Source organism: Caulobacter sp. LARHSG274 (assembly GCF_052871235.1).
Window position 1 is genome coordinate 57,672 of sequence record NZ_JBIXJO010000003.1, and the last position, 55,118, is coordinate 112,789.

General features: G+C 68.5%; 57 protein-coding genes and 1 tRNA gene (2 of these 58 cut by a window edge). 28 read left to right on the top strand and 30 right to left on the bottom strand.

All coding sequences use genetic code 11. The annotated features are described in order from the left end of the window. Nucleotides 1-401, top strand: partial view of a hypothetical protein gene (locus ACIPQB_RS08515; protein WP_446484787.1) — the 3' portion only. The gene continues 43 nt to the left of window position 1, outside the view; 401 of the gene's 444 nt are visible here — the last part of the coding sequence; its start codon lies off the left edge, out of view; its stop codon occupies nt 399-401. Between the two features lie 82 nt (nt 402-483). Further along, on the top strand, nt 484-711 hold the full coding sequence (locus ACIPQB_RS08520) for a DUF378 domain-containing protein (protein ID WP_446484788.1): 228 nt from the start codon (nt 484-486) through the stop codon (nt 709-711). A 15-nt stretch (nt 712-726) separates the two neighbouring features. Here the strand turns inward: ACIPQB_RS08520 and ACIPQB_RS08525 are convergent, their stop codons facing one another. After that, entirely contained in the window at nt 727-2,229 is a 1,503-nt protein-coding gene (locus tag ACIPQB_RS08525; RefSeq protein WP_446484789.1) for a glycosyltransferase, read from the bottom strand. A 167-nt stretch (nt 2,230-2,396) separates the two neighbouring features. Here ACIPQB_RS08525 and ACIPQB_RS08530 point away from each other — a divergent pair, with 167 nt between their 5' ends. From ACIPQB_RS08530 to ACIPQB_RS08545, 4 genes are all read left to right on the top strand, one after another. Then, nucleotides 2,397-2,771 carry an STAS/SEC14 domain-containing protein gene (locus ACIPQB_RS08530; RefSeq protein ID WP_446484790.1) on the top strand — a complete coding sequence of 125 codons (375 nt, stop codon included), beginning with the start codon at nt 2,397-2,399 and terminating at the stop codon, nt 2,769-2,771. Between the two features lie 54 nt (nt 2,772-2,825). Beyond that, nucleotides 2,826-4,532, top strand: coding sequence for an HAD-IIB family hydrolase (locus ACIPQB_RS08535; protein ID WP_446484791.1), 1,707 nt, complete (start codon nt 2,826-2,828; stop codon nt 4,530-4,532). Nucleotides 4,533-4,779: 247 nt separating this feature from the next. Next, nucleotides 4,780-6,372: a flavin monoamine oxidase family protein gene (locus ACIPQB_RS08540; RefSeq protein ID WP_446484792.1), complete on the top strand. Its 1,593-nt coding sequence runs from the start codon at nt 4,780-4,782 to the stop codon at nt 6,370-6,372. Between the two features lie 2 nt (nt 6,373-6,374). Next, entirely contained in the window at nt 6,375-6,821 is a 447-nt protein-coding gene (locus tag ACIPQB_RS08545) for a c-type cytochrome (RefSeq protein ID WP_446484793.1), read from the top strand. A 7-nt stretch (nt 6,822-6,828) separates the two neighbouring features. Here the strand turns inward: ACIPQB_RS08545 and ACIPQB_RS08550 are convergent, their stop codons facing one another. Then, nucleotides 6,829-7,410 (bottom strand): helix-turn-helix transcriptional regulator, encoded by a 582-nt coding sequence (locus ACIPQB_RS08550; RefSeq protein WP_446484794.1) that lies wholly within the window; start codon nt 7,408-7,410, stop codon nt 6,829-6,831. A 382-nt stretch (nt 7,411-7,792) separates the two neighbouring features. Here ACIPQB_RS08550 and ACIPQB_RS08555 point away from each other — a divergent pair, with 382 nt between their 5' ends. The 10 genes from ACIPQB_RS08555 to ACIPQB_RS08600 all read left to right on the top strand — a co-directional run bounded on the left by ACIPQB_RS08555 (nt 7,793) and on the right by ACIPQB_RS08600 (nt 16,382). After that, a complete protein-coding gene (locus ACIPQB_RS08555; protein ID WP_446484795.1) occupies nt 7,793-8,464 on the top strand; it encodes a hypothetical protein in 672 nt (223 codons plus the stop codon). A gap of 114 nt (nt 8,465-8,578) precedes the next feature. Continuing rightward, complete coding sequence (locus ACIPQB_RS08560; RefSeq protein ID WP_446484796.1) at nt 8,579-9,163, top strand: hypothetical protein; 585 nt, start codon at nt 8,579-8,581, stop codon at nt 9,161-9,163. Between the two features lie 23 nt (nt 9,164-9,186). Beyond that, on the top strand, nt 9,187-9,750 hold the full coding sequence (locus tag ACIPQB_RS08565; protein ID WP_446484797.1) for a hypothetical protein: 564 nt from the start codon (nt 9,187-9,189) through the stop codon (nt 9,748-9,750). 15 nt (nt 9,751-9,765) lie between these two features. Beyond that, the gene (locus ACIPQB_RS08570; RefSeq protein WP_446484798.1) at nt 9,766-10,356 is read left to right on the top strand and encodes a hypothetical protein; all 591 of its coding nucleotides are present in this window, start codon (nt 9,766-9,768) and stop codon (nt 10,354-10,356) included. A gap of 3 nt (nt 10,357-10,359) precedes the next feature. Next, nucleotides 10,360-10,929, top strand: a complete 570-nt coding sequence (locus tag ACIPQB_RS08575) for a hypothetical protein (protein WP_446484799.1) — start codon at nt 10,360-10,362, stop codon at nt 10,927-10,929. A gap of 13 nt (nt 10,930-10,942) precedes the next feature. After that, a complete protein-coding gene (locus ACIPQB_RS08580) occupies nt 10,943-11,527 on the top strand; it encodes a hypothetical protein (RefSeq protein WP_446484800.1) in 585 nt (194 codons plus the stop codon). Continuing rightward, nucleotides 11,524-12,093, top strand: coding sequence for a hypothetical protein (locus ACIPQB_RS08585; RefSeq protein WP_446484801.1), 570 nt, complete (start codon nt 11,524-11,526; stop codon nt 12,091-12,093). Before ACIPQB_RS08580 ends, ACIPQB_RS08585 begins: the two co-directional genes overlap by 4 nt. A 21-nt stretch (nt 12,094-12,114) precedes the next feature. Continuing rightward, nucleotides 12,115-12,909: a fimbrial biogenesis chaperone gene (locus tag ACIPQB_RS08590; protein ID WP_446484802.1), complete on the top strand. Its 795-nt coding sequence runs from the start codon at nt 12,115-12,117 to the stop codon at nt 12,907-12,909. Continuing rightward, a complete protein-coding gene (locus ACIPQB_RS08595) occupies nt 12,875-15,391 on the top strand; it encodes a fimbrial biogenesis outer membrane usher protein (protein WP_446484803.1) in 2,517 nt (838 codons plus the stop codon). The genes ACIPQB_RS08590 and ACIPQB_RS08595 overlap by 35 nt, the downstream gene beginning before the upstream one ends. A gap of 1 nt (nt 15,392) precedes the next feature. Then, nucleotides 15,393-16,382 (top strand): hypothetical protein, encoded by a 990-nt coding sequence (locus ACIPQB_RS08600; protein ID WP_446484804.1) that lies wholly within the window; start codon nt 15,393-15,395, stop codon nt 16,380-16,382. 18 nt (nt 16,383-16,400) lie between these two features. Here ACIPQB_RS08600 and ACIPQB_RS08605 read toward each other — a convergent pair whose 3' ends face one another. From ACIPQB_RS08605 to ACIPQB_RS08680, 16 genes are all read right to left on the bottom strand, one after another. Further along, entirely contained in the window at nt 16,401-16,787 is a 387-nt protein-coding gene (locus tag ACIPQB_RS08605) for a hypothetical protein (RefSeq protein WP_446484805.1), read from the bottom strand. 484 nt (nt 16,788-17,271) lie between these two features. Beyond that, nucleotides 17,272-17,886: a helix-turn-helix transcriptional regulator gene (locus ACIPQB_RS08610; protein ID WP_446484806.1), complete on the bottom strand. Its 615-nt coding sequence runs from the start codon at nt 17,884-17,886 to the stop codon at nt 17,272-17,274. A 298-nt stretch (nt 17,887-18,184) separates the two neighbouring features. Beyond that, on the bottom strand, nt 18,185-18,697 hold the full coding sequence (locus ACIPQB_RS08615; RefSeq protein ID WP_446484807.1) for an A24 family peptidase: 513 nt from the start codon (nt 18,695-18,697) through the stop codon (nt 18,185-18,187). Further along, a complete protein-coding gene (locus tag ACIPQB_RS08620) occupies nt 18,687-19,604 on the bottom strand; it encodes a tetratricopeptide repeat protein (protein WP_446484808.1) in 918 nt (305 codons plus the stop codon). Before ACIPQB_RS08620 ends, ACIPQB_RS08615 begins: the two co-directional genes overlap by 11 nt. After that, nucleotides 19,601-20,425 (bottom strand): LytR C-terminal domain-containing protein, encoded by an 825-nt coding sequence (locus ACIPQB_RS08625; RefSeq protein WP_446484809.1) that lies wholly within the window; start codon nt 20,423-20,425, stop codon nt 19,601-19,603. The genes ACIPQB_RS08620 and ACIPQB_RS08625 overlap by 4 nt, the downstream gene beginning before the upstream one ends. Before the next feature lies 1 nt (nt 20,426). Continuing rightward, a complete protein-coding gene (locus tag ACIPQB_RS08630; RefSeq protein WP_446484810.1) occupies nt 20,427-21,371 on the bottom strand; it encodes a type II secretion system F family protein in 945 nt (314 codons plus the stop codon). Between the two features lie 8 nt (nt 21,372-21,379). Further along, a complete protein-coding gene (locus ACIPQB_RS08635; protein ID WP_446484811.1) occupies nt 21,380-22,375 on the bottom strand; it encodes a type II secretion system F family protein in 996 nt (331 codons plus the stop codon). Between the two features lie 4 nt (nt 22,376-22,379). After that, a complete protein-coding gene (locus tag ACIPQB_RS08640; RefSeq protein ID WP_446484812.1) occupies nt 22,380-23,726 on the bottom strand; it encodes a CpaF family protein in 1,347 nt (448 codons plus the stop codon). A 6-nt stretch (nt 23,727-23,732) separates the two neighbouring features. Continuing rightward, the gene (locus tag ACIPQB_RS08645; protein WP_446484813.1) at nt 23,733-24,953 is read right to left on the bottom strand and encodes an AAA family ATPase; all 1,221 of its coding nucleotides are present in this window, start codon (nt 24,951-24,953) and stop codon (nt 23,733-23,735) included. Continuing rightward, on the bottom strand, nt 24,950-25,546 hold the full coding sequence (locus ACIPQB_RS08650; protein WP_446484814.1) for a TadE/TadG family type IV pilus assembly protein: 597 nt from the start codon (nt 25,544-25,546) through the stop codon (nt 24,950-24,952). Before ACIPQB_RS08650 ends, ACIPQB_RS08645 begins: the two co-directional genes overlap by 4 nt. Next, nucleotides 25,546-26,046 (bottom strand): TadE/TadG family type IV pilus assembly protein, encoded by a 501-nt coding sequence (locus ACIPQB_RS08655; RefSeq protein WP_446484815.1) that lies wholly within the window; start codon nt 26,044-26,046, stop codon nt 25,546-25,548. The genes ACIPQB_RS08650 and ACIPQB_RS08655 overlap by 1 nt, the downstream gene beginning before the upstream one ends. Beyond that, on the bottom strand, nt 26,039-27,508 hold the full coding sequence (locus ACIPQB_RS08660; protein ID WP_446484816.1) for a TadE/TadG family type IV pilus assembly protein: 1,470 nt from the start codon (nt 27,506-27,508) through the stop codon (nt 26,039-26,041). Before ACIPQB_RS08660 ends, ACIPQB_RS08655 begins: the two co-directional genes overlap by 8 nt. Nucleotides 27,509-27,511: 3 nt before the next feature. Beyond that, entirely contained in the window at nt 27,512-27,829 is a 318-nt protein-coding gene (locus ACIPQB_RS08665; protein ID WP_446484817.1) for a hypothetical protein, read from the bottom strand. Beyond that, nucleotides 27,801-29,261: a type II and III secretion system protein family protein gene (locus ACIPQB_RS08670; protein ID WP_446484818.1), complete on the bottom strand. Its 1,461-nt coding sequence runs from the start codon at nt 29,259-29,261 to the stop codon at nt 27,801-27,803. Before ACIPQB_RS08670 ends, ACIPQB_RS08665 begins: the two co-directional genes overlap by 29 nt. 71 nt (nt 29,262-29,332) lie before the next feature. Next, complete coding sequence (cpaB, locus tag ACIPQB_RS08675) at nt 29,333-30,220, bottom strand: Flp pilus assembly protein CpaB (protein ID WP_446484819.1); 888 nt, start codon at nt 30,218-30,220, stop codon at nt 29,333-29,335. A 96-nt stretch (nt 30,221-30,316) separates the two neighbouring features. After that, nucleotides 30,317-30,499 carry a Flp family type IVb pilin gene (locus ACIPQB_RS08680; RefSeq protein WP_446484820.1) on the bottom strand — a complete coding sequence of 61 codons (183 nt, stop codon included), beginning with the start codon at nt 30,497-30,499 and terminating at the stop codon, nt 30,317-30,319. Nucleotides 30,500-31,126: 627 nt separating this feature from the next. On the opposite strand from ACIPQB_RS08680, the gene ACIPQB_RS08685 reads away from it, so the two are divergent. From ACIPQB_RS08685 to ACIPQB_RS08720, 8 genes are all read left to right on the top strand, one after another. Beyond that, nucleotides 31,127-33,388, top strand: a complete 2,262-nt coding sequence (locus ACIPQB_RS08685; RefSeq protein ID WP_446484821.1) for a TonB-dependent receptor — start codon at nt 31,127-31,129, stop codon at nt 33,386-33,388. Then, nucleotides 33,385-34,581: an MFS transporter gene (locus ACIPQB_RS08690; RefSeq protein ID WP_446484822.1), complete on the top strand. Its 1,197-nt coding sequence runs from the start codon at nt 33,385-33,387 to the stop codon at nt 34,579-34,581. The genes ACIPQB_RS08685 and ACIPQB_RS08690 overlap by 4 nt, the downstream gene beginning before the upstream one ends. Nucleotides 34,582-34,649: 68 nt before the next feature. Then, the gene (locus ACIPQB_RS08695; RefSeq protein WP_446484823.1) at nt 34,650-35,327 is read left to right on the top strand and encodes a TetR/AcrR family transcriptional regulator; all 678 of its coding nucleotides are present in this window, start codon (nt 34,650-34,652) and stop codon (nt 35,325-35,327) included. 64 nt (nt 35,328-35,391) lie between these two features. Continuing rightward, nucleotides 35,392-36,666 (top strand): D-arabinono-1,4-lactone oxidase, encoded by a 1,275-nt coding sequence (locus ACIPQB_RS08700; RefSeq protein ID WP_446484824.1) that lies wholly within the window; start codon nt 35,392-35,394, stop codon nt 36,664-36,666. Between the two features lie 13 nt (nt 36,667-36,679). Further along, complete coding sequence (locus ACIPQB_RS08705; protein ID WP_446484825.1) at nt 36,680-37,831, top strand: DSD1 family PLP-dependent enzyme; 1,152 nt, start codon at nt 36,680-36,682, stop codon at nt 37,829-37,831. A 150-nt stretch (nt 37,832-37,981) separates the two neighbouring features. Further along, on the top strand, nt 37,982-38,206 hold the full coding sequence (locus ACIPQB_RS08710) for a hypothetical protein (RefSeq protein WP_446484826.1): 225 nt from the start codon (nt 37,982-37,984) through the stop codon (nt 38,204-38,206). Then, a complete protein-coding gene (locus tag ACIPQB_RS08715; protein WP_446484827.1) occupies nt 38,203-38,385 on the top strand; it encodes a hypothetical protein in 183 nt (60 codons plus the stop codon). The genes ACIPQB_RS08710 and ACIPQB_RS08715 overlap by 4 nt, the downstream gene beginning before the upstream one ends. 1 nt (nt 38,386) lies before the next feature. Continuing rightward, nucleotides 38,387-38,587 (top strand): hypothetical protein, encoded by a 201-nt coding sequence (locus ACIPQB_RS08720; protein WP_446484828.1) that lies wholly within the window; start codon nt 38,387-38,389, stop codon nt 38,585-38,587. Between the two features lie 71 nt (nt 38,588-38,658). On the opposite strand, the gene ACIPQB_RS08725 is transcribed toward ACIPQB_RS08720, so the two are convergent. The 11 genes from ACIPQB_RS08725 to ACIPQB_RS08775 all read right to left on the bottom strand — a co-directional run bounded on the left by ACIPQB_RS08725 (nt 38,659) and on the right by ACIPQB_RS08775 (nt 50,989). Next, on the bottom strand, nt 38,659-39,366 hold the full coding sequence (locus ACIPQB_RS08725; RefSeq protein ID WP_446484829.1) for a winged helix-turn-helix domain-containing protein: 708 nt from the start codon (nt 39,364-39,366) through the stop codon (nt 38,659-38,661). Between the two features lie 7 nt (nt 39,367-39,373). Next, nucleotides 39,374-42,064 (bottom strand): DUF4118 domain-containing protein, encoded by a 2,691-nt coding sequence (locus tag ACIPQB_RS08730; protein ID WP_446484830.1) that lies wholly within the window; start codon nt 42,062-42,064, stop codon nt 39,374-39,376. Nucleotides 42,065-42,069: 5 nt separating this feature from the next. Then, a complete protein-coding gene (kdpC, locus tag ACIPQB_RS08735; protein ID WP_446484831.1) occupies nt 42,070-42,648 on the bottom strand; it encodes a potassium-transporting ATPase subunit KdpC in 579 nt (192 codons plus the stop codon). Nucleotides 42,649-42,676: 28 nt separating this feature from the next. Beyond that, nucleotides 42,677-44,746: a potassium-transporting ATPase subunit KdpB gene (kdpB, locus tag ACIPQB_RS08740; protein ID WP_446484832.1), complete on the bottom strand. Its 2,070-nt coding sequence runs from the start codon at nt 44,744-44,746 to the stop codon at nt 42,677-42,679. A 31-nt stretch (nt 44,747-44,777) separates the two neighbouring features. After that, nucleotides 44,778-46,490, bottom strand: a complete 1,713-nt coding sequence (gene kdpA / locus ACIPQB_RS08745; RefSeq protein ID WP_446484833.1) for a potassium-transporting ATPase subunit KdpA — start codon at nt 46,488-46,490, stop codon at nt 44,778-44,780. Nucleotides 46,491-46,503: 13 nt separating this feature from the next. Beyond that, complete coding sequence (locus ACIPQB_RS08750) at nt 46,504-46,596, bottom strand: potassium-transporting ATPase subunit F (RefSeq protein ID WP_446484834.1); 93 nt, start codon at nt 46,594-46,596, stop codon at nt 46,504-46,506. Between the two features lie 200 nt (nt 46,597-46,796). After that, entirely contained in the window at nt 46,797-47,603 is an 807-nt protein-coding gene (locus tag ACIPQB_RS08755) for an MBL fold metallo-hydrolase (protein ID WP_446484835.1), read from the bottom strand. After that, a complete protein-coding gene (locus ACIPQB_RS08760; RefSeq protein ID WP_446484836.1) occupies nt 47,600-48,379 on the bottom strand; it encodes a TatD family hydrolase in 780 nt (259 codons plus the stop codon). Before ACIPQB_RS08760 ends, ACIPQB_RS08755 begins: the two co-directional genes overlap by 4 nt. Nucleotides 48,380-48,383: 4 nt before the next feature. Further along, the gene (locus ACIPQB_RS08765; protein ID WP_446484837.1) at nt 48,384-49,388 is read right to left on the bottom strand and encodes a DNA polymerase III subunit delta'; all 1,005 of its coding nucleotides are present in this window, start codon (nt 49,386-49,388) and stop codon (nt 48,384-48,386) included. A 2-nt stretch (nt 49,389-49,390) separates the two neighbouring features. Continuing rightward, nucleotides 49,391-50,017, bottom strand: coding sequence for a dTMP kinase (gene tmk, locus ACIPQB_RS08770; protein ID WP_446484838.1), 627 nt, complete (start codon nt 50,015-50,017; stop codon nt 49,391-49,393). Nucleotides 50,018-50,059: 42 nt separating this feature from the next. Next, a complete protein-coding gene (locus tag ACIPQB_RS08775; protein ID WP_446484839.1) occupies nt 50,060-50,989 on the bottom strand; it encodes a septal ring lytic transglycosylase RlpA family protein in 930 nt (309 codons plus the stop codon). 129 nt (nt 50,990-51,118) lie between these two features. Between ACIPQB_RS08775 and ACIPQB_RS08780 the strand changes: the two genes are divergently transcribed. Beyond that, nucleotides 51,119-51,208 (top strand) — tRNA-Ser (locus tag ACIPQB_RS08780). A gap of 72 nt (nt 51,209-51,280) precedes the next feature. Beyond that, a complete protein-coding gene (locus tag ACIPQB_RS08785) occupies nt 51,281-52,906 on the top strand; it encodes an SWIM zinc finger family protein (protein ID WP_446484840.1) in 1,626 nt (541 codons plus the stop codon). On the opposite strand, the gene ACIPQB_RS08790 is transcribed toward ACIPQB_RS08785, so the two are convergent. Next, on the bottom strand, nt 52,878-53,327 hold the full coding sequence (locus ACIPQB_RS08790) for a hypothetical protein (protein WP_446484841.1): 450 nt from the start codon (nt 53,325-53,327) through the stop codon (nt 52,878-52,880). The genes ACIPQB_RS08785 and ACIPQB_RS08790 overlap by 29 nt on opposite strands. A 238-nt stretch (nt 53,328-53,565) precedes the next feature. Between ACIPQB_RS08790 and ACIPQB_RS08795 the strand changes: the two genes are divergently transcribed. Then, nucleotides 53,566-54,483: a class I SAM-dependent methyltransferase gene (locus ACIPQB_RS08795; protein ID WP_446484842.1), complete on the top strand. Its 918-nt coding sequence runs from the start codon at nt 53,566-53,568 to the stop codon at nt 54,481-54,483. Further along, a protein-coding gene (locus ACIPQB_RS08800) for a pseudouridine synthase (protein WP_446484843.1) crosses the window boundary here: on the top strand, nt 54,480-55,118 show its 5' portion. 99 nt of this gene lie beyond the right edge of the window; only the first 639 of its 738 coding nucleotides appear in the window; its start codon is at nt 54,480-54,482; its stop codon lies off the right edge, out of view. Before ACIPQB_RS08795 ends, ACIPQB_RS08800 begins: the two co-directional genes overlap by 4 nt.

Below are 55,118 nucleotides of genomic sequence, written 5' to 3' on the forward strand. Positions count from 1 at the left end.
CCCTGGCGCTCGTCCCCAGCGGCGCCCACGCCCTGGCGTTGCGGAACAAGATCAAGATGCCGCAGGAGCGCTATTTCGCCGCGCAGCAGATCTACCGGGGCTGGGCCTTGACCGGTATCGCGCCGGCCGCCGCCGTGGTGGTCGACCTCTGCCTGGCCTATCTCGTGCGGGACCGGCCGGTCGCAGCCTGGTTCAGCCTGACCGGCGGCCTCTGCCTGGCCGCCACCCTGTTGATCTTCTTCGTCCGGATCTGGCCGGCCAACCAGGCCACCGACGACTGGGTCAGTACGCCGCCGGAGTGGCCGGACCTGCGCAGGCGCTGGGAATACGGCCACGCCGTCAGCGCCGGCCTGATCCTGGTCGGACTTTGCCTGGTCACCGCCGGCGCCCTCGTCGACTGAAACGATCGCAGCCCGGAACAACGACCAAATCAGGAACGGACGCGGGGACCCACGGGTTTATGGGAGCGGAAGGAGATGCATCATGAAGGCTCTCAATCTCATCACCCTGATCTTGACTATTGTCGCGGGCCTTGATGTCGGCCTGGTCGGTCTGACCAACAACGATTTCATCGCCTACCTGTTCGGCGAAGGTTCCGCGGTGGCGCGCGGCATCTATGTGATCCTGGGACTGTCGGCGCTTTACCAGATCTATCCGCTGGTGAAAGCCTGGTCGGTCGGCGAGATCCATGCCGAGGCCGCGCACGGCTGACGGCGACCATCGCGGTCATGCTGAATGGGCTCGCGGCGCGCCGTCCTGGCGCATCTTCACCGTGTCGCTGATCAGTTCGAGCCAGTGACGGATCTGGGTGAAGATCAGGAATTCGTCGTAAACCCGCTGCTGGGCGCTCCGCGCCAGCGCCTCCCGTTTGGGTTGGTCCCGCAGAAGCTCGCCCAGCATGTGCGCGATCTCGGCGGGATCCTCCGGATTCTCGACCAGACAGCCGTCGAGACCGGGGCGGATCTGCTGGCGCAGGCCGACGGCGCGCGAGCCCATCACGGCCGTCTGCTTCCACATCGCCTCGGTCGCGGTCAGCCCGAAGCCTTCGCTCAATGAATTTTGCACCACCACGTCCGAGCAACGCTGCAGGGCGTTGACCATCAGGGCGTTGTACTTCTGCGATCCCATCGGCAGGGACAGGATGACGACGGCCTCCTGCAGATCCGGTTCCAGGCGGACGTAGGCGTCGCCGATCTCCGCCAGCACTTCTTGCGCCTCCGGATCATCGGCGATGGAACCTGGGTCCGGGCCGGCCAGCACCAGCCGCGCCAGATGCAACGCGCGCCGGGGCCAGTCCTGCGGCTCCGGCTCGCCGTCCACCCCCTGCTTAAGGGCGATGAATCCCCTCATCAGCGGCAGAAAACCCTTCAGTCGGTCCCAGCGGGAAACCTGGGTGACGATCGGTCGGAACAGAAGCCCGATGTCCTCGCGGGCCGTGGCCGGCGCCCAGCTCCCATCGGGCTCAAGCCGCCGCGCCGGCTCGGGAAAGGCCGGCGTCAGCACCGGACCATACGGCCGAACCAGGTTGGCGTTGGTCAGGATGCCGACCAGCTTATGGACCGGCAGGTCGCGGTTCTTGTGGCTGAGCGGATCGATGGCCGGGTGGATGATCATGGCCCGCCCCGCCACGCAGCCGGGGATATATTGCGGCGCCGAGAACACCGCACGGTCGTAGGCCTGGGCATAGCCGCCCAGAAAGGCCCAGGCGGCGCGGGTCTGCGGCGTCTCTTGATCAAGCCCGATATGGCACTGCCAGATCGCCGTGATGTCCATGGACTCGCGCAGCATGGCGCCCGCCCCCAGCGGCTGCGGGTCATGGATGACGACGACGTCGCCGGGCGCGATGTCGGCCCGCAGCGCGTCGGCGGTGTCGCGGCTCACGCGCTCATAGAGCTGGCGCTCGTCCGGGCTGAGATCCGGGTCTCCCTGCCCGTGGATCAGATTGTGCAGGCGCTTGGTCAGGCGAAAGAAGTCCGGCTCGTCCGGTTCCATCACCAACCAACGGGTGTCGACGCCGAACTCGCACATCAGCGACACCAGCGGCAGTAGTTGTTCGGCCACGCCGCCGCCGCGCGGCGTGCTGCTCACCATCCAGACGCGACGATTCTGGAAATATCTGACCAGCCGGCCGGCCTCTGTGCGCAAGTCCCGTACCGCCGCGCTCAGCTGCGCGACACCCTCGTAATCGCCCAGCGAGAGCTGGCGCTGCGTCTCGACCTGATACGTCATGTCCGCGTCCAACTGCGCCCCACGGCATGAAGCCGCAGCGGTCGACTTGGTTCAATCGCAGGGCAAATCGGCGGCGCTGGCGCGTTCCGAGGAACTCCGCCGACGACCGGGGGATTAACTTAGATTCCTCGACGCCCTCCCCGGGGAGCAGCCAATGGGAGCAGCCCATGATGGAGGTCCTTGCCTCGCCCGACCACGTGGTGGCCATGAAGCTGTCGGGAACCATCAACGGCGAGGACTATGACCGCGTGGTTGCTGAGGTCGACAGCAAGCTCGACGCCCATGACAAGATCGGCGTTCTGGTCGATCTGACGGCGTTCAAGGACCTGACCGTGGAGGCTGGCGCCAAGGACGTTCGCTACAGCTTGAGGCATCTGTGGCAGCTGAAGCGTTTTCCGCGCGACGCGCTGATCACCGACAAGGAATGGGTGCGCGTCCTGGCCCGCATCGCCAGCCCCATCGTGCCGCATGTCGAAATCCGCACATTCTGTCCAGGCGAACAGGCCCTGGCCCTGTCCTGGGTCTCGGATATTCACCATTAGGCCTTTGTGATCGGCCCGAGGGGAACCGCGACCCGATCGGTCCGCTTGCTGTGGATGTATCTGATCGCCTTGGCCACCGACTATGACGGCACACTGGCGCATCACGGAAAAGTGGATGCGCCGACCCTCGCCGCGCTTGAGCGCCTGAAGGCGAGCGGTCGAAAGCTGCTGATGATCACCGGCCGCGACCTGCCCGATCTGAAGCGCGTCTTCGATCGCTTCGACCTGTTCGACGTCGTCGTCGCCGAGAACGGCGCCCTGCTCTACTTCCCTCAGACGCAGGAGGAGCGTTGTCTGGCCGATGGGCCGCCGCCGGAACTGATCGCGGCGTTGCGGGCCAAGGGCGTTCAGCCGCTGACGGTCGGGCGCGGCATTATCGCGACCTGGGAACCGAACGAGACGGCGGTGCTCGAATGCATTCGACATCTGGGATTGGAATGGCAGATCATCTTCAACAAGGGCGCGGTGATGGTGCTACCGCCCGGGGTCAACAAGGCCACGGGTCTGGCTGCGGCGCTCCTGACCCTCGAGCTGTCGCCGCTGAACGTGGTTGCGGTCGGCGACGCTGAGAACGACCACGCCTTCCTGACCGCCAGCGGTTGCGCGGTCGCGGTCGCCAATGCGCTCGATGCGGTGAAGACAAACGCCGATCGGGTCACGTCGGCGGATCATGGGGCCGGCGTGATCGAGTTGATCGACGATCTTCTGGCCGATGAAACCACGCTGGCGGCCGCCGCGACCACGCGGCGCAGGATATGGCTCGGCGACGATCCCACCGCGACCGTACGCGCCAATGACGGCGCAGTGCTGATCGCTGGCCCCTCGGGCGTCGGCAAATCCACCCTGGCGACGGCGATCATCGAAAAGCTGGCAGGTCAGGGTTTCCAGATCTGCGTGCTCGACCCCGAAGGCGACTACGATGACCTGCAGGATGCCGTCGTCCTTGGCGACGCAACCCACGCGCCGGTCGCCGCCGAGGCGCTCGATGTCCTGCGCAAGCCCGACAACCGGCCCCTGGCGATCAACATGCTAGGGCTTCGGGTGCGGGATCGGCCCGGATTCTTCACCGGCCTGATGTCGCGCATCAATCTGCTGCACGGCCAGACCGCGCGACCGCACTGGCTGGTGATCGACGAGGCGCATCATATGCTGCCGGCAGACCCGGAGCCTGAGCTGGACAAGGCCGGCCTGCCGGATCCCCTGCCGGCGGCGATCTATGTGACGGTGCACCCTCAGGCGATGCGACGCGACGCGCTGGCCAAGGCGCGGACGCTGATCGCCGTCGGCCCGCAGGCTGGCGAGGTCATCGAGAATTTCTGCCGCGCGATCGGCGCGACCGCGCCCCCGCACGCGCCGGCCGGCCGAGCGGATGAAGTGCTATTCTGGGATCGGGCCGCCAGCGCCGCGCCGCGTTGGATCAAGGTCGATCGTCCCAAGCGCGAGCACCAGCGGCACACCCGCAAATACGCGCACGGCGAACTGGGCGAAGACAAGAGCTTCTATTTCCGCGGACCCGACGGCGCGCTGAACCTCAGGGCCCACAACCTGACGATCTTTCTGCAGATGGCCGATGGCGTCGACGAAGCCACCTGGCTGTATCACCTGCACCGAGGCGACTACGGCAGATGGTTTCGTGAGGTGATCAAGGACGAGGACCTCGCCGGCCACGCCGACAGGATCCAGGACGATCGCGACCCTGCAGCGACGCGCCGGCAGATGCGGCAAATCATCGAGCGACGCTATACCGCTCCGACGTCATGACGGCGCTAGGCGCTGCTGCGTCAGAAAACTCTGTCCGCCATGGACATCTGGACAGCTGAGAGTGAAGCGCCGTTCGATGCCTGCGCGTGCACGGTTCCTGCGCACTCGCCGTCTTCGGGCGCCGTAAAAATCGAAGGCGGAAGGCCAATGTCCGCTGCCCCCGCCGTCGGACGCGCGACATCGCACGGCGTCTTGCTAGGCCGGATTCGACAGTCGCCGGTCGGGCGGCGTCAGGGGACCTTGTCGAATGGAATTGGGCGCTCGCATACCGACCCGGCGGCAGCTTCTGTCCGCGATCGCCAAGGCGGGCGGCACGGCGGCGCTCTACCAGGCCATGACCACGTTGGGACACGCGGCCGAAACCCAGTTCGCCGGTCCGCCGAACCTTTCGGGCGCCCGCAAGGGCGCTTCTGTGATCGTGCTGGGCGCGGGGCTGGCGGGAATGCTGGCGGCCCACGAGCTGACCAAGGCCGGCTATCAGGTCCGGATTCTCGAGTACCAGGGCCGGGCCGGCGGCCGGAACTGGTCGCTCCGGGGCGGAGACAGCTATACCGAACTGGGCGGCGCCACCCAGAAGGTGGGCTTCCAGCCCGGCAACTACCTGAACCCCGGCCCCTGGCGCATTCCGCACCATCACCGCACGCTGCTGCACTACTGCAAGCAGTTCGGCGTGGCCCTGGAGCCGTTCATCCAGTTCAACCACAACACCTATGTCCACTCGTCGACCGCGTTCGGCGGCAAGCCGGTGCGCTTCAACGCCGCCGCGGCGGACTTCGAAGGCAATATCGCCGAACTGCTGGCCAAGTCGGTCAACCAGAAAGCTCTGGATGAGTCCGTGACCCTGGAGGATCGCGAACGCCTGCTCGAAGCGCTGCGCGGTTGGGGCATGCTCGACAAGGACTACAAATACGTCTCCAGCCTGCGGACCTCAGGCCATCGCGGTTTCGAACGCCCGCCGGGCGGCGGCGTCAACGGCGCGCCGATCGCCTCGCCGCTCTACGACTTCCATGACGTGCTGGATCCCCAGGTCTGGACCTCGATGGCCTTCTTCATGGGCCACGAGATGCAGACCACCATGTTCCAGCCGGTGGGCGGCATGGACATGATCGGCAAGGCCTTCGCCCGGCAGGTCCAGCAGCTGATCACCTACAACGCCAAGGTCACCAAGATCGCCCAGGACGACAAGGGCGTCTCCGTCTCCTACCAGGACACCGCCACCGGCCAGACCGCGACGGCGGCGGCCGACTGGTGCGTCTGCACCATTCCGCTGGGCGTCCTGGGCCAGATCGACACCCAGGTGACCGACGAGATGATGGCCGCCATCAAGGCCGTGCCCTATTCCGGCCAGGTGAAGATCGGCCTGGAGATGCGTCGCCGCTTCTGGGAAGAGGACGACTACATCTACGGCGGACACAGTTTCACCGACCAGGAGATCGCACTGGTCTCCTATCCCAACAACAACCTGTTCGGCGACGGTCCGGCCGTGCTGCTGGGCGCATTCGCCCGCGACCTGGGCGCCTATCGCCTGGCGGGCATGACCCCTGAACAGCGGATCGAGACGGCCCTGCAGCAGGGCTCGGTCATCCATCCGGGCCAGTACCGCAAGGAATTCATGACCGGCGCCTCGGTGGCCTGGAGCCGGGTTCCCTGGACGCTCGGCTGCTGCGCCCGCTGGAACGAGGACACCCGCAAGGAACACTACCAGACGCTGGTGGCGATGGACCGGCGGATCGTTCTGGCCGGCGAACACGCCTCCTATGTCGGATGCTGGATGGAGGGCGCTCTGCTGTCTTCGATCGACGCCATCACCCGGCTCCACAAGCGCGCGATGGAGGCCTGATCATGACCATTTCCAAGACCCTTCGCGCGGCGCTTGCGGCCACCCTCGCGCTCTCGGCCGCCCTGGCCCTCTTCTCGGCTCCCGCCGCCGCCCAGGCCGTTCAGGGCGGCGACACCGGCGGCGGGGTGGTCAGGGTTCCCAAACCCGTCACCGGCGCCCAGGTCTACCAGTCCGTCTGCCAAGCCTGCCACATGGCGGACGCCAAGGGCGCCAGCGGGGCGGCGACCATTCCCGCGCTCGCCAACAACCCGCGGCTGGCGGCCGCCGCCTATCCGATCATGGTCGTGTCCAAGGGCAAGGGCGCCATGCCCGGCTTCGCCGACATGCTCAGCGACGCGCAGATGGCCAATGTCATCACCTATGTCCGGGGCAATTTCGGCAACAGCTTCACCAAGCCCGTTTCCGAGGCGGACGTCGCCCGCATCGCCCATCCGCTCGCAGATCACTAGGCCGGCGCTAGGCGAAGATCTTGACGATGGTCGCCAGGATCTCCTCCTTCGAGCGGACCTCCATCTTGGAGTGAATATGCTTGATGTGGGTGCGGACGGTCTGGATCGACACGCCCTTGCTCTCGGCGATCCGTTCGGCGCTGTTGCCCTCGATGATCTCGTGAAGGATTCGCGCCTCCATGGCGCTCAGCCCGAACAGCAACTCAAGCTTGGGCAGGTGAGCGGGCGCGTCGAAGTCCTTGATGATGATCACCAGCGCCTGGACGCCGTCTTCGCTCACCGATCTCACCCGCAGGAGAAACCGGCGATCGAGATCGCTGTCGATGAACTGGCAGACCTCCTGGCCGATCAGCGCCTCGGCGATCCGGTCGATCAGGAACTGCTGGGCCCGGCGGTCGACGCCCATCACCCGCCCGCCCCGATCGATCAGGGGAGCGCCGCCCCCCGCCAGGAGCAGAGCGGCCGCCCGAGAGCGCCAGATCAGGTTCGCGTGCCGGTCGACCACGACCAGGGCGACGTCGTCCTGGTCCAGGCAAAATCTTACGATGCTCGTATCGTTCAAAGCAGCGGCGGGGTGTGACCCATCCATGCCTTCTTCCCTCCCAAAGGCCAGCTCTTAAGACTGGCTCTTTTATCGAACTCGTCTCCAGAGCTCCGAATTTCTCGGTCGCATCTTCAACGGTTCGCTTCGTGGTTACATACAACCACTTACTCGAACATTTTCCACAACTTAAGATTAAGGCAGATGATATAGCGTCGTTTTGACGCGCTTCAACTGACAATGGTTCTCATGAATAGAATTATGTAGTCGAATTTAATTATTCGTCCTTAACTATTTTCCGAAGAGAACTTTATTTCCCCTATCAGGTGAAACTACACCATCTACCCAAGGTGGGGGATTTCACAACATTAGTTCTCTGCAATCTTTGTCCCGACATTAAGAACTTGTTAAGATAAACAAGGACTGGGACATGGCTGGCGAACCGCTGACGCTCCCAAACACCGCATGTACCCAGCGCAAGCCGTTCCGGCTTGAATGGATCGTCGGCGGCCTGCTCCTGGCGATCGCCACGGGCGCGACCGGTGTGAGTTCGGCGCAGGCCCAGGTCACCGCCTATGCCGGCGGGTCACCCTCCAATATTGTGCTGTCCATTCCGGTGACGGCGTCGGTCGGCGGCCGCTGCGGCTTCGCGCCGGGTCAGGCGCCGTCCGGCTCCACCAATGTCGGCGAAGTTAACAACGCCTTTTCGGCCGACTTTCCCTTCACGCTGGAATGCACCGTGCCGTTCCGCGCGGCGGTGATCTCGCAGAACGGCGGCCTTCTGGCCACCGGGGCCGCGACGCCCAGCGGCTACGCCAATCTGGCGCCCTATCTGGTCGACCTGAACCTAGTCGGAGACGTCGGGGTCACCCCCGCGAGCGCCACCTGCGACACCGGCGACCTGCAGACCGCCTCTGGCGCGACCTGCACCTTCAAGGGGCCCGCCAGCGCCAGCCAGGGCCTGCGGCTCAACGGCTCGTCCTACGACGTCTCCGGATCTTACCTCCGGGTCCATCGGGCCGCCTATGCCGGCCCGGCGATCCTGGTCGCCTCCAACACCTATGCCGACGCGCTCACCGTGACGGTCAGCGTCTCGCCATGACGAGTCCGCCGCGGCCCGCTCCCCCGGCGGACCAGGTGGCGATCTTCGGGGGACGGGGCGACCGCCCCCACGGCAACAGGCCGGCTTGACCGGACCCAGACTGGAGAGAACGCGATGAAGAAAACGATCCTGATCGGCGCGGCCCTGGCGGGTCTGGCGATCGCTCCCGCGGCCCTGGCCCAGACGGTGACCGGCACGGTCAACGTGACCGGCAGCGTCGCCGCCAAGTGCGTCGTCATCACCGGCGGCGGCGGCAGCTCCTTCACCGGCTCGATCCCCCTGGGCGAACTGGCGGGAACCGATGGGACCCTGTCGTCGGCCCTGTCGGGCTCGACCAACGGCAGCCCGGCCGGCTTCACCCAGTTTCGGGTGAACTGCAACAGCGCCGCCCCGAAGGTGACGCTCAGCGCCACCCGCCTGGCGCTTTCGCCGACCGCGACGGCCCCCGCCGGCTACGCCAACGTCATCGACTACACCGCCGGGCTCGACGCCGCCCTGGCCTCGGGCGGCGTCCAGACGGTCAGCTACGTGACCGCCGCCGCCCTGCCCGCCCCCACCGTCCAGGCTCTGTCGGACAGCTTCGCCAACGCCGCCAATAACCTGACGATCAAGGCCCACAGCCTCAACACCGCGGCCGGCGCGCTGCTGATGGCCGGCAACTATTCGAGCGTCATCTCCGTGACCATCGAACCGATCTGACGCGGCGGGTTGGGAGAACCACCATGAGACAGTCCATCCTCCTTCCCGTCGTCGCAGCGAGCCTGGCGCTCGCCTGCGCGGCGAGGCCGGCCCTGGCCCAGACCGCCACCGGAACGGTGCAGGTCAACGGCTCGGTCGCCAATCGCTGCCTGTTCGTCTCCGGCGACGTGGTGCTCGATCTGGGCGAACTGGCCCTGGTCAGCGGCGACACCGCCACCCTTGGCCGGCTCGACCCGGCCAAGCTGACCAGCCGCTCGGCGACCCTGAACGGCTGGTGCAACGGGGTGTCGGCCAACATTGCGGTCGAAGCGTTCCCGATCCTGAACACCAGCTTCACCGAGACCGCCCCGTCGGGCTTCGAGCGGCGGATCGACTATGTCGCCACCGCCACGGCCGCTCCGAGCGGCGGCGCGGTCTCGGCTGGCGACACCACCCTGACCAGCGGCGGCGGCGTCGCCAGCACCACGGGGATTTTCAGCAGCGACATCGTCGTCAGCTTCGCCGACGCGGCAACGCCGAGCGGCGGCCGGCTGATCGCGGGCTCCTATTCGGGCTCCGTGGTCGTGACGCTGTCGCCCACCACCTGAAGCCGAGAGGTCGTCATGATCCAGCACCGAGCAGCCTTTGTCGGACTAGCGGCGACCGTCTTGGCCTTGGCCAACCTGGCTGGGACGTCCAATGCCCGGGCGCAGGACGTCGCCCGGGGAAGCGTTTCCCTGGGCGCGGAGGTCGGGCGGCTATGCGTGCTGGGCGCGCCGTCGCCGGCCGGGGTGGCGCTGGGCCAGATCTCGGCCAGTTCCGGCGCCAGCCTGGGTCGGCTGGCGGCCATCCCCCCCCGAACCGTCCAGTTGCCGGGCTCGTTCTGCAACTACGCCGGCGCTGCCCTGGCGATCACCGCCTCGCCCCTGGCGGTCACCAGCGGCGTCACCCAACCCGGCTTCGCCGGATCGGTGAACTACACCTGCACGATCAGCGCCTGGGGCGCGACCGCCGCGACGGTGCGGACCAGCGCCCAGAGCACTACGGGAACCGGAACCAGCTCGACCAACACGGTCCCGAAGGAAACCGACCTCACCCTGGTGATGTCCGACTTCGCCTCCCAGACCGACGACCTGCTGCAGCCGGGCGCCTACCTGGCCCTGGTCACCATCACCCTCGGCCCCGACGCGGGCCTGACCGCCTCGGGGAGCTGAGCCATGCGAGCCACAGCCCTTTTCATCCTGGCGCCGTTCGCCCTGAGCTTGGCGTCGATCGCCCACGCCCAGGCCGCCGGCCCGTCCGACACCGCCGGTCCGATCCAGATCACCGGCTTCGTGCCCGACAACATCTGCACGCTCGGCTCGCTGAGCGACGGCGACAACCTGTTCGACGTCGGCGTCCTGGTCGACACCGCCACCGGCCTGCTGCGTCCCGACCTTTCGGCCCCGCCGAAGGTGTTGACGGGCACCCAGTGCAGCTCGCGCAGCCAGCTGTCGATCGCGGCGACCCAGATGACGGCCCAGGCCTTCGTGACCACGCCGCCGGAAGGCTTCGCCCGGGGGGTCGACTACACCGCCACCGCTTCGGGCTGGACGCCGATCGCCGCCCGCTATGCGACGGGCGCCGCGGCCAACGCCGCCGCCTCGCAGATCCGCGAAACGGCCGGCGCCGGCGACATCACGATCAGCCTGTCCAACTTCGCCACCGCCGGAGGGCCGACCCTGCGACCGGTCGCCGACGAGACCTACCAGGGCGCGGTTGTCGTGACCCTGGCGGCGGCGAGCTAATCGGAGACACGCCATGCACAAGCTCGGCATCCTGGTGACGGCGATCCTGGCGGCGGGCGCGGCCCAGGCGCAGGACAGCGACAACACCCGCGACATGCTGGTGCGGGGGCGCGTTCCCCAGCTGTGCGCCATCGCCACGCCGACCCTGGCCGCCAGCGGCCTGGTCAATTTCCGCACGCTGAACGGCGGCAGCCTGGAAGTGGATCAGCTGACCGATCCCACGACCCTGTCGACCCGCGGCGCCTCGGTCGAGCTGAGCTTCCCCGCCGCCTGCAACTTCGCCCACCAGATCGTGCTGGAAAGCCAGAACAACGGTCTTTGGCGGTCCGAACTGGGACTGACCCCCGCTCCGACCGGGTTCAGCGACGCGGTGCCCTACACCGCCACCCTGATCTGGGGACCGGTCAACAGCACCTTCGAGGCCGACGCCAGTGCGCGGCAGATCCGCGACCGGTCCCAGAGCGTCGATCGCCCGGTCGCCGGCGAGATCCTGCTCCGCCTGCGGATTCAGCCCGGCGCCACCAACCTGCAGACCAATGCTCCGCTGGTGGCCGGCGTCTATCGCGACACCCTGAGACTGACGGTGGAACCCCAATGAAGATCCCCCTTCTTCTGGCGGCGAGCCTCGTCGCGGCCTCCGGCGCCAACGCCCAGACCCTTTCGGCCGGAGACCAGGCCAGCAGCACGCTGCACATCTTCGGCTCCGCCCCCAGCGCCTGCGTACTGTCGCCGCCGACCGCGGCCAGCGGCGCCAACGCCAGCTTCACCGCCCAAGGCGGGCAGACCGGCGTGATCCGCTTCACCCAGTTCGTCGACCCCCAGACGGCCCAGCCGCGAGGCGGCTCGATCAGCCTGGCCTTTCCGGTGGTCTGCAATTCGGCCCATCGGGTGACGGTGCGTACGGACGGTCGCGGCCTGGCGCGGACCGCCGGCGCCGCTCCGGCCGCGGGCTTCCGCGATCGCCTCGGCTACCAGGTATCGGCCGACTGGGCGGGCCTGAGCGCGTCGGGCTCGAGCGACGTCCCGATCCCGATTGACCTGCGCACCGCCAACGGCGCGGCCGGCCAGGTGAACCTGCTCGTCGACGTCGCCGCCGGCGGCGCCCCGCTGGTGGCCGGCGACTACGCCAGCACGCTGACGGTCGAGCTCGAAGCCTCCAATTGAATCATGAGGAATGAACCCAGAATGACGCGTTCTCAGATCAGTCGCCGCCGGTGGCTGGGGGCCGTGGCGGCCGCCAGCATGGTCCTGGCCAGCCTGGCCGGATCCTCGACCGTGGCCGTCGCCATGACGGTGCAGCCGGTCGTCATCGACCTCAAGCCCACCGGCCGCGGCATGTCGCAGGTCGTGACCGTCCAGAACACCTTCGCCAACCCGCTGCCGGTGGAACTGCGGGCCGAGGAGCTGTCGTTCGACGACAAGGGCGCGCACCCGCAGAACACCCCGTCCAACGACCTGCTGATCTTCCCGCCGCAGGCGGTGATCCAGCCGGGCGACACCCAGACCTTCCGCATCCAGTGGGTCGGCGACCCGGCCCTGGCCCAGAGCAAGCATTACTACGTCACCGTCGCCCAGATGCCGGTGAAGCTGCCGGAGGGGCAGTCGGCCATCCAGATCCTCTACAACTTCCAGGTCCTGGCCAGCATCAGCCCGATCGGCGGCAAGCCGAGCCTGGCGATGTCCAAGGCCGAGATCGGCCAGGACGCCAGCGGCAAGCCGATCCCCGTCGTCTATGTGGCCAACGCTTCGAACACGCACGGATACCTCTCCCGCGGGCGCCTGCGCATCACCGAAAAGGACTCCGCCGGCAAGGCGGTGTTCCAACGGACGCTTCCCGGGCCGGAGATTCAACAGACGATCGGCTTTGGCCTGATCGCCTCCGGCCAGACCCGGCGCATCGCTGTTCCCATCGAGCTGCCCCTCACGGCGGCCGCAGGAGGCTCCATTGAAGCCCAATTCACTTCCGACGAAGGCCGCTAGGGCGCGCGCCTATCGGCGCTGGCTGCTGGCCTGCTGCATGATCGGCGGCGCGCCGGTCGCCGCGTTCGCCGATCCGGTTCCCTACGCCAGCCTGCAGGAGCCGACCTCGGTCCAGGCTGCGGCGGACGCCCAACGCCAGCTCAATCCGACCGGCCGCGAGGTCAACCTCACGGTGCCGCTGAAGGACGGCGACTTCTATCTTGGCGACATGCCGCTGACCATTTCGGCCGACGGCCAGCTGTCGATGCCGTCGGAACGGCTGCTCGGTCTGCTGGCCACCGTCCTGGACCCGCCGCACGTGGCGGCCCTGCGCTCGGCCCTGGCCGGCCGGGCCATGGTCGGTCCCGAAGCGGTCACCCACGCCCAGATCCAGATGAGCTACGATCCGCGGACTCTCGAGCTGCGGCTCCAGATCCCGTCGGAAATGAAGGCGGTGCGCAGCCTGCAGGTCACGCCCATGGACCGGGCGGACATCGGCAGCTTCACCCAGCCGGCCGGCTTCAGCGGTTATCTGAACATCCGCGGTTCGGTCGACTATGTCGAACAGGGCCTCGACACTGGCCTGGGCGACCCGAACTTCCTGCTCGACAGCGCCATCCGCCTGCACGGTTTCGTGCTCGAGAACGAGGCCGTCTGGCAGCCCGGCGGGAACAACGACTACCAGCGCCTGGGCACCCGGGTGATCTATGACGACGTCAAAAACGTCATGCGCTGGACCTTCGGCGACCTGCAGACCACCAACCGCGGCTTCCAATCGGCCCCGGATATCGCCGGGGTGTCGATCTACCGCTCCTACAGCGTGATGCAGCCGCAGCGGATCGCGCGGCCGCGGGGCCAGGAAGCCTTCACCCTGGCGCGGGCCTCCAATGTCAGCGTCATCCTCAACAACCAGCTGACCCGGCGGCTGCGGCTCGACCCCGGACGCTACAATGTCCGCGACTTCCCGTTCGCCCAGGGCGCCAACGACGTGCGCCTGCTGATCGAGGACGACACCGGGCGGCGCGAGACCCTCAGCTTCAACGTCTTCTTCGACCGGGCGCAGCTGGATCCGGACCTGTCGGAATTCGGCCTCTATGCCGGCGTCAAGGCGCCGCTGCTCGCCGACGGTCCCGACTATCAGGACAACTTCACCGTCAGCGGCTTCTATCGCCGCGGCATCAGCCAGCGGGTGACGCTGGGGGTCAACGGCCAGGGCGACAACCGCACCGTCATGGCCGGGGTGGAAGGCCTGTTCGGCACGTCGTTCGGCACGCTGGGCGTGGACTTCGCCCTGTCGCACAACGACGGCTTCGGCTCGGGCTACGCCACCATCATCACCCTGCAACGCCTGTTCCAGTTCCCCGGCGGCCAGGCCGACTCGGTCAACCTGTCCTTCGAAACCCGCAGCCGCCAGTTCGGCCCGGTGGGCACGTTCATCCCGGACAACCGCTACGACTACGTCCTGGGCGCAGGCTACTCCCACGCCTTCAGCGACGCGATCTACGCCAGTTTCGACGGCCGCTACTCCAGCGGCCGCGGCGCCTATCCGGACGCCAGCGCCTATCGGGTCGGCGTCGGCTATCGCCTGACCTCGAACCTCGCGGTCACAGCCAACGTCATGTACGACGACGTTCCCGGCCGTCGGGAAACCTCGGCCCTGATCTCGCTGAACTGGCAATTCTCGAACAATTCCAGCCTGCGGGCGGAATATGACGGCCGCGACGACCGGGCCCGCATCGCCTATCAGACACTGCACGGCCAGGGCGTGGGCTCCTACAACGCCTATGCCGAGGTCTCGCGCTCGCCCGACGATTCGGCCTTCAACGGCAGCTTCAACTACATCGCCAACCGGGCGGAGCTGGGCCTGTCGCACTTCACGGCCTTCGACGGCGGCGACAACGGGCGCACCTCGATGCGGCTGGGCACCTCGATCGGCTTCGCCGACGGCGCAGTCTCGATCGGACGCCCGGTCTATGACAGCTTCGCCATCGTCAAGCCGCACAAGAGCCTGAAGGGCGCCGACATCACGGTGAATCCCACGCCGTTCGGCTACACCTCCAATTCCGGCCAGATGGGCACGGCGCTCGAAAGCAACCTCAGCTCCTATGCCGATCGGACGATCACGGTGGACGCCTCCAATGCGCCGTCCGGATACGACCTCGGCTCCGGCTCGTTCCGGCTCTTCCCGCCCTATCGGTCGGGCTACAAGCTGGTGGTCGGGTCGGACTATTCGATCACCGCGATCGGCCGCCTGGTCGACGCCGAGGGCGCCCCGCTGGTGCTGATCTCGGGCAAGGCCACCGAAGCCGCAGCCCCCAACCGCGAGCCGATCGTCCTGTTCACCAATCGCGACGGCCGGTTCGGCGCCTCGGGCCTGCGTCCCGGCCACTGGCGGATCGAGATGGGCACCACGCCCCCCACCGTCTACCGGCTCGATGTTCCCGCCGCCGCCGAAGGCTTCGTGAAGACCGGCGACCTCAAGCCCGACGCCACTGGAGGCTGACATGAAACGCCGCTGTCACACGCTCATCCTGGGCCTCGCCGCCGGCGCCGCATCGCTGATGGCCGGATCGGCCCTGGCCCAGTGCGTCACCTTCGATCCGGTGGTGTTGTCGGGCAATTTCGATCCGTTCAGCCCGACCGGCACCACGGTCCAGACCCTGACCGTCACCGCCCATCGACCGCCGGCCGTCGGCGGCAAAAAGACCCAGGAGGTCGATTTCATCTATCTGCGCCGCCCCGACACGCCTTCGAGCCTGGCCATTGTTCAGACCGCGACGGGAGGTCAGATCCTCGAAAATCCGCCCGGTCACGTGCTCGATCCGAACAACACCAATCCCAACGAGATCGAACTCAATTTCGGCGGAGTGGGTCAGACGGATGTTCTGACCTTCGCGGTGACGGTGACGGTGCCCAGCGGCGCCGACCTGCCGGCCGGCGCGACCGATCTTTTTCTCGACCTCAAATATTTCTGCAAGCGGACCGGCGGCGCGGCCGATGAATCCGGCGTCGATCCCCACTCGCTCGACGTCAGGATCAACGTGTTGAGCGCGCTGCAGGCCAGCTTCGTGGGCCCGGCCCTGGACTTCGGCGAGATCGGCGGCCTGACCACGGCGGCCCTGCCCTCGACGCCCAATTCGGTCAAGCAGCGCACCGGCGCGATCCGCGTGGCCAGCTCGGGCCCCTACTCCGTGGCCCTGACCTCGGCCAACCAGTTCCGGATGACCTATCCCGGCGGCTCGCTGGCGACAGCGAACCAGCGCATCGCCTATTCGCTGGACTTCCTGGGCCAGACCAAGACCACGGCCTCGCCGACCTTCACGACGGTGACCTGCCAGCGCGCCGGCCTTTCGGGCCAGTACCTGGCGGTGACGCCGACTCTGGCCGAAGGCGGTGCGGGCAAGGCGCCCGCGCCGAACTACCAGGACATCCTGACGGTCACCGTGACCCCGCTGGCGGCCCCCCCCCCGTCCACGCCCGTCCCCTGCATGTGACCGTCGGCGCGGCTTGCTCTAGAGCGCCGAGATCCGCAGCGACAGGTTGCCGACCTGGTCGGCGCCGGGGTCCAGCCGCAGGTCGTGGACCGTGGAGGCGGCCGTGGCGGAATGGCTGATCAGCGTGGAGCCGGTCGACGACAGGGCGATGCGCTGGCCGTCGACATAAACGGCCGCCGAGCTCAGGCCCTGGGCGTGGGTCAGCCACACCTCGTAGCCGGCGGCGTTGTTGCAGAACTCCGACATCCGGCCCAGATCGGTGACTTGGCCGGTGGAGGCCGAGCCGTTCTCCAGGTCGACGCGGCAGATCACCGGCACATGGCCTTCGATGCGGAGGTCATAGCCCCCCGGCGCGGCTTCCGCGGCGCCGACAAATCCGCAGGCGGCGACAGCCGCTACGAGCATTTTGAAACGCATTGCAATCCCCATTTGAAGATGATCCCCGCGATCATCCGCATCCAGGGTTAAACAACGGCCCACAAAGGTTGGTAAACAAAATTCCTAGTAAGGATGCATATTTGTCGCTATGCAGTGATATCTATATAAAACTACCTAGTAAAAATTCATTACTAAATACAATCCCACGAATGCGTAGATCTATTTTGCGCCAAAGGCGAGAAACGTTGCTTGTGAACGTAGCGCCGACCGGCGCCGAGCCGAAGCGTTGGGGGGTGGGCTTCGACTCGGCGCTCAGCGACGTAAGCCGTCGCTGAACATCGTCGACTATCTCGGGGGGATATCGACGACACCGATTCCGTGCGCTGGTGGCCGTCTCGATGACGATCTCCGTGGCGACAAAACGATACTAACACAATGAATTCAGCGAAAAAATATGGCGTATTTACTACTATATTGACCGATATCTTTCGAGGACCTCGGATTATCTCATTTACAGAAGTATATCAGCCGAGGAAATCACCGAAACCAGCTCCGCCTGACGGTGAACGCCGACCTTGACCATCGCCGAGGCCATCTGGACCCGCAAGGTGTTGATGCTGACGTTCCGCTCCGCGGCGATGTCGACCGGTTCGCGACCTTGGGCCACGCGCGAGACGATCTCGGCTTCCGCCGGCGAGAAGTTGAACATCATCCGGGCCCGCTCAGCGACGCGGTTGGACGGACGCCCGACCTCGCGCACGGTGATCAGGGCGCAGCGCTGGCCGGTGTCGTCGGCGACGAACGGCTCCAGCAGCAGCACCAGCGGCTTGATGTTCTTGGAGCGGTGAACCAGCATGGCGGCCGACTGCCCCAGCCGCACGGCGGCGGCGATGCGGCTGCGGAGCGCCTCGGTCTCGAAGTCGCTCTCGGTGATCAGCAGGCCGTTCTTCTGAGCCAGGCCGTCGCCGGCGGAGACATAGTTCCAGGCCAGATCATTGGTCGCGCAGGGGCGGCCCTCGCCGTCGGCGACGATCACGCCAAAGTTCACCAGGTTGAGGATGGCGTTGGCGACGTCCGTCCCAAACGCTCCGTGCTGGGTTTCCGGGTCGGCGACTTCGATCATCATGCTCAGTCCCATTTACTCTCCGCGCTGTTCGCGCGCCCCTTGTTCGATGGCATGGCCGTGAAAATCAAAGTAGACCTTAAATCGATCGTGCGATTTATAGTATCTAAGATCATCTCACCGCCAATTTCACCCCTATAAGAATATGATACTAATTCTTTACCTGTCGCATACCCAGAACTGGGTACTCCAAACGATTATATGAACGCATGATAACCTGGTTTTACTCACCTTAAAGATGCCAAATATCTCGCATTTGGGGAATATGTCGCACTCTGCGTGGTGTGTTTGAGACTAGGAGTTAAAGACTGAGGTGAACCAGGGACTCCCTGACTGCCAAGACGCCGGACACCCAGCCCACGCCAAGCGCGCCGAGCGCGATCGCAACCCCATAGGGCACGCCCGGCTGCAGGCGCGGTCGCCAGGACAGGGCGAACGCCTCGGCGTAGGGCCGCGCCATCAGCGCCATGACCGCCAGCACGCCGCCGGCGATCGTGGTGATCACCAGCAGCAGCAGAAGGTGGTCGGGCCCTGCGAACAGGGCGGCGGCGGCCAGCAGCTTGGCGTCGCCGGCCCCCAGGATCTTGCCCGCATAGAGCACGAAGCCCGCCGCCAGGGCGACGACCGCCGTCAGCAGCGCCGCGCCCCAGCTCGACGACAGCCAGCTGAAGGGAATGGCGACGGCGAACAGCGCCATCAGGCCCAGGACGGTCCAGTTCGGGATCTTCCGGCTCCAGACGTCCGACGCCGCCGCCGCCACGAACAGCAGGGCGTAGGCGGTCGACCAGGTCAGGCGAACAAAATCAGTTTCCATCACCGGCTCCGGCGGGGGCGTGGGTCTGGAGGCTCAGCGCCAGCTTCCGGTTCTCGCTGGCCAGCGGATAGTAGGCCCCCCGCGCCTGCCCCGCCTGGTCGAGCAAGGCGATGGCCTTGTCGTAGTCGCCGCGCAGGATCGCGCCAAACCCGGCGTTGTTGAGCAGGGCCGCCGGATCATCGCCGCCGCCCTTGGCGGCGGCGCGGCCGTATTCACCCTGCAGGGCGATCGCCAGACGCAGGTTGCCCCGCGCGGCCGCCAGATCGGGACGCTTCTCCAGCGCCTTGACCAGATCCGCGGCGGCCTCGTCCAGGCGTCCCTGGAGCAGGCGGGAGAAGCCGCGATTGTTCAGCACCCAGGCGTCGCCGTCGGAGGCCTGCAAGGCCTGGGCGTAGGCCGCTTCGGCCCGGGTCCAGTCATGGCGGCGGTCGTACTCGCTGCCCAGGCCGTTCCAGGCCCGCCACAGGCCGGGATCCTTGGCCACCGCCTCTTGCAGCACGGCGATCGCGGCGTCCGACCGGCCCAGGATCGAGAGAGCCAGGCCCTCGCCCTGGCGAGCCCGCCAATGGCTGGCGCCGTCGCCCGGGACCTGGCGGAACGCGGCCAGGGCGCCTTCATAGTCGTTCCGCGACAGGTTCGCCTCGCCGAGCAACACCATCAGGCGCGGATCTCCGCTGCCGCCGCCGAGCAGCGCCCGGTTCAGCAGGGCCGTGGCGTCGACCCGCCGCCCCTCCTTCAAGGCGGTGTCGATATCGGCGACCAGGGCGTCATTGGCCGCCGACTCGACGGAGGTCGCAATCGTGGGGGCCGGCGGCGCTTTCGCGCGTCCCCAGAAGCTCGCCGCTCCGCACGGCGACGCCGCCAGGATCATCACGGCCGCGGCCGCGCCAATAGTCAGTCTGTTCATGCCTTGGTCCTTGCCTGGGCCTCGGGTCGGACGGCGTCCGCGCCGAGAATGAGCTTCAAGTGAGTTCCGCCGCCCTCGCCGGCCGCGATGGCGGGCGCGAAGGGCAATGACCGGGCCAGCGCCCGGGCCAGGTCGTGATAGCCGTGGCCATAGATCAGGACCGACCTGGGGCTGGTTTGCGGCGCCGACGCCGTCAGCGCCACCGACCAGCCCAGGCGGGCCAGGGCCAGATGGATCGGCTTGGCGCCTTGGGCGAACCCGGTGGCGTCAACGATTTCAACCGGACGGACGGCGATGCGCGCCGGCGCAGCCGCCTCGATCACGACCGGCGCCGGTGGCGGCGGCGCGATCGGGTCGGGCGTCGAAACGACCGACGGCGCCAGGCGGGCTTGGTTCGAAACGGCCTCCTGCCCTTGCAGAAAGGCGGAATAGGCCTGGTTGTGGGCCACGATCGCCGAGTGGGGATCGACCCGTAGAGCGTGCGCATAGTAGCGGACGCTGAGGTCGAAACGGCCCAGCTTGTCATAGACCACGCCCTGGGCGTTGAGCACGCGGACGTCGTCGGGAGCGCGGGCGGCGGCGACCTGCAACAGATCCAGCGCCAGGGCGTAGTCCCGGACCGAGATAGCCTGGGCGGCGCGGGCGTAAAGCCGATCGACCACCGCCGCCGGGTCAGGCGCGGCCAGGGCCGCGGTTGGAGTGAAGCGGGTCTCGCGCGGGGCCTGGGTCCCGCCCAGGTCCGCCCATCGTTGCAGGACGGCGCAGCCTTGGCCGGCCGGAGCGACGACGCAAAGGCAGGAGAGCAGGAGCAACCGTCGCATGTCAGTGCCTCTTCAGAGCAGGAAGCAGGTGGTGGGCGACATCCAGTCCGGCCGGCAGCAGCAGCGCGGTGATGATCACCGGCAGGATGCAGGCGACCAGCGGCATGGTCAGCAGGACCGGGATGCGCATGGCCTTCTCTTCGCCCTTGAGGAACCGGGTTTCACGCAGTTCCGAGGAATAGGACCTCAGGCACTGGGTGATGCTGGCGCCCAGACTGTCGGTCTGGATCATCAGGGCGGCGAAGGCGCGCAGCGCGTCGACGTGAACCCGCTCGGCCATGATCCGCAGCGCATCCGAGCGGCTGCGGCCGGCCCGCAATTCCTGCGAGACACGGTTGAACTCGCGGGAGATGTCCGGATGGGACGGAGCGATCTCCTGGCTGACCCGGACGAAGGCGGCGTCGACGCCGAGCCCGGCCTCGACGCACACCACCATCAGGTCCAGGGCGTCGGGGAATTGATGCTCGATCCGCTGCCGGCGGTCGGCGACCCGCAGATCGACCACCATGGCCGGAACGACCAGGCCGAACCCGCAAAGGACGAGGGTCCCGATCATCAGCTTCAGCCCGGTCAGCGGCATCGGCGAAATCTTCTGACCGAGCAACAGCAGCAGAGGCAGGCCCACGGCCGTGGCGATCCGGATCAGGACGTACCAGGAGGCGGCCGACGGCGCCTCGAAGCCGGCCTCCGCCAGGGTCAGCGACAGCCGCGACGGCCCCTTGCCCGATCCGGTCGGCAGCCGCGCCTGGATCCAGGCTAGGGCCCGGTTTTCGATCTTGGATGACTTGATCAGCCCTTCGGCGGTCGAGGTCTCTTCGACGACCGGCCGGACCCGCATCCGTCGCCGCAGCAACATGCCCTGCTCCGCCGCGCGGATGGCGACCCAGGCCACGCCCATGACGAGGGCGAAGAGAAGGATCTGCAGCACTATCGCGAGCATGCCCATGCCGGACCTCAGTATTTGAACTTGACGATCCGACGGATCATCAGTTGGCCAAGGAGGTAGAGAAGCACGATGCCGCCGACGATCGGCCAGAAGGCCGGGTCGGAGAACTTGTTGGTGTAGAACTCGGGATTGAAGGCGCTGACGATCGAGACGCAGATGATCGGCAGCAGGCTGAGGATCATCGCCGACATCCGGCCCTCGCTCGACAGCGAGCGGATCCGCTTGCTGAGGGTGGCCCGTCCACGGATCACCGCCGCCAGGCTGCCCAGGATCTCGGCCAGGTTGCCGCCGGTCTCGGCCTGGATCGCGACGCTGACCGAGAAGAAGGCGATGTCCTTTGACCCCGTCCGCACCGCCAGGCTGTGAAGCGCGTCCTTGAACTCGCCGCCATAGGTGGTTTCGTCCATGACGATGCCGAATTCGGTGCCGATCGGATCCGGCATCTCCTGGGTCACCAGGTTGACCGCGGACACCACCGGATGGCCGGCCTTCAGCGCCCGGACCATGATGTCGAGCGCCAGCGGCAACTGGTCCTCCAGCTTGCACAGCCGGCCGGCGCGGCGCTGGGCGATCCAGATCGCCGCGACAGCGGCCGAAAGGCTGATCGCGCCGAACGCCGCCATCAGGGTCTGCGAAAACGGCGTGCTCACCGGCGAAGCGCGCAGGAACAGCAGCGACACCAGCCACAGGCCGCCGGCGGCGGCGGCCACGACGCCCACGATCCGCATCGGCCCGACCGACAGCCCCGCCTGCCGGCAGAACAGCGCGGCCCGGTCATGCAGCGCGGCGAACTGCGAGCGGCTGACCCAGCCGGTCTTGGGATGCCGCACCAGCTTGGCGTAGATCTCGGCCTGAGGGACGCCCTTGGCCATCATCGTCAGGCGACGATTGACCCGATGGGCGCCGTCGCGGGCGGTGAACGCCAGGCTGAGCAGGGTCTGGGCCAGAAGCGTGACCCCGACGAAGGCCAGAACCAGCACCATGGGGGGAAGTAGCTGTTCCATGGCGCTACACCGAAACCCGGCCGGGGGCGAACAGGCCGGCCGGCAATTCGATGCCGCGCGGGCCCAGCACCTCCATGAACTTGGGGCGCACGCCGGTGGCCTCGTACTGGCCCACGACCTGGCCCTGGGCTCCGCGGCCCACCCGCCGGAAGCGGAAGATCTCCTGCATGGAGATGACGTCCTCCTCCATGCCGGAAATCTCGGCGATGGAGACGATGCGGCGGCCGCCGTCCTCCATCCGCTCGGCCTGGACGATGACGTGGATGGCCGAGGCGATCTGGCCGCGGATCGACCGCGCCGGAATGTCGAGACCGGCCATGCCGACCATCTGTTCCACGCGGGACAGCGCATCGCGCGGCGTATTGGCGTGGACCGTGGTCATCGAGCCGTCGTGGCCGGTGTTCATGGCCTGCAGCATGTCGAAGGCCTCGCCGGTGCGGACTTCGCCGACGATGATCCGGTCGGGGCGCATGCGCAGGGCGTTGCGCACCAGCTCGCGCTGCTGAACCTCGCCCTGCCCTTCGATATTGGCGGGACGGGTCTCCAGGCGCCCCACATGCGACTGCTGCAGCTGCAGTTCGGCCGAATCCTCGATGGTGATGATCCGCTCGTGGTCGCTGATGAAGGCTGACAGGGCGTTGAGCAGGGTCGTCTTGCCCGAGCCGGTGCCGCCCGAAATCAGGATATTGCGCCGGGCGGCGACGACGGCCTCGAGCACCTGGCACATTTCCTTGGTGATGCTGCCCAGCTCCACCAGCCGATCCATCGACAGCGGCGACCGCGAGAACTTTCGGATCGAGACCAGCGGTCCGTCCACAGCCAGCGGCGGGATGATGGCGTTGACGCGCGAACCGTCGGCCAGCCGGGCGTCGACCATCGGCTGGGATTCATCGATCCGGCGTCCGACCGCGGCGACGATCTTGTTGATGATCCGGACCAGGTGACGGGTGTCCTGGAAGCGCACATTGGTGCGCTGCAGCTTTCCCGCCCGCTCGACATAGACCATCTCGTGGGTGTTGATCAGGATGTCGGTGACGCTGTCGTCTTTCAGCAGCGGCTCCAACGGGCCCAGGCCCAGGAGTTCGTCGAGGATCTCGTCGATCAGCTGATCGGTCTGGGCCGGGGTCAGCAGGCGCTTTTCCTCCGCCAGCAGGCCGGTCACCACGCCCCGGATCTCGAGCCGCAACGTCTCGCGCGGGATGCGGTCGAGCAGGTTGAGATTGAGCAGGTCGATCAGCCGCTGATGCAGCCGCACCTTCAGCCCCAGGGCGTCGTCGACCGTCGTGGCCTGCGGGTAGGACACCGCGACGGCGTTGGCGACGATATGCTTGCTGTCATCGTTCCAGAGCATGGCGATCTATCTCCCGATGCTCAGGGCGGCCGGGGCGACATGCGACGCGGCGACCAGGTCGACCAGGCGAGCGATGGCCGCCTCGATCTTCGAGCCGCGGCGCAAGGCGCTGAGCGCCACGCCTTGGTTGATCGCCTGATGCATCAGCCGGTGGTCCTCCGGGATCACCAGGTCGAAGGCGCGGCCGATCGCCTGCTCCGCCGCCTTCAGCGATATGCCGCTGACCCCGTCGGCCTCCATCTGGTTGCAGACCAGGGTGAGCGGGATGTCGCCGAGGTGCTGGGCCTCCAGCATGTGCAATTGGCGCCGGACCAGGTGCACATGCGGCACCGACAGGCGGGTGACCAGAACGATGCGCTGCGACTGCCGCAGCAGGCGATTGGTCCACGCGGTCCAGACCGTGGGCAGGTCCACCAGCGAGATCTCGAAATCCCGGCGCAGCGCCGCGACCAGGCTGTCGACGAGCGCCGGATTGAGCGTCTCCACCGGCATGAATTCATGGGGCGCGACCAGCACGCGGGCGCCGCTGTTGTGGGCCGGAAGCGACGAGGCGAGCGGCACGTCCTCGACGGCGCCGCCGGCGGCCAGGACCTGGGTCAGGGTCACCGTGTCGGCCACGTCGAGATAGAGGCCGGCCATGCCCATCTGCAGGTCCAGGTCGGCCAGGCAGACGCCGTTGAGCGCCGGATTGCCGGCCAACATCACCGCGGCCTGGGTCGCCAGGGCGGTGGCGCCGACGCCGCCGCCGGCCTTGAGGATGCTGACCAGCTCGCCGTTGCGGCGTTGGGCGCGGCCCGTATCCAGCCGGCAGAAGATCCGTTCCAGCGCGATGGTCAGGGTGGTGTCGGTGACCGGCGCCGGCAGGACGTCGACGGCGCCTTGATGGATCATCCGTCGCGTGGTCTCGATGTCGGCCCCGCTGAGAACCACCAGGATTTCGACCCGCCCGGCCGAGGCCGCGACCCTGGCCGCCGCCCGTTCGACCTCGGACGGATCGGCTCCGTTCAAGCCGACGATCAGCAGGTCGAAGCCCTGGGCGCCGCGCTCCGGCCAGGCGCTTTCGACATCCCGGAAGGTCGCCGCGGGGAACATCGCCGACAGCATGGCGGTGGGCGGCGCGGCCCCCAGGACGCCGCCGCAAAGCCCCACCCGCCAGACACAGGGCCGGCTGGGAGGCGGCGCGATCTGCGCGGCCGGATGGCTTCGTCCGAAATGCAGCAGGCTCATGACAAGCTCTCCCCGCTGAGTGTTGACGCCATGTCTGGCAAGGTGAACGGCGCGACGCCGAAGATCTGCAGGGCCGCGCTCTGGAAGGTCACGCCGGTCAGGCTGACGGTGACCAGCGGCTCCATGTCGGGCCCGTAGGGATCGCCGACCACGCCCAGGCCGACATGCCGGTAGGTGACGACGACATTGGCCGCCTGGATCTCGGGATCGAGACCCTGCATCTTGGCCAGCATGGCGTTGAAGACGGTGGCGTTGAACCCGGGATTGCCGCCGCTGCCGACGATCTGCGTGCAGGACGAACTGGCGCCGGAGCAACGGAACGCCATGTTCGGCACGACCTGACCGCCGGGAATGTTCTGGCTCAGGCCATTGTAGTTGGCCATGTAGGTCGAGATCATCGGGTTGACGACGGCGTAGCGCGCGGCCTCGCGGGTGGCGGCCTTGGCGGCGTTGATCCGCCAGGCCAGCCGGCCCATGTCGATGACGCCCAGGATCATCGAGATGAACACCAGGCAGATCAAGCCGAACTCGGCGGCGGTGGAGCCGCCTTCGTCGCGCGCCAGTCGCGTCAGGGAGGGAACCGCCCGGCGCATCATTCCATCCACGCTTGCTGGGCGCTGACGGTGAACCCGGTCAGGGTCACGCCGGTCAGGCCGCCGAAGGAGTCGACATAGGGCGGCGAGGCCGTCACCTTGACGATCGGAATGTTGGCCACGTCTTCGTAGCGGCCCAGATAGGTCCCGCCGGCGTTGCCGACGCAGGTGACGGTGACCACGACGCTGGCGTCGCTGGTCCAGCTGGCGATCAGCGGCGCGCCGGCTCCTGCGACGTCGCCAGTGCGGGCCAGGCGCTGGACCCGCAGGAGGTCGCCGGCGTTGGTGAGCCCGCCGCAGGTCATCGGCAGCCGGGCGGCGAACCGGGCCGCGTCGCGCACCGAGGAGACGGCGATGTGATAGTTCCAGAACAGCCGCCCGGCGCCGACGAAGGCGAACATCAGCAAGGTCAGCAGCGGCAGGATCAGCGCAAATTCAACCGCCGCCGACCCCGCGCGTCCGAGCAGAAATCGACGAAGGGGTTTGGCGGGGCTAGTCATAGAGCCGCACCGCATAGAGCTTGGTCTCCGCGCCCACCGACGAGGTGTCGGTGGTGGATCCGATCACCTCGCCATAGATCGAGTTGCTGACGGCCGGCGCGGTCAGGAAGAGATCGACATAGGAGATGACGTGAACGGTCGTGCTGCCGTGGACATTGTCGGCATGGCAGTTGATCACCACGACCGAGATCGTCCGGCGGTCGGGCGTGGCCTGGGCGCCGGTCGTGTTGCACTGGGGCCTGGCGTAGTCGTGCGTGCCGCTGCTGGCCGTCTGGCCGTCGGAGAAGGCGCCGGCCGGCGTGCTGATCGCCCCGCTCAGCATCGCCAGTTCCCATTTATAGACCTGGTAGCGGGTCGGCGAGGTGCCGGAGGCCGGCGCCGGTCCATAGGCGGCCCAGCCAGACCCCGTGGCGCCGGCCGGAACCTGCGGAATATAGGTCGTCGGATTGATGCCCGAATGGTTGGTGGCGAAGTACTTGGCGATGTTCCAGGTACCCGTGCCGACCACGTTCGCGCTGGTCTGGTTGCAGTCGAGCGGGAAGCTCATGCCGCCGGCCACCGCGGTGGCGTCGGAGCAGGAATTGCTCGGCGTCGAGATGGCGGGCGAACAGGCGCTGCCGCCCGCGGCGGTCTTGCCGCCGACCATGGTGTTCATGGCCGGAGCGAAGAAGGGATCCGCCTTGGTCCCGTTCGCCGAGGACTTGTAGATGTCGAAGCGGGTGTTGAACCAGTCGTCGGCCGAGGCGATGTTGCCGGTCTGGGTCAGGGCCGTCGCGCCGAAGCACTCGATCAGCGGCGGATTGCGCCCCAGGGCGTTCTTGACGTCGGCCGCGCCCGAGCCCACCGACAGGAAGCCGAAATTGCCCGGCCCCCAAGGGTTGCTGCCCGAGGGCGGCGGGGTCAGCAGCAGGCTGCGGCCGATATAGGCGTCGCCGTCGAAGGTCAGGCTGGTGGCCTCGTTCGGGTTGCAGATCATCAGCGGCGGCGACTTGCAGATCGCCGTGCCATAGCCGGCCACCGCATGGGCCGTGGCGTTGAAGCCGGCCACCCCGGTCAGGGCGCCGAACACCAGCCCGCGCGGCCGGGCCGGCAGATCGATGCGGATGAAGCGGGCGTCGGCCGACACCGTGGTCGCCACGTTCGGATCGAAGGTGCTCAGAAAGCTGATGCCGCTGATCAGGACGCTGGTCTCGTAGGTGTCGGCCATGATCGCGCGGTTGTTGACCAGGGCGCTCTGAGCGGCCGAGGTCGCGCGGCCGATCGCGTTCGTCCCGCCGTCGAGCTGGGTCGCCCCAGCCAGGGCCGCCGCGTCGACCGCGCTTTCCAGTTCCGCCCGCAGGGCCATCGCCCGGCTGACGTCGAAGGCCAGGCCCCCGATCGCCACCAGTCCGACCAGGGCCAATCCGGTCAAGGCGGCGACCGTACCGGACTGATCCTGGGCGAAGCGACGGAGCGCGCGCATGGCCTAGTTGCCCGAACCCGAGCCAGGATTGCGCGAGCCGCCCTTCATCTCGACGCTCGACGTCGAGGCCGAAGCCGGCGCGACGACCTGGTTCTTGCCGTAGCGCGTGGCCGCCAGCACCGCCCGCGTCCCGTCGCCGCCAGGCTCGAGAACCCGGGCGTAGCGGGCGTCGGGGTCGGCGATCTGGGCGGCGAGGTTGGCGCGCACGGCGTGGCCGAAGTCGGGGCTGAGATCCGCGGACGTCTGGGCGCAACCGGCCAGGGCCAGGGTCGCTGCGGCGGCGATGATCAATCTAGTGGAGCACATGGCCGTAAGGTCCATCGACCCCTCCCTTGGTTGCGCCGGTCAGAAGCACGCGGTCCTCTGGCGTCATGGCCGTCTTCCCGGACTGGGTGCGGCCCAGCAGGAACAGCTCGACGTCGGACGGCGGGGTGAAGTGGTCGGCCGGGGTGGCCATGACGCCGCGCGTCGGCCGGACCAGGTGCGGGGTGACCACGATCACCAGCTCGGTCTGGTTGCGCTGATAGCTGGTCGAGCGGAACAGCGCCCCGAGCACCGGCATGTCGCCGAGCATCGGGAACTGCCGGATCTGGTCCTGGTAGTCGTCGCGGATAAGGCCGGCGATGGTGAAGGACTCGCCGTCCCGCAGCTCGACCGTGGTCTTGGCCCGCCGCACCTTGATCCCGGGAATGCGCAGGCCGTTGCTGATGAACGAACTGTTGGGATCGATGCTGGAGACCTCGGGATTGACCACCAGGTTGATCAGGCCGTCCTGCAGCACGGTCGGCGTGAAGGCCAGGGCGATGCCGAACTGCTTGAACTCGACGGTGATCGTCGTCAGTCCGCCGCTCTGGTTCTGCGCCACCGGCACCGGGAATTCGCCGCCGGCCAGGAAGTTGGCGGTGTCGCCGGACATGGCGGTGAGGTTGGGTTCGGCCAGGGTCTTGACCGCGCCCTTGGTCTCCAGCGCGTCGAACAGCACGTTCAGGTCCGTCGAGCCGGCGCGGAGCGGGAACTTCAGCAGGCCGAAGCTGTCGAGGACGTTGTTGGTGACGCCGGTGTCGCCGGCGCCGATCACGAACTGGTGGTAGCCGGGCTCGCCGGGCGTGGCGGTGGCTACGTTCAACCGCAGGGCCTTGGCGGTCGAGCGCTCCATCTCGACGATGCGGACCGACAGCGTCACCTGCTGCGAGCCCTGCACCGACATCATGTTGACCACCTGGCCCGGCGCGAAGCTCTCGGCCAGGGCGGCGGCGCGGCCGGCGGCGGCGGTGCTGCTGACCGGACCCGACAGCAGGATCGACTGGTTGCTGGCGCTGACCGCCAGGCCGTCTTCGCCGGGCAGGATGTCGTGCAGCCGCTGCTTGAGGGTCTCGACGTCGGCCGAAACCACGATGTTGGCCGCGGCCACCAGGCTGTGTCCGGGCCCATAGACCGTCAGGGCGGTGGCGCCGAGCTTCTTGCCCACCACATAGATCGAGCGCCGGCTCAGGGGCAGGACGTCGGCGGTGTCGGGGTTGGCGATCATCAGGTCGGTGTAGGCGACCGGCAGTTCGACCACCTGCGACTTGCCCATCGGCACGACGATCTCGACCTTCTGGAGGGCCGGGGCCGCCGTCAGCATTGGGGGGGCCATCATCGGCGGCTCGGCCATCTGGGCGAAGCTCGGCGGCGAGGCCATGGCCAGGCCGGCCGCGGCCATCAGCGCGCCCCAGGCCACCGCCTGGCGGTGCACGAGGTTCTTTCGGATCATGTTGGGTTGTCCCGTTCCGCGCGAAGCTTGGCCGCGCTTGACAGAGAAGGGCGACAGGCGGGCGCGCATGGCTACGACCCCACCTGATAGCCGGTGATCACGACGCCGCGGGTGACATGGACCTCGCTGGCGCGGCTTTCGGCGACCTGAGGGCGGGCGGCGGCCCGCCGGCGCGGCGCGACCGGGGCGGCGGGACGGACCGAAACGGCCGGAACGACCACGCTGGCGCCGTGACGCGACAGGTCGGCCATGGTGGTCACCTGCCGGCTCAGCGGCGCCTGGTCGGAGATCTGACGAAGGGCCAGGGACACCGCGCCGACGGACTGGGCCAGGGTGATGGCCTGGGCCTCGTCGGGCGATACCTCGACCGTGATGGCCTTGACCACCACCGGCTTGTCGGCGGCCTGGTTGTCGGACTGGTCGACGCCGACCACGCGGACGTTCTGGGCCAGCACCTGGGTGAGGCTGGTGCTCTGGTCGTTGCCGTTGGGGGTGCGGGTCAGCAGCACGTCGACCCGGTCGCCGGGAAGCACGAAGCCGCCCACGCCCGCCACGTCATTGGCGCGCAGCGAGACGGCGCGCATGCCGGGGCCCAGGGAGCCCGAAAGGTTCATCCGACCGCCGGGGCCCGACACCCGGTCGGCCAGGATCGGTTCGTTGGACGCGATGTCCTTGAGAACGATGCGGGCGCCGCCCTGGGCCGACGAGGCTTCGGCGACGCTGCGAAAGGCGCCCACGGGCACGGCGTCGGCCGGATAGCGGGTGAGCTTGAGCACGGTCGGCTGCAGCTTGAAGCCGCGGGTCAGGGGCTGGGAAGCCACGACGACCGGCACATAGCCGGGATCATTTGCGGATGGAGCGGTCGGCTGGACCGATCCGACATAGACTCTGGCGACGAGGACGGCGCCCAAACCCAAGGCCCCGGCCGCGGCCAGGGAAATCACGGTGCGCGTTTGCATAGAACGCCCCCTCCCCCTTTGTTGACGACGCGCGCTCTTGCGGGGCTGCGTCGCGTGGACCGACGGCGCGGCGCGGCCGCGCCGTCGGCGGCTCGGTCAGCAGTTGGCGGCGGTCGGATTGGCGACGCAGGTGGCGGCGTCGGTGATCGCTTGGCCGATGTTGGTGCCCAGCAGCACGGCGGCGACAGCGATGGCGCTGCCGATGATCGCCAGGATCAGGGCATACTCGGCCGCCGCAGCGCCGGACTCTTCACGAATAAAGTCACGCAGGATCTTCATGGGTTCACCCTCCTCAAGTGGTTTGATTAGCCCCGAATGCGAGGTTAACTAAAGAAGAGGACTGCCTCTTCATAAACATTTAACCCATTGGTAGGGCGGCAAGTAAATACGTACCCGTACGTAATCAATTTTGCATATTCGTAGCTTCAATCTACGCGAACCCGGTAATTCTAATCTGATAGAAGTTCTCATTATCGCCTGACCGGCGAATATTCGAAGAGACGTGGTTAATATGTGTACTTATGGATGTTCGGCGAACATGACCATCGAAGGTTGATGCAAGCGACCTGGTCGCCCGATCGGAAACCTCCGGGCGCGTCGAAAGCTTGGGCCTGCAAGGGGTTGAGCGCGGCGGCGCCGTGGCCCGAGGGGCAATGACCGCGCCAAGACCTGGCCGATCGATCACGCCAGCTTCGATCCGCCGCCAGCGCAGCGACACGCTCCGGCAAAAGGTCCGCAGCGCCATATCGACGGTTTAGGACCTTATGTCGCGGCGGAGGCGCTCCTCGCCCAGAGATTCAGCAGGGCGCCGGCCAAGCGATCAAGGGCGAACCATGCTCAACGAACGCCGCTTGCCATAACGATAGCAATAACTACTATATCCCCGAACAGCAGCGGGGGTGTGGAATGCACAAGCTTCAGGTGCTCGCAGGCGTCGCGACCGCGGCGATAATCACGGCGGCCGGACCGGCCATGGCCCAGGAGGCTGCGGTCCTCGACGAGGTCGTCGTCACCGCTCAGAAGCGCGCGGAAAACCTCCAGGACGTCCCCATCTCGGTGACCGCCCTGACCGCCGACCAGTTGAAGGACCAGCGCGTGGGCGACGTGCTGGCCCTGTCGGGGCTGTCGCCGGGCCTGCAGATCAAGGCCGACGACAACGCCGCCAATCCCCGCATCTTCATCCGCGGCGTCGGGGTCAACGACTTCAATCCCAGCACCGCCAGCGCCGTCGGCGTCTATCTCGACGGGGTCTATGTCGCCTCTCCCCTCGCCCAGATGGCCGGGTTCTACGATCTCCAGCAGGTCGAGGTGCTACGCGGCCCGCAGGGCACGCTCTATGGTCGCAACACCACCGGCGGCGCGATCAATGTCACCACCAAGAAGCCGAGCCAGACGCCGGAGGCGGACCTGGCGGTGGACTACGGCCGGTTCAATTCGCTCAATATCCAGGGCGGTTTCGGCGGCCCGCTCGGCGGCGACGACCTGTCGTTCCGGCTCAGCGGCCTCTACGACAAGAGCGACGGCTACACCCTCAACCGCCTGACGGGGAACAAGGGCAACGACGCCGACCGCAAGGCGGTGCGCGCCGCCCTGCGCTTCACCCCCGACGACAAGCTGACCGTCGACGTGTCGGCGAACTACAGCAAGTCGAGCGGCGGCTCGATCCTGGCCTATAATCGCTCGTTGATCGCCCAGACGCCCGAGGCGGCCAGCACCGCCGATCCCGATCCGACCTTCGGCTATTTCTTCTGCAAGCCGGACTATTACACCTCCGGCCAGTGCACCAACGCCGTCGGCTACGCCAACACCAGCGACAACAAGTACGAGGGCGACTACCGCTTCGAGGGCAAGGACATCGTCAAGCTGTTCGGGGCCACCGCCTCGGTCAGCTACGACTTCGGCGGCGTCACGCTCTATTCGATCACCGGCTACCAGCGGGCCAAGCGCGACGACTACGAGGAGACCGACGCCAACCCGATCTCTATCCTCGACGCCCGCTACATCGCCCAGCAGGACACCACCAGCCAGGAGTTCCGCCTGCAGTCGAACGGCGCCACGGCCCTGCGCTGGGTCGCCGGCCTCTACGCCGCTCGCGACAACCTGGACAACGACAGCCACTACAATGTGCTGGAGGTTCTGCGCGTCCCCGATCCGGTCAACAACCCCACCGGCATGGATCCGGCCAACAGCATCGGCGTGTTCGGTTGGCCCCTGCACCAGAAATCGACCAGCTACGCCGCCTTCGGCCAGGCCGACTATGATCTGAACGATCGCCTGACCCTGACCGCCGGCCTGCGCTGGTCGCAGGACAAGAAGAGCTTCCACTATGTCAGCGACGTCGACTACGGCCTGCTGACCCTGTTCAGCTACGACAACGCCAAGACCTTCAGCTCGGTATCCGGTCGCCTGGGCCTGCGGTACAAGCTGAGCGAGGACGCCAATCTCTACGCGACCTACAATCGCGGAACCAAGAGCGGCGGCTTCTTCAGCGGCCAGACGACGGATCCGGACGACCTGGGCCCCTACAGGGATGAGACTGTCAACGCCTACGAGGTCGGCGCCAAGAGCGAATTCCTCGACCACCGCCTGAGGCTCAACGTCTCGGCCTTCTACTATGATTACAAGGATCTGCAGGTCTATACGGTGATCCAGCGCAACGGCCTGCCGGTGCAGCTGTTCACCAACGCCTCGGCGGCGCGGATCTATGGCGGCGAGGCCGAGATCGAGGCCCGACCGATGAAGGGCCTGAGCCTGACCCTCGGCGGCTCGCTGCTCAGCGCCGAGTACAAGGACTTCCAGTCCCTGGGCAACGACTACTCCGGCAACACCCTGCCCTCGGCGCCCAAGGCCAGCCTGAACGGCGCGGCCCGCTACGAGCACCCGCTGCCGGTCGGCGACCTGGTCACCCAGCTCGACTTCACCTATCGCGGCAAGGTCTATTACGACACCGCCAACACCGAGCGGCTCAGCGACAAGGCGCGCGCCTTCGCCAACGGCCAGGTCGGCTGGCGGTTCGAGGACGGCCGCTACGAACTGGGCGTCTGGGGCAAGAACCTGTTCGACACCACCAACATCTCCGACATCACCCCGATCGCCGCCTTCGGCTTCGACGTCTTCAGCATGGGTCCGCCACGCACCTACGGACTCTATTTCCGGGCCCGGTATTGAGCGCGGTCGAGACGCCGCTGGCCGCTTCGGAGACGGCGACAGCCGGCGTCTGGATCGGCGCGCCGCCTTCTCTCGTCGAGCGGCTGGCGGCGTTCTGGGTCGGGCTGGTCGGCGTGCTGTTTCCCGGCGTCGGGCCATTGCTGCTGGGCGGGATGGAAGCGGCCGAACGGCTGACGGCGGCCCAGATCGGCCAGGCCGGCATGGCCGAACTGGTGGCGATGGGGATTGGCGCGGCCGTCGTCGGGCCGCTGTTCGGGGCGCGTCGCCTGCGCCTGGCGGCGGTGACCTGCGGCCTGCTGCTGGCGGGACTGGACCTGCTGACCACCCGCACCTCTGGCGACGGTCTGACCCTGGTCCGGGCCCTGTCCGGCCTGCCGGCCGGAGCGATGATCTGGCTGATCACCGGCATGATCGTTCGCTCGCCGCGCCCCGAGCGTTGGGCGGGCCTGTACCTGACCATCCAGACCTTGATCCAGCTCGGCGTGGTGGCCGGAATCGGGGCCTTCGTCGTCGGACCGTTCGGACCGGACGGCGGCTTCGCGGTGCTGGCGGTCCTGGCCTTCTCCGCCGTGCTTTGCGGTCTTGCGGTTCCCCGCGCCTATGCGCCGCTGGTCGAGACCGCCGACAACCCCAAGGGACTGCCCAGCCCGCGCGGCTGGATCGCCCTGGCCGCGGTGCTGTGTTTTCAGGCCTTCATCCTGGCCGTCTGGATCTATGCCGAGCCGCTGTCGCGCCAAGCGGGCCATGCGACGACCGTGGCCAGCACCGCCTTCGCCGTGTCCCTGGCCGCCCAGGTCGCCGGCGGCGCAGTGGCGACGGCCCTGGCGGGACGGCTGTCCTGGTTCTGGTCGCTGGCCGGCGCCGTCGCCCTGGCCATCGGCGCCATGCTGGTCCTGGCCAGCCAGCCGTCCGCCGCCGTCTTCCTCGCCGCCTCCGGGCTGTTCGGCTTCGTCTGGCTGTTCGCCTCGCCGTTCCTGACGCCGCTGGCCATCGAAGCCGATCCCAGCCGGCGGGCGGCGCTGCTGGGTCCCGGCGCCAGTCTCCTCGGCTGCGGCGCGGGGCCGCTGCTGGCCTCGTTCGCCGTGACCGGAACCGACGTGCGCCCCGCGGTCTGGCTGGCCGTGGGCTTGGCGCTCGTGACTCTGGTGATCGTCGCCGGCCTGCACCTGACCCGATCCCGCGTCCAGGCCTGAGGATGTCGCCTGGATTGGATTTGCCGACAAAGCGTTCTAGGTCAGCGGGACCTGAAGGAGACAAGCCCATGCCGAAGACGACGGCCAGGAAGACCGCGTCCTCGACCAGCCCCGATATCGTCCTGGACGCCAAGCTGCAGCCGACCCAGGCCCGCGGCCAGGACACCTATGAGATCGTGCTGGCCACGGCCGGCGAGCTGTTGCGCGAAAGCGGCTTCGAGCAGCTGAGCACCAACGCCATCTGCAAGCGGGCCGGCCTGACCCCGCCGGCGCTCTACCGTTATTTCCCCAACAAGTACGCGATCCTCAAGGAATTGGGCGATCGGCTGATGCGGGCCCAGGACGAGGCGGCGCTGGCCTGGGTCAAGGCCGGCGGCTTCGACGGGGCGACCGCCGAGGAGCGGATTGAGAAGAACGTCGTCATGCTCACCGGGATGATCGAGATGACCCGGCGCTTTCCCGGCGGGGCGGCGATCGGCCGGGCGCTGCGCGCCGTGCCGATGCTGCAACAGCTGCGCTTCGCCTCGCGCGACATGGTGGCCGACAGTTTCACCGAGCTCCTGCGCGAGCGCTTCCCGCAGGTTCCCGACGCCCGCCTGCGCGTGGCCATGCGCATGACCGTGGAACTGACCTACGCCGCCACCGAGATGGCGGTCGAGGAGCCCGACCGCGACGCCGAGGCCCTGATCCGCGAGGTCTGCCTGCTGTTCGACCGCTATTTCGAGACGATCGCCGACGCCCCGTAGAACGGCGGTTGCCAATACGCTAGCTTTTACTATCATATCATCATCGATAGCGGGGGAAGCGTCCATGGCCGGATGGAGCAATTGGTCGGGCAGCGTCATCGCCGCCCCGCGCGAGATCGCCCGGCCGCGCGAGGCCGGCGAGCTGGCCGCCCTGGTCGCCCAGGCCGCCAAGGTCCGCGTCGTCGGCGCCGGCCACTCGTTCATGCCGCTGTGCGAGACCAGCGACCTGCTGTTGAACCTGGCCGACTACGAAGGCGCGATCACCCTCGCGCCCGACCGCCGCACCGCCTGGGCGCCGGCCGGCTGGAGCCTTCGGAAGCTGACGGCGGCGCTGTGGGACGAGGGCCTGTCGCTGGTCAATCAGGGCGACATCAATCCCCAGTCGCTGGCCGGCGCCATGGCGACCGGCACCCATGGCACCGGCGCGGAGCTCGGCAGCCTTTCGACCCAGGCCCGGGGCTTTCGGCTGATGACCGCCGCCGGCGAGATCGTCGAATGCGGTCCCGATCTCCATCCCGAGCTCTACCAGGCCCAGCGCCTGTCCCTGGGCCTGCTGGGCGTGGCGGTGGAGATCCGCGTCGAGGTCGTGCCGGCCTATCATCTGGAGGAGCGGGTCGAGCGCCGGCCGCTGGCCGAGGTCGCCGAGCGGCTGGACGAACTGGCGGCCGCCACCCGGCACATGGAGTTCTTCGTCTTTCCCTATAGCGACGAGGTGATCTTCAAGACGCTGCATCCGATCGAGGCCGACAACCCCGGCCGGCCGCCCAAAGAAATCGGCGAGGCCGATGAGGCGATCTTCAAGTTGGCCTGCGATCTCAGCGCCGCCCTTCCAGTCCTCACGCCATCGCTGCAGCGGCTGCTCATGCGGCTGGCGGGCAAGCCCAGCCGCCGCATCGGCCCGGCCCATGTCATCTTCCCGTCCGAACGCAACATCCGCTTCGAGGAGATGGAATATGAACTGCCGCGCGCCGCCGGCCTGCCCACCCTGCGCGCCGCCATCGACCACATCCGCAAGCGCCGCCTGCCGATCACCTTCCCGTTCGAATTCCGGCTGGCGGCCGGCGACGACATCTGGATGAGCCCCTTCAACGCCGGCCCCGGCGCGTCGATCTCGTTCCACCAGTACGCCAGGATGCCCTGGCGGCCGGCCTTCGCCGAAATGGAGGCGGTGCTGCGCGACGGCGCGGGCCGTCCGCACTGGGCCAAGCGCCACACTCTGACCCCCGCCGACGTCCACCGGCTCTATCCCCGCGCCGGCGACTTCCTGGCCGTCCGCCAGACCTGGGACCCGGCCGGCAAGTTCGCCAACGCCCACCTGACCGAACTCTTCGGCCTCTGACTGGAACCGCGCCATGACCGACCAAGACCTGCACGCGGCCCTGATCGGGGTCCCCGGTTCCCGCCGCGACCTCAACACCCCCGTCCTGGTGGTCGACCGACCGGCCCTGGAGCGCAACATCGCGCGCATGGCCGCCTTCGCCGCCGGCAAGGACCTGAAGCTGCGGCCCCACGCCAAGACCCACAAGAGCGTCGACATCGCCAGGCTGCAGCTGGCGGCCGGCGCGGTGGGTCTGTGCTGCGCCAAGATCGGCGAGGCCGAAGCCCTGGCCGAGGGCGGGGTGACGAGCGGCCTGCTGATCACCTCGCCGGTGGTCTCGGCCCCGGCCATCGCCCGGCTGGTCGCCCTCAACGCTTCGACCACCGACCTGATGGCCGTGGTCGACCACCCGGCCAATGTCGCCGCGCTCGGGGCCGCCGCCACGGCCGCCGGCAAGCCGCTGAAGGTGGTGATCGATCTCGATCCCGGCATCCACCGCACGGGCGTGGCCTCGGCGGAGGCGGCCGTCGCCCTGCTCCAGGCTATCCAGGCCCAGTCGGGCCTGACCTATTCCGGCCTCCAGTGCTATTGCGGCATGCAGCAGCACATCGAGAGCTTCGCCGACCGCAAGGCCGCCCTGGAGGATCGCGCTGCTCATATCCAGTCGGTGATCGCGGCCCTGACCGCGGCGGGCGCACCCCCGCCGATCGTCAGCGGCTCGGGCACCGGGTCTCATAGGATCGACGCGGAGCTGGGGATCTTCACCGAGCTGCAGGTCGGCTCCTACGTTTTCATGGACGGCCAGTACCTGGCCTGCGACATCGCCGGCGCGGGGGCCGAGGCCAGTCCGTACGAGGCGTCGCTGTTCATCGACGCCCGGGTGGTCAGCGCCAACACCCCCGGCATGGCCACGATCGACGCCGGCTTCAAGGCGATGTCGACCGACGCCGAGCCGCCGCAGGTCCTGGCTGGCGCGCCCGAGGGCTCCCGCTACTTCTTCATGGGCGATGAGCATGGCGCGGTGCTGCCGCCGTCGGGCGAGGCCGCGCCGGGCCTGGGCGATCGGGTCGTGCTCGGCGCGCCGCACTGCGACCCGACCGTGAACCTCTACGACACGTATCACGTGGTCGAGGGCGGCACCCTGGTGGCGCTCTGGCCGGTCTCGGCCCGAGGGCGTTCACGCTGAGGCGCGGAAAGCGCGGAAGCTATTGCCGACCAATCGCGCTATAGAGAGGGCGACGGTGATCGCCCCGCGCCATGCGGGATCGCCGGCCTGAAAGGACGTCATGTCCGCTTTTCCCCGCCACGCCCTCCCGATGACGCCCGTGGTGGCCGGATGATGGCCTGGCGCGGCCTGTTCGAGGTCCTCGGAGTCCGGAGGGTTTCCGCGCGCGAGATCCGGGCCGAGGCGTTCTTCCTCGGCAACCGTCACCATGGCCGGATCGTCGAGGGCGCGCGGCTGGAGCTGAAGACGCCGGAGCTGCCTGCCCGCCGCGCGGCGCTGTTGCGCGCGGTCATTCGCGCGACGCCGGCCGTCCAGACGAACGGGAGCGATCAATGACCGACGAGGACGCCCAAGCCCTGCGCCGCGAGAACGACTATCTGAAACGCCGCAACGCCCAGCTGCAGGACGACGTCACCAGCCTCGGCGGCCAGGTGCTGCGGATGCAGCAGGAACTGGAGCGGCTGAATGGACGGCGCGGCCTGGGCGCGCCCGACCCGTTGTCGGGCGGGCAATAGCATGTCCCTGACGCCTGGCCAGACCATCGCCCTGGGCAACCTGTCGCGCAAGAAGGCGGGCGAGCAGGTCGACTGGATCAATATCGCCGACGCCCGCGCCCTGACCGACCTGGGCTTGGCCGAGCGCAACGGCGGCGGCTGGACGATTACTCCGGCCGGCGTCGCCGCGCTCGCGCACCGGGACAACCCGGATTCCGACTGATCCCCCGGATGGATTTTCGCCGCCATCGCTTTGAAATCACAGCCGTAACCAAGATCCACCTCAGGTGACGATCAATCGCCGATGAACCGATAGCCGACGCCCGGCTCGGTCAGGATCATGGTCGGGGTCGAAGGGTCGGCTTCGAGCTTCTGGCGCAGCTGGCCGACGAACACCCGCAGATATTGCGTGTCCTGGGCGTGGGCCGGCCCCCAGACGGCGGTCAGCAGGTCCTTGTGGGTCAGCACCTTGCCCCGGGCCTGAGCCAGCCGGGCCAGGACGTCGTATTCGCGAGGCGAGACCTTCACCGCCGCGCCGTCCCGGGTCACCAGCCGCTTTTCGAGATCGATCTCGACCGCGCCGGCCCGGATCGGGACCTGCGGCCCCAGAGCCGGGCCGCGCTGGCGCAGGGCCACGCGAAGACGCGCCAACAACTCCCCGACGCCAAATGGTTTTTCCACATAGTCGTTGGCCCCGCGGTCCAGGGCCTCGATCTTTTCCGCCTCGCGGTCGCGGGCCGACAGGATGACGATCGGACCGTCATAGAAGGCCCGCGCCCTGACCAGCACCTCCTTGCCGTCGACGTCCGGCAGGCCCAGGTCCAGCACCACCGCGTCGGGCGACCACAGGGCGATGCCGCGCAGGCCTTCCTGGCCGCTGTCGGCCCGCAGCGGCTCGTAGCCGGCCGCATCCAGGGCCGGGCCCAGGAACCGGTGGATCTGCGGCTCGTCGTCGATGATCAGGATGCGTTGGCGCATTCCCGTAGGCTTGGCGGCGGTCATGGCGTGCTCATAGCAGATGATGCGGCGTCGCGATCGTCTTGGGCAGGCTGATCAGGATGCGCGTGCCGCGGCCCTCGTGGATCGGGCTGGCGGCGGCGATGCGGCCGCCCATGGCGTCGATGAAGCCCTTGGAGATCGACAGGCCCAGCCCCGCCCCCTGGCTGCGATCGGTCGGCTCGTCCATGCGGCGGAACTTCTCGAACACGTTGTCCAGCTCGGCGGTGGGAATCCCCCGCCCCTCGTCCTCGATGCTGATCACCACATTGGAACGGTCCTCATACGCCGCCATCTCGATGCGAGTGGCCGGCGCGCTGTAGGCGATGGCGTTTTCGAGGATGTTGACGACCGCCTGTTCCAGCAGGCTGGCGTCCACCCGCACCAGGCTGAGCTCGGCCGGAAAGTCGCGAGCCAGCACCCGGTCGCCCAGCCGCCGCGCGACGCGGTCGGCGGCCGCCCCCAGCACGTCACGAACGTCGGTCCAGTCGGTGCGCAGCCGCAGGGCCCCGCCTTCCAGCCGAGTCATGTCCAGCAGGTTGCCGACATAGCGGTTCAGCCGCTCGGCCTCCTCGCGGATGCTGAGCAGCAGGTCGGCCCGCACCGCCGGGCTCATGCCCTTGCCATAGTCGAGCAAGGTGGTGGAGGCGCCCAGCACCGTCGACAGCGGCGTGCGCAGGTCGTGGCTGATGGAGTTGAGCAGGGCCGAGCGGAAGCGGTCGGCGCGGCGCAGGGTTTCGGTCTCGACCGCCTCGGCGGCCAGCTCGGCCCGCTCGAGGGCGACGGCGCCCTGCTCCAGCAAGGCCAGGACCAGCCGCTCGTCGTCGGACCCCGCGGCCATCGCTCCGGCCTCGACTCCCGCCACCCCGGCCCGCGACCGCACGCCCTCCAGCGGCCAGAAGGTCCAGCGGGTCTGCGGCAGGGTCCCGGTGCCGAAACCGGCGGCCTCGCCCTTCTCCCAGGCCCAGCGCGCGGCGGCCATGGCGGCGGCGTCCAGCTCGTCCAGGTCGGGCCAGCCGGCGGCGGGGGCCAGTTCGCCGGCGGCGGGCAGCAGAACCACGGCCTTGGCGCCGGCCGCGGCGGCGGCCTGCTCGGCCAGGGCCGAGGCCGCGGCCTGGCGATCGGTCGCCGCCGAGAAGGTGCGGCTGGCGGCCAGCAGGGCCGAGACGGTCGAGGCCCGCTTCTGGGCGCTGCGCCCCTGGTCTCGCACTCGGCCAGCCAGGCCGCCGGCCGCCAGGGCCACCGCCCAGAAAACGACGAGGGTCAGAAAGTCGGTCGGCGAGCCGACCTGAAAGCTGTAGCGCGGTTCCAGGAACAGATAGTTGTAGACGAGAAAGGCCGCCGTCGCCGCGGCCAGGGCGGGCCTCAGGCCGCGCAGCACGCCGGCCGCCAGCACCGCGGCCAGGAAGATCATCCCCAGGTCGACATGGTCGAACGCCACGTCCAGCCCCCAGGCGACCAGGGTGGCGACGGCGACGAAGGCCCCGCCGGTCAGATAGCCCATCCAGTCGCTCGGCCGGCGCGGCGCGGGCGGCTCGCGCACCGGCTCGTGCGACGCCTCGGTGACCACGTGGATCGCCGCGCCGCGCGCCTGGCGCAGCAGGGCCGCGGCCAGGGAGCGCCCCAGCCGCTCGCGCCAGCGGCTGTCGATAGACTTGCCGATGACGATCTGGGTGACGTTGTTGCGGCGAGCATAGGCCATCACCGTGGCGACGATGTCGGCTCCGGCGAGCACCACGGTCGAGCCGCCAAGCTGTTCGGCCAGCTTCAGCGCAACGTGCAGGCGGGCTCCGGCCGGACCCGATGTCGACCGGTCTGGGCGGTCGACATGGGCCACGGTCCACGGGGCGTCCATCATCATGTCCGACAGCCGGCGGCCGGCCCGCACCAGGGCCGCGGCCATGGCGTCGCCGCCGACCAGCACCAGGATCCGCTCGCCCGCCGCCCAGGGCCCCTCGACGCCCTTCTCGCGCATGGCGGCGACCAGCTGGTCGTCGACGGTCTGGGCCGCCCGCCGCAGGGCCAGTTCGCGCAGGGCGGTGAGGTTCTCGACCTTGAAGAAGTTCTCCGAGGCCAGGCGCGCCGTCTCCGGCACATAGACCTTGCCCTCGGTCATCCGCTCGCGCAGCTCGTCGGGCGTGATGTCGATCAGCTCGATGGCGTCGGCCCGCGACAGGGCGCTGTCGGGCACCGTCTCGCGCTGGCGAACCCCGGTGATCCGCTGGACGACGTCCACCAGGCTCTCCAGGTGCTGGACGTTGAGGGTGGTCCAGACGTCGATCCCGGCCGCCAGCAGCTCCTCGACGTCCTGCCAGCGCTTGGGGTGACGCGAGCCGGGCGCGTTGGAATGGGCGTATTCGTCGACCACCAGCAGCTTGGGCCGGCGCGCCAGGGCCTCGTCGAGGTCGAACTCCATCATCACGTGGCCGCGATGGTCGATCGGCCGGCGCGGCGTCACCTCCAGGCCGCGCAGCAGGCTCTCGGTCTCGCGGCGGCCGTGGGTCTCGACCAGGCCGATCACCACGTCCTGGCCATCGGCCTTGCGGCGGCGGGCGGCGCGCAGCATCTCGTAGGTCTTGCCCACGCCCGGGGCCATGCCCAGAAACACCTTCAGGCGCCCCCGGCCGGCCCGGTTGGCGGCCGCCAGAAGCGCCTCGGGATCCGGGCGGCCGGGGTCTGGGTGTCTGGGATCTTCCGCCGGCAACGCGCCTAGCCGCCTTTCGGATATTGGGCGTCCAGCGCCCGGTTAACCGCCAGGACATTGACCCGCGGCTGGCCGATGAAGCCCAGCAGCCGGCCCTGGACCTGCCCCTCTATCACCGTCCGAACGCCGGCGACGGGGACGCCCCGGGCCTTGGCGATGCGCGGGGCCTGCCAGCGGGCATAGGCCGGCGAGACGTCGGGGTCCAGGCCCGAGCCCGAGGCGGTCACCGCATCGGCGGGGATCACCGCGCCGGGATTCTCTGCCCGCAGGGCCTCGGCGTCGGACCTGACCCGCTTGGCCAGGTCCGCATTCAACGGGCCCATGTTGGATCCGCTTGAGGCCGAGGCGTCATAGCCGGTCCCGGCCGCCGACGGTCGGGGGTGCAGGTAGCGCGCCTCTGTGAAGGCCTGGCCGATCAGGGCCGAGCCGACGACGACGCCCTTGTCGTCGCGCACCAGGCTGCCATTGGCCTGATGAGAGAAGGCCGCCTGGGCGACGCCGGTGACGGCCAGCGGATAGGCCAGGCCGAGCAGGACGGTGAACAGGCCCATCGAAACCAGGGCCGGGCGAAGGTGGGAGAGCATGGGGTTCTGAGGCTCCGGAAAGGACAGCTTAGGCCAAGCCGAGGGCGGATACGACGAGGTCGATCAGCTTGATGCCGACGAACGGCGCCACCAGCCCGCCCAGGCCGTAGACCAGCAGGTTGCGCGACAGGAGCTTTCCGGCCCCAACCGCCCGGTATTTCACGCCTTTCAGCGCCAGCGGGATCAGGGCGACGATGACCAGGGCGTTGAAGATCACCGCCGACAGAATGGCGCTTTGCGGGCTGTGCAGGTGCATGACGTTCAGGGCGCCCAGGGCCGGCAGGGCGACCACGAACATGGCCGGAATGATCGCGAAGTACTTGGCCACGTCATTGGCGATCGAGAAGGTGGTCAGGGCCCCGCGGGTGATCAGCATCTGCTTGCCGACCTCGACGATCTCGATGACCTTGGTCGGGTCGCTGTCGAGGTCGACCATGTTGCCGGCCTCGCGGGCGGCCTGGGCCCCGGTCTGCATGGCCACCCCGACATCGGCCTGGGCCAGGGCCGGGGCGTCGTTGGCGCCGTCGCCGCACATGGCCACCAGCCGGCCCTTGCCCTGCTCCTCGCGGATCAGCCGCAGCTTGTCCTCGGGCGTGGCCTCGGCCAGGAAATCGTCGACCCCGGCCTCGGAGGCGATGGCGGCGGCGGTCACCGGATTGTCGCCGGTGATCATCACCGTGCGCAGGCCCATGCGGCGCAGGTCGGCGAAGCGTTCCTTGACGTTGGGCTTGACCACGTCCTTGAGGTGGATGACCCCGACCAGCACCCCGTTCTCGCTGACCGCCAGCGGCGTGCCGCCCGAGCGGGCGATGCGGTCGACGGCGGCGGCGACCTCGGCCGGGACCCGCTTGGGATCGAGGGCCAGGGAGCGATAGACGGCGTCGACCGCGCCCTTGCGCCAGGACTTGTCGCCTGCGTCCAGGCCCGACTGGCGGGTGTTGGCGCTGAAGGGGATCGAGGTGGCGCCGGCCGGAGGCTCGATGACCACGCCCTGGTTGCGGCCCAGCTCGACGATCGACCGGCCCTCCGGGGTGTCGTCGGCCAACGAGGCGCTGACGGCGGCCCGCAGGGCGGCCTCCGGGCGCACGCCGGGCGCGGCGATCACCTCGGTGGCCATGCGGTTGCCGAAGGTGATGGTGCCGGTCTTGTCGAGCAGCAGGGTGTCGACGTCGCCGGCCGCCTCCACCGCCCGGCCGGAGGTGGCCAGGACGTTGTGCTTCATCAGCCGGTCCATGCCGGCGATGCCGACCGCCGACAGCAGCCCGCCGATCGTCGTCGGAATGAGGGTGATGAACAGCGCCCCCAGCACCAGCGGGTCCAGGGCCACGCCCGAGAACCGCCCCAGGCCCAGCAGGGTGACCACGGCGATCAGGAAGATCAGGGTCAGGCCGGCCAGCAGCACGGCCAGGGCGATCTCGTTGGGGGTCTTGCGACGGTCGGCGCCCTCGACCATGGCGATCATCCGGTCAAGGAAGGTCGAGCCCGAGGCGGCGGTGACCCGCACCTTGATCCAGTCGGAGACCACGGTGGTGCCGCCGGTCACCGCCGAGCGGTCGCCGCCGCTCTCGCGAATGACCGGCGCGCTCTCGCCGGTGATGGCGGCCTCGTTGACGCTGGCCACGCCCTCGATGATCTCGCCGTCGGTCGGGATGACGTCGCCGGCCTCGACCAGGATCACCTCGCCGGGGACCAGCTTATGGGCGGCGGTCGGAATGATGGTTCCGGCCTGCTCGTCGATGATCAGCTTGGCGCTGGTGGTCACGCGGGTGGCGCGCAGGCTGTCGGCCGCCGCCTTGCCCCGCCCTTCGGCGACGCTCTCGGCCAGGTTGGCGAACAGCACGGTGGCCCACAGCCAGGCCGCCACCTGCACCGCAAAGCCGGCCGATTGGTGGTCGACCAGAGCGGCGACGGCCGAGACCGTCGACAGCAGGGCCACGACCCAGGTGGCGAAGATCACCGGATTGCCGGTCAGCTTGCGCGGGTCCAGCTTGACGAAGGCGTCCTTGGCCGCCCGGGTCAGGATGGCGGTGGACAGGCCGCCGGCCAGGTGGCCGGCCTTGCGCCGGCCCTCCCCGGCATGAGCGTCTAGAGTGGTCATCTGCAAATCGCCTTTGCGATCGAGCGTGGGATCAGCGCGCCTGGGCGACCGCGGCGAGCACGTGGAAGTGCTCGACGATCGGACCCAGCGCCAATGCGGGGAAGAACTGCAGGCCGCCGAGGATCAGGATCACCCCGACCAGCAGGCCGATGAACAGGCCGCCATGGGTGGGCAGGGTCCCGGCCGACGGCGCCAGCTTGGCCTTGGCGGCCAACGAGCCGGCCATGGCCAGCACCGCGATGATCGGCATGAACCGGCCCAGGGCCATGGCCACGCCCATCGTGGTGTCCCACCAGGGGGCGTTGGCGGTCAGGCCGGCGAAGGCCGAGCCGTTGTTGGCGGTCGCGGAGGTGTAGGCGTAGAGGATTTCCGACAGGCCGTGCGGCCCCGAGTGCATCAGCCCCTTCAGCGCTTCGGGCAGCACCGCGGCGACCGCCGAGAAGCCCAGGGTCGCCACCGGAATGGCCAGCACCGCCAGAATGGCGAACTGCACCTCGCGGGCCTCGATCTTCTTGCCGAGATATTCGGGGGTGCGTCCGACCATCAGCCCGGCCACGAACACCGCCAGCACCGCCATGACCACCATCACCGCGATGCCTGAGCCGATGCCGCCGGGCAGGATCTCGCCCAGGTGCATCAGGAACATCGCCATGCCGCCGCCCAGAGGCATCAGGCTGGAATGCATGCCGTTGACCGAGCCGTTCGAGGCCCCGGTGGTCATCGCCGCCCAGGCCGCGGTGGCCGGCGCGCCGAAGCGGACCTCCTTGCCTTCCATATTGACGGAGGCGTTGACATGGGCGGCGACCAGGGCCGGGGCGGCTTGGGTTTCGGCGACATAGATGGTGGCCGCGCCGGCCGCCAGCAGGATCGCCCCGGCGGCCACCAGGGCGCGAATGTCCTTTCTAGCCAACACGCTACGGCCGAAAGCGAAGAAGGCGGCCCAGCCCAGCACGTCCATCGACACCGCGGTGATCAGGTTGGTCAGCGGCGTCGGGTTCTCGAACGGATGGGCGGAGTTGGCGTTGAAGATCCCGCCGCCGTTGATGCCCAGCATCTTGATCGCCTCCTGGCTGGCGACGGCGTAGAGCGAGATCTTCTGATCGGCGCCTTCCAGGGTGTGGGCGGTGACGCCTGCCGCCAGCGTCTGAGGCAGCCCCAAGGCGACCAGCACGATCGCCAGCACCAGGGACAGCGGCAGCAGTACATAGAGCGTGGTGCGCACCAGGTCGGCCCAGAAATTGCCGACCCCCTCGCCGCGATTGGCGACGAAGGCCCGGGCCAGGGCGGCGGCGACGGTCGCGCCAGTGGCGGCGGAGACGAAGTTCTGGGTGGTCAGCACCAGCATCTGGCTCAGCGTCGACATCGTCGTCTCGCCGGCATAGCTCTGCCAGTTGGTGTTGGTGACGAAGCTGATGGCGGTGTTGAACGCCAGGTGGCCGGAGAGGCCGGGAAAGCCCTGCGGGTTCAGCGGCAGCACGCCCTGCAGCCGCAGGACCGCATAGACCAGCAGGAAGCCGATGAAGTTGAAGGCCAGCAGGGCGCCGGCGTAGTTGAACCAGGTCTGGCTCTTCCTCGGATCGACCCCGCAGGCGGCGTAGAAGGCGGCCTCGACCGGGCGCAGCACCGGGTCCAGCCAGGTGCGCTCGCCGTTCCAGACCCGCGACATGTAGACGCCCAGCGGCCAGCCGATCGCGACCGCCAGGGAAAGCGTCAGGGCGATTTCCGCCCAGCCTTGCCAGTTCATGGAAGAGTGTCCGTCAGAACTTGTCGGGCCGCAGCAGCGCCACGACCATATAGGCCGCGACGACGATCGCCCCGGCCGCCCACAGCGTGCTCACCAGCATGGTCACACGCGCCTCAACGCCGCGGCGAAGGCCGCAAAGCCCGCGAACAGGCCCCCGCCCAGCGCCAGAAAGATCAGATCAGCCATGGAAGGCCTCCCGCTAACGGAGCCGGAAGGGACCATGGACGGGCGTAAGGGCTCCATGCGGATCGCGGGCCGGAGCATAAGGGCGGCATAAGGATCGGCGCGGCGGGCCGCCGGGGCGCCTTAGATCTCGAACCGCATCCCGTCATAGGCGGGCTCGACACCGGCCGGAAGTTTCGCCGCCAAGGCGTTGAAATCCAGGTCTATATGCAGATTGGTCAGGATGGCTCGGCGCGGTTTGGCGCGGGCGATCCACTCCAGGGCCAGGCCGACATGGGCGTGGGTCGGGTGGGGCGTCCAGCGCAGGGCGTCGACGATCCAGACGTCGAGGTCGACCAGGGCCGCCCAGCTCTCCTCGGGAAAGCCGATGGCGTCGGGCGTATAGGCCACCCCGCCGAACCGGTAGCCGACCGAGCGGATCTCGCCGTGGTCGACGTCGAAGGTGGTCACCGGGATCGAACCGCTGGGCCCGTCGATGCTCCAGGCCTCGCCGTGGGCCGGGATCGTCCAGCTTTCGCAGATGGCCGGATAGCCGCCGCGGCTCTGAAAGATATAGCTGAACCGGCCGTGCAGGCTGGCCGTGGTGGCCGCGTCCATATAGGTCGGCACCCGGCGGCGGCTGTTGAGGAAGAATGGCCGCAGGTCGTCGATCCCGTGGGCCTGGTCGGCGTGATCGTGGGTGAACAGGCAGGCGTCGACCCGCCGGACCCCCGCCGCCACCGCCTGCAGCCGGAAGTCGGGCGAGGTGTCGACCACCACGGTCGTGTCCTGGTCCGCGTCGCCGCCGCCTAGCCGGCGCACCAGCATTGAACAGCGGGTGCGCAGGTTCTTCGGCTCAGCCGGATCGCAGTCGCCCCAGTTGCCGTCGGCGCGCGGCACGCCGCCGGACGAGCCAGAGCCGAGGATGGTGAACTCCAGCCGCCCGCTCATGGTCGCGGAATCCTGTCGAACAGCGCGAAGAAGGCGTCCTCGGTGCGGGTCTCGGCCTCGGCCCGGCTCCAGCCGCGGATCTCGGCCAGCTTGTCCAGCACGTGGGGCAGATAGGCCGGCTCGTTGCGCCGGCCGCGCATCGGCACGGGGGCCAGATAGGGACAATCGGTCTCAAGGATGATCCTGTCGGCCGGCATGTCGACGATGATGTCCCGCACCGCCTGGGCCTGTTTGAAGGTGGCGATGCCCGAAACCGAGAACCAGGCCCCCAGCGCCGCCATCCGCCGGGCCAGCTCAGCCCCGCTGGTGTAGCAATGCATCAGGATCTTGAACGGGCCCCGGACGTGCTCTTCCTCAAGGATGTCGCCCATCACCGCGTCGGCCTCGCGGGTGTGGACCACCAGCGGCAGGCCGGTCTGGCGCGCCGCCGCCACATGGACCCGGAACACCTGCGCCTGCACGTCGCGCGGGCTGAGGTCGTAGTGGAAGTCGAGCCCCGTCTCGCCGATGCCGATCACCTTCGGCCGACCGGCCAACTCCACCAGGCGCTCGGTCGTCAGGTCGAGGTGGTCCTTGGCCTCGTGCGGATGGGCGCCGACCGTGCACCAGATGTCGGCCTCCTGCAGGGCGATGGCGTGCACCGCCTCGAAGGACGGGATCTTGTCGCAGATGGTGACCATCAGTTCGACGCCGGCTTGGCGGGCGCGGTCGATCACCGCGTCGCGATCGGGGTCGTACTGATGGGCGTGCAGGTTTACGTGGCTGTCGATGAGCATGCGGTCACATGGCCGCCCGGGCGGCGGCGCGCAAGTCGCCGATCGCCGTCCAGAACACGTCGGCGCGGTCGAGATTGACGGCCTCGGCCTCGCCCGGGGCGCGGACGATCTTCTCCCAGGCCGCCACCCAGCGGTCGAGGCCGGCCGGGGTGCGCTCGCCGGCCATGCCGACGGCCATGGCGTGGATCTGGTCGCCCAGGCGGTCGAACAGCAGCTCGAACCGCTGCACGCCCTCGGCGCCGCGGAAGGTGTCGGACAGCGCCAGCAGGGCGCCCTCGTCGATGTCGGGAAGCTTGCGCAGGATCTCGCCGGCCGCGTCGTCGGCCTCCAGCGCCCCGGCGGCGGCCAGCTGCAGGGCCCGGCCCGGCGCGCCCTTGGCCATCCGGGCCAGGCGATCGGCGTCGTGCGACGACACCCCGGCCCGCTGCTGAACCATCTCCGCGGCCCGGGCCATGTCGGGCGCGGGCACCGCCAGCCGGCGGCAGCGCGAGCGGATGGTCGGCAGCAGCCGACCGGGCGAATGGCTGACCAGCAGGATCACCCCGCGGGCCGGCGGCTCCTCAAGAGTCTTCAGTACGGCGTTGGCGGCGTTGACGTTCAGGTCGTCGGCCGCATCGATGATCGCCACCCGATAGGGCGAGACGGCGGGCGAGTTGGCGAAGAAGGCCGGCAGCAGCCGGGCCTCGTCGACCGGGATCGACTTGCGGGCCTTGCCGTCGTCGGTCTCGCGCTCCAGCACCATCAGGTCGGGATGCGAGCGGGCGGCGACCTGGCGGCTGACGACATCGGTCGGGGCCGATCCCAGCGCCCCGAAGGCCGGATCAGGCCTGGCCCCCAGCAGCCGGCGGGCCATGCGATAGGCCAGGGTCGCCTTGCCGACGCCCTCCGGTCCGGTCAGCAGCCAGGCATGGTGCAGGCGGCCGCGATCGAGGGCGTCCAGGAAGGCCAGCTCGGCGGCCTCGACGCCGTCGATCTGGAAGACGTCGCGCGGATGGGGCGGCGCGTCCATGGCTACAGCCCCAGGCGCGAGGACACCGCGCTCCAGACGTCGGCCGCCACGGCCTCGATGTCGCCGGCCGCCTCGATGACCACGCAGCGCTGCGGCTCGCGGCGGGCGATCTCCAGGAAGGCCGCGCCGAGGCGTTCGTGGAAGGCCAAGCCCTTGGACTCGAAACGCGCCTCCCCGCCCCGGGCCTGGGCCCGGGCGAGACCGACCGTCGCCGGCAGGTCGAAGATCAGCGTCAGGTCGGGAATCGTGGCGCCCAGCACATGCTCCTCCAGCGCCTTGATCAGCGACACTGGCGCGTCGCCGCCCGCCCCCTGATAGGCCCGCGTGCTGTCGGCGAAGCGGTCGCACAGCACGATGGCGCCGCGGCCGAGGGCCGGACGGATCACCCGCTCGATATGGTCGCGGCGGGCGGCGTACATCAGCAGGGTCTCGGTGATCGGCGACCAGCGGTCGGCGTCGCCATTGAGGATCAGGTCGCGGATCTGTTCGGCGCCGGCGCTGCCGCCCGGTTCGCGGGTCAGCACGACGTCGGCGCCGTCCGCCCGCAGGCGATCGGCCAGGCGGCGGATCTGGGTGGACTTGCCCGCCCCTTCGCCGCCCTCGAAACTGATGAAGGTTCCACGCGTCACGGGCCTCAATTCGGCCGGAACGGAGCGCTTGTCCAGACCCGATTAGGGTCGCAGGACCGTCGCGTCGGAAAAGCCCAGGGCGACGACGCGATCGCGCACGCCGAAGGCTTCGCCCTCGTCGGATCCGGCGTCGACCACCACCCGGTAGAGCACGCCCTGGCTGCGGGCGATCGACTCGATCGACGCCTCGCCCGCCTCGCTCAGCTGGGCGACGGCGCGCTCGGCGTTGTCGCGATTGGCGAAGGAGCCGGCCTGGACGCGATAGCTGGCCAGCACGGACGGCGGCGGCGAAGTCTCGGCCGGCTCGGACGCGGCTTGCGCCGGCGCGGCGGGCGGGGCGGCCACATAGATCGGCGCAGCGGCCGGGGGCCGGGCATAGCGCGGCTCGGGCGGCGGCGGCGCGGCGGCGATGATTCGGCGCTCGTCGAAGGGGGTCTTGCCCGCCGGTCCGACATAGCGGACGCGGACATGGGCCACCCCGGCCTGGCCATAGCCGAGCTGCTGGGCCGCGGCTTTCGACAGGTCAATGATCCGGCCGTCGACGAAGGGGCCGCGGTCATTGACCCGCACCTTCATCTTGCGGCCGTTGTCCAGATTGGTGACCTCGACGATGCTCGGCAACGGCAGGGTCTTGTGGGCCGCCGAGGGCAGGTCCATGTCGAACAGCTCGCCATTGGCGGTGCGGCGATTGTGGAACTGCTCGCCGTACCACGAGCCGATCCCCTGTTCGTCATAGCCGGGATCAGCCTTCGGATAATACCAGATCCCCCTGATTTGATAGGGCTTCTCGGTGCCGCGCAGACCCGAGGTCGAACCCGCGGGCGGCGGCTGCGAATAGGGCCTGGCTGTCGGCGCCTGGTGGACCGCCAGGCGCGGCTGCGGCGTGGCGCAGGCGGCCAGGCCGGCGCAGCCCAGGCCGGCCACGGCCATGCCGCGCAGCAGACGGCCCTGCCCTCGCGCTTCGCGTCCCATGCTCGATCGGCTCCCGCGGACCATCCGCCGGTCTCGAAAGTCGTTCAGGAGGTTTGAGGTCTGGTTAATGAAAGGTGCGACCAAACGCACTGGAGCCGGCGCGCGACCGCTGATATAGCCCCCAGCTCTGGGCAGGTGGCCGAGTGGTTTAAGGCAGCGGTCTTGAAAACCGCCGTGGGTGAAAGTCCACCGTGGGTTCGAATCCCACCCTGCCCGCCAGACCTTCCTATCGGCTTTCCCGTTCTTCGAACGTCTTGCCGCCATCGCTTCGATCGCGCTCAGATGGACGACATGAGTCGTATCCACGAAATCCTGTCGGACAAGCGGCTGGAACGGGCCGCGGGAGCCGGCGCCTTCGCCCGAGGCCGCGCCTACCACGCACAGGGCCGCGTGGACCTGTTGTCGCTGAACGGTGATCAGGCCCTGGCGCGGGTCCTGGGGTCGGGGATCTATCGGGTGAGCCTGCATTGGCGCGGAGATGTCGCCACAGGATCCTGTGATTGCCCCGCCTACGATTCCACCGACTTCTGCAAGCACATGGTCGCTCTGGCGATCACCGCCCGAGAGCGGACCGACGATGAGCCGATGATCGACCGGCGCGCTCGCCTTATCGACCATCTGCGCCGGCAAGGACTGGATGCGGCGATCACCCGCCTCGTGTCGCTCGCCGAGCAGATTCCGACTCTCTGGGCCGAGATCGAGGCCGAGGCTCAGGACGCCCTCGAGGATGATCAGGCGCTTGTTCGCCGATACCGCGCGGAGATCGACGACGCCTGCGATGCCGCAGGATCGATCGACTATTACGCCGTCGGGACCTATGCCGACGGCCTGTCCGCTCTGCTCGATCGCCTGGAGAAACTGAACGCCAGCGGCCGGGCGAGCGCCGTGGCCGCCCTGATGGTCCATTTTCTCGAGAGCATGCAGGAGGCCTTCGAGACGATCGACGATTCCGAGGGCGAGGTGACCGCCGCCGTCCAGCGGGCCGTCGAGATTCACCTGGCCGCCTGCCAGGAGACCAAGCCCGACCCGGTGGAACTGGCCCGATGGTTGTTCGAGCAGGAGGTGGACAGCGAGTGGCCGGCCTTCGAGGACCTTCGCACGGCCTACGCCGAAGTGCTGGGTGATGCCGGAATGGCCGAATACCGACGGCTGGCCACGACCGCCTGGGCGGCCGTACCCGTCAAGGAGCGGGCGGGGCAATACGCCCTGCGGGCCATCCTCGACGACTTCGCTCGGCAGGACGGCGATCTCGACGCGCGGATCGCCCTTCGCAGCGCCGATCTTTCCGGCCCTTACGCCTATCTGGAGATCATTCAGATCTGCAGGGAGGGCGAGCGGCAGGATTTGGCCCTGAAATGGGCGCGGGACGCCCTGTGGATCTTCGAGGACGTCCCCAATGTCAGGCTGGTCAGCGCGGCGGCCGAGCTCGAAGCCGAGGCCGGTCGGGGCGACGAAGCCTTGGCCCTTCTCTGGCGGACCTTCGAGCGATCGCCCAATCTCGATCTGCTGCACCATCTGAAACGCCTTTCGCCGACGGATGTCGTCGATCGGGCCGCCAAGATTCTGGAGGCCGGGGCATTCTGGACGATGTTGCTCGATCTGCTGCTGGCGGAGCGCCGGCTGGACGCCGCCTGGGCGATCGTCAGTCGCCATCCGATCGACGACTGGCGCCTGAGGGATCTCGCCGACGCCAGCCACCAGACCCATCGCCAAGAGGCGCAGGCGGTCTATGAGCGCCTGGCGGAATCCCAGGTGCGGCTTGCCAACGCCGGCGCGTATGACATGGCGATCAAGCTGATCCGCCTTCGGGGCCAGGTCTGTGACGACCCGGCCTCGCACGCCGCCTATGTCGAGGATGTCGCCAAGCGTCACAAGGCCAAGCGCACCTTCATTCAGCGTCTGGAAGGCCTGCGCTGATCGCCGCCAGATCCTGCTCAAGCGGCGCAAGCAGCAATCGTTCCACATCTACGGGAACCACCGTGCGGCGTTGTACGGTCGGCCAGAGGTCGATCGGCGGGGCGAGGGTCAGCGACCGGTCCAGTCTCACCAGATGGAAATCGTCGTTGAGACGGCGACCGCTTGCGCATTGGCGACCGTCGCAGGCCATGCGGGGATGGCATTCGCGATAACGGCAGACGCGCCCGAGATAGCGACCGTCGGCGTCGCACAGGAAGATGTCGGCGCCGAGATTGACGGTGTTGGCGCCTCCCCGCAGGCGGCGCGACACTTGGGCGAGCGCCGTCAGGTCGTCATGGTCGGCCAGGGTGACGAGGACGTCGACGTCCTTCGGCACGGGCTTGGCGGTCGATAGCGATCCGACCAACGCGATGCGCAGCATCGTTCGGGCAGGTCCGAGCCTCGCGGACGAACTTAAGCGCGGCCGCCAGCAGGACCGGTCGGGGATCGGCCATGGTCGGTCGGGGTTCATAACGGTCGGGACGAGTCCGGGCCATGTCGCTGATCTTTTCCCGAGCCGCGCAGCCAGATCAATCCTCTCCGCCGCCACATCGCGAAACTTGATAAGACCGCGCGAAGGTCTACTGAAGCCGCCTGTTCCTTGCCGAGACTTAATTCCGATGCCCGACCCTGTCCGCGCCGCCGTCTATGGCTCCCCGCCCCTCGACGTCGTCGATGCGCCCGCCGGCGCGGTGCAGGTCTCGCCGCTCGTGGCCGGCTCGGCCGATCTGGGCGAGCTGCCGGAAGGGTCGTTGGACGAGATCGTCATCCAGGCCCCGGCCGGCGTCGCCGAGCGGCGCTATGTCCTGGCCCAGGCGCTGCGGGCCCTGAAGGTCGAGGGTCGGCTGACCGCCCTGGCCCCCAAAGATCGCGGCGGCCTGCGGCTCAATAGGGAGCTGACGGCGTTCGGCTGCACGGTCGGCGAAAGCGCCAAGCGCCACCAGCGGATCTGCGTGGCCCTAAAACCCGCGACCGTCACCGGGCTGGAGGCGGCGATCGCCGAGGGCGCGCCGCGGCGGCTGGACGGCGATGGTCTGTGGACCCAGCCCGGGGTGTTCAGCTGGGACCGCCTCGATCCCGGCACCGCCCTGCTGCTGAAAGCCCTGCCGCCCCTGGCCGGGGCCGGGGCCGATCTCGGCTGCGGCATCGGCGTTCTCTCCCACGCCGTCCTGGCCTCGCCCAAGGTCACCCGGCTGACCCTGATCGACCTCGACCGGCGGGCGGTCGAGGCGGCGCGGCGCAATGTCGTCGAGCCACGGGTCGAGGTCCTGTGGGCCGACGCCCGCCGCGGGGCCGAGCTGCTGAGCGGCCTGGACTTCGTGGTCACCAATCCGCCGTTCCACGAGGCCGGCGGCGAGGACAAGGGCCTGGGCCAGGCGTTCATCAAGGCCGCGGCGGCCATGCTGCGCAAAAGCGGCGTGCTGTGGCTGGTCGCCAACCGGCACCTGCCCTACGAAGCGGTGCTGAACGAGCATTTCAAGACGGTCCGCCCGGTCGCCGACGCCGGCGGCTTCAAGGTCTACGAGGCCCGCAAGTGAGCAGGCCCCTGATGGCCCGGCTCGACCGGCTGCTGGCCAATCTGGGCTATGGCAGCCGGCGCGACGTCCAGGCCCTGGTGGCGGGCGGCCAGGTGACCTTCGACGGCGCGGCGATCAAGGACGCCGGCCGCAAGATCGCCGTCACCGCCGACCTGCCGCTGCACCTGAAGATCCGCGGCGTTCCGGTCGATCCGCCGGCTCCGCTGATTCTATTGATGCACAAGCCGCTGGGGGTGGTCTGTTCGCATCGCGAGGACGGCGAGCGAATCTACGACCTGCTGCCCAAGCGCTGGCGGATCCGCGACCCGGCCCTGTCCAGCGTCGGCCGGCTCGACAAGGACACCTCGGGCCTGCTGCTGGTCACCGACGACGGCGACTTCCTGCACCGGGTGATCTCGCCCAAGCGGCACGTGCCGAAAGTCTATCGCGCCACACTCGACCGGCCGCTGACCGGCGCCGAGGGCGCGGCCTTCGCCAGCGGGACCCTGATGCTGGAGGGCGAGGACAAGCCGCTGCTGCCGGCCGCCCTGGAGGTGCTGGGCGAGCGCGAGGCGCGGCTGACCATCACCGAGGGCCGCTATCACCAGGTACGGCGGATGTTCGCCGCGGTCGGCAACCACGTCGTCGGCCTGCAT

Coding starts and splice junctions, on each gene's coding strand:
- ACIPQB_RS08525 (WP_446484789.1), bottom strand. CDS start 2,229: ATGACGTATCAGGTCGAGACGCAGCGCCAGCTCTCGCTGGGCGATTAC.
- ACIPQB_RS08615 (WP_446484807.1), bottom strand. CDS start 18,697: ATGGAAACTGATTTTGTTCGCCTGACCTGGTCGACCGCCTACGCCCTG.
- ACIPQB_RS08655 (WP_446484815.1), bottom strand. CDS start 26,046: ATGACTAGCCCCGCCAAACCCCTTCGTCGATTTCTGCTCGGACGCGCG.
- ACIPQB_RS08620 (WP_446484808.1), bottom strand. CDS start 19,604: ATGAACAGACTGACTATTGGCGCGGCCGCGGCCGTGATGATCCTGGCG.
- ACIPQB_RS08610 (WP_446484806.1), bottom strand. CDS start 17,886: ATGATGATCGAAGTCGCCGACCCGGAAACCCAGCACGGAGCGTTTGGG.
- ACIPQB_RS08605 (WP_446484805.1), bottom strand. CDS start 16,787: ATGCTCGTAGCGGCTGTCGCCGCCTGCGGATTTGTCGGCGCCGCGGAA.
- ACIPQB_RS08535 (WP_446484791.1), top strand. CDS start 2,826: ATGTATCTGATCGCCTTGGCCACCGACTATGACGGCACACTGGCGCAT.
- ACIPQB_RS08660 (WP_446484816.1), bottom strand. CDS start 27,508: ATGCGCGCGCTCCGTCGCTTCGCCCAGGATCAGTCCGGTACGGTCGCC.
- ACIPQB_RS08765 (WP_446484837.1), bottom strand. CDS start 49,388: ATGGACGCGCCGCCCCATCCGCGCGACGTCTTCCAGATCGACGGCGTC.
- ACIPQB_RS08705 (WP_446484825.1), top strand. CDS start 36,680: ATGACCGACCAAGACCTGCACGCGGCCCTGATCGGGGTCCCCGGTTCC.
- ACIPQB_RS08600 (WP_446484804.1), top strand. CDS start 15,393: ATGAAACGCCGCTGTCACACGCTCATCCTGGGCCTCGCCGCCGGCGCC.
- ACIPQB_RS08585 (WP_446484801.1), top strand. CDS start 11,524: ATGAAGATCCCCCTTCTTCTGGCGGCGAGCCTCGTCGCGGCCTCCGGC.
- ACIPQB_RS08540 (WP_446484792.1), top strand. CDS start 4,780: ATGGAATTGGGCGCTCGCATACCGACCCGGCGGCAGCTTCTGTCCGCG.
- ACIPQB_RS08700 (WP_446484824.1), top strand. CDS start 35,392: ATGGCCGGATGGAGCAATTGGTCGGGCAGCGTCATCGCCGCCCCGCGC.
- ACIPQB_RS08715 (WP_446484827.1), top strand. CDS start 38,203: ATGACCGACGAGGACGCCCAAGCCCTGCGCCGCGAGAACGACTATCTG.
- ACIPQB_RS08760 (WP_446484836.1), bottom strand. CDS start 48,379: ATGCTCATCGACAGCCACGTAAACCTGCACGCCCATCAGTACGACCCC.
- ACIPQB_RS08710 (WP_446484826.1), top strand. CDS start 37,982: ATGATGGCCTGGCGCGGCCTGTTCGAGGTCCTCGGAGTCCGGAGGGTT.
- ACIPQB_RS08645 (WP_446484813.1), bottom strand. CDS start 24,953: ATGAGCCTGCTGCATTTCGGACGAAGCCATCCGGCCGCGCAGATCGCG.
- ACIPQB_RS08570 (WP_446484798.1), top strand. CDS start 9,766: ATGATCCAGCACCGAGCAGCCTTTGTCGGACTAGCGGCGACCGTCTTG.
- ACIPQB_RS08775 (WP_446484839.1), bottom strand. CDS start 50,989: ATGGGACGCGAAGCGCGAGGGCAGGGCCGTCTGCTGCGCGGCATGGCC.
- ACIPQB_RS08665 (WP_446484817.1), bottom strand. CDS start 27,829: ATGGACCTTACGGCCATGTGCTCCACTAGATTGATCATCGCCGCCGCA.
- ACIPQB_RS08635 (WP_446484811.1), bottom strand. CDS start 22,375: ATGGAACAGCTACTTCCCCCCATGGTGCTGGTTCTGGCCTTCGTCGGG.
- ACIPQB_RS08785 (WP_446484840.1), top strand. CDS start 51,281: ATGAGTCGTATCCACGAAATCCTGTCGGACAAGCGGCTGGAACGGGCC.
- ACIPQB_RS08755 (WP_446484835.1), bottom strand. CDS start 47,603: ATGAGCGGGCGGCTGGAGTTCACCATCCTCGGCTCTGGCTCGTCCGGC.
- ACIPQB_RS08590 (WP_446484802.1), top strand. CDS start 12,115: ATGACGCGTTCTCAGATCAGTCGCCGCCGGTGGCTGGGGGCCGTGGCG.
- kdpA (WP_446484833.1), bottom strand. CDS start 46,490: ATGAACTGGCAAGGCTGGGCGGAAATCGCCCTGACGCTTTCCCTGGCG.
- ACIPQB_RS08680 (WP_446484820.1), bottom strand. CDS start 30,499: ATGAAGATCCTGCGTGACTTTATTCGTGAAGAGTCCGGCGCTGCGGCG.
- ACIPQB_RS08720 (WP_446484828.1), top strand. CDS start 38,387: ATGTCCCTGACGCCTGGCCAGACCATCGCCCTGGGCAACCTGTCGCGC.
- ACIPQB_RS08795 (WP_446484842.1), top strand. CDS start 53,566: ATGCCCGACCCTGTCCGCGCCGCCGTCTATGGCTCCCCGCCCCTCGAC.
- ACIPQB_RS08575 (WP_446484799.1), top strand. CDS start 10,360: ATGCGAGCCACAGCCCTTTTCATCCTGGCGCCGTTCGCCCTGAGCTTG.
- ACIPQB_RS08555 (WP_446484795.1), top strand. CDS start 7,793: ATGGCTGGCGAACCGCTGACGCTCCCAAACACCGCATGTACCCAGCGC.
- ACIPQB_RS08725 (WP_446484829.1), bottom strand. CDS start 39,366: ATGACCGCCGCCAAGCCTACGGGAATGCGCCAACGCATCCTGATCATC.
- ACIPQB_RS08560 (WP_446484796.1), top strand. CDS start 8,579: ATGAAGAAAACGATCCTGATCGGCGCGGCCCTGGCGGGTCTGGCGATC.
- cpaB (WP_446484819.1), bottom strand. CDS start 30,220: ATGCAAACGCGCACCGTGATTTCCCTGGCCGCGGCCGGGGCCTTGGGT.
- ACIPQB_RS08580 (WP_446484800.1), top strand. CDS start 10,943: ATGCACAAGCTCGGCATCCTGGTGACGGCGATCCTGGCGGCGGGCGCG.
- ACIPQB_RS08530 (WP_446484790.1), top strand. CDS start 2,397: ATGATGGAGGTCCTTGCCTCGCCCGACCACGTGGTGGCCATGAAGCTG.
- ACIPQB_RS08630 (WP_446484810.1), bottom strand. CDS start 21,371: ATGGGCATGCTCGCGATAGTGCTGCAGATCCTTCTCTTCGCCCTCGTC.
- ACIPQB_RS08565 (WP_446484797.1), top strand. CDS start 9,187: ATGAGACAGTCCATCCTCCTTCCCGTCGTCGCAGCGAGCCTGGCGCTC.
- ACIPQB_RS08520 (WP_446484788.1), top strand. CDS start 484: ATGAAGGCTCTCAATCTCATCACCCTGATCTTGACTATTGTCGCGGGC.
- ACIPQB_RS08625 (WP_446484809.1), bottom strand. CDS start 20,425: ATGCGACGGTTGCTCCTGCTCTCCTGCCTTTGCGTCGTCGCTCCGGCC.
- kdpC (WP_446484831.1), bottom strand. CDS start 42,648: ATGCTCTCCCACCTTCGCCCGGCCCTGGTTTCGATGGGCCTGTTCACC.
- ACIPQB_RS08790 (WP_446484841.1), bottom strand. CDS start 53,327: ATGCTGCGCATCGCGTTGGTCGGATCGCTATCGACCGCCAAGCCCGTG.
- kdpB (WP_446484832.1), bottom strand. CDS start 44,746: ATGACCACTCTAGACGCTCATGCCGGGGAGGGCCGGCGCAAGGCCGGC.
- ACIPQB_RS08695 (WP_446484823.1), top strand. CDS start 34,650: ATGCCGAAGACGACGGCCAGGAAGACCGCGTCCTCGACCAGCCCCGAT.
- ACIPQB_RS08545 (WP_446484793.1), top strand. CDS start 6,375: ATGACCATTTCCAAGACCCTTCGCGCGGCGCTTGCGGCCACCCTCGCG.
- ACIPQB_RS08685 (WP_446484821.1), top strand. CDS start 31,127: ATGCACAAGCTTCAGGTGCTCGCAGGCGTCGCGACCGCGGCGATAATC.
- ACIPQB_RS08670 (WP_446484818.1), bottom strand. CDS start 29,261: ATGATCCGAAAGAACCTCGTGCACCGCCAGGCGGTGGCCTGGGGCGCG.
- ACIPQB_RS08640 (WP_446484812.1), bottom strand. CDS start 23,726: ATGCTCTGGAACGATGACAGCAAGCATATCGTCGCCAACGCCGTCGCG.
- ACIPQB_RS08650 (WP_446484814.1), bottom strand. CDS start 25,546: ATGCGCCGGGCGGTTCCCTCCCTGACGCGACTGGCGCGCGACGAAGGC.
- ACIPQB_RS08550 (WP_446484794.1), bottom strand. CDS start 7,410: ATGGATGGGTCACACCCCGCCGCTGCTTTGAACGATACGAGCATCGTA.